The sequence below is a fragment of the Specibacter sp. AOP5-B1-6 genome, from assembly GCF_052376555.1.
In the GTDB taxonomy this organism is placed as follows: Bacteria; Actinomycetota; Actinomycetes; order Actinomycetales; family Micrococcaceae; genus Specibacter.
This window is the reverse complement of sequence record NZ_JBQSVT010000015.1, coordinates 1-57,374: the sequence shown is the minus strand read 5'-3', so window position 1 is coordinate 57,374 and position 57,374 is coordinate 1. Positions and strand designations below refer to the sequence as shown.

Genomic DNA, 57,374 nt, shown 5'->3' with positions numbered 1-57,374 from the left:
TCAGGGCCGCGCGGCGCGTGTCGCTGTCGCCGGCAAGCTGCTCGCTGTCCGCACTGGTGAGCGTGCCCATCCGGTCGACGACGGTCCGTCCCTGCAGCGCCTTGGTGCGGAACGGTTCCGGCCAGCCGCCGGGCGGGGTGCCCAGCTCGCCGCCGAGGAAGCCCACCACCGAGTCGGGGATGTCGTAGTTTTGCGGGTTTTCCTCAAAGTCAGCCGGGTCGGCCTTGATGCCCACCAGGTGCAGGGCCAGGTCGCCCACCACCTTGGACGACGGGGTGACCTTCACCAGGTGCCCGAGGATCCGGTCCGCTGCCGTGTACATGTCCTCGATTTCCTCGAAGCGCTCACCCAGGCCCAGCGCAATCGCCTGCTGGCGCAGGTTGGACAGCTGACCGCCGGGGATTTCGTGCTGGTAGACCCGGCCGGTGGGTGCTGCCAGGCCCGATTCAAACGGGGAGTACAGGCGCCGGACGGCTTCCCAGTATGGTTCCAGGGAGCTGATGGCGGCCAGGTCGATGCCGGTGTCCCGCTCAGTGTGTGCCAGTGCGGCAACCAGGGCGGAGGCTGAGGGCTGGCTGGTGGTGCCGGCCAGCGCCGCGGAGGCGACGTCGACGGCGTCGACCCCGGCATTGACGGCGGCCATCAGGGTGGCCAGCTGCCCGCCCACGGTGTCATGGGTGTGCAGATGCACCGGCAGGTCAAACCGATCGCGCAGCGCCGTGACCAGCTTGGCCGCGGCGGCCGGACGCAGCACGCCCGCCATGTCCTTGATGGCCAGGATGTGAGCGCCGGCGTCGACGATGCGCTGGGCCAGTTCGAGGTAGTAGTCGAGGGTGTAGATGGTTTCGGCCGGGTCCAGCAGATCACCCGTGTAGCACAGGGCGACCTCGGCCACGGCGGTGCCGGTGGCACGCACGGCCTTGATGGCGGGCTCCATCTGGTCCACGTCATTGAGCGCGTCAAAGATGCGGAAGATGTCGATGCCGCTGGCTGCGGCTTCCTGCACAAAGGCGTCGGTGACCTCGGCCGGGTACGGCGTGTAGCCGACCGTGTTGCGCCCGCGCAGCAGCATCTGCAGGCAGACGTTGGGCAGTGCTTCGCGCAGCTGCGCCAGGCGCTGCCACGGGTCTTCGCCGAGGAAGCGCAGCGAGACGTCGTACGTGGCGCCGCCCCAGGCCTCGACGGACAGCAGCTGCGGGGTCAGCACGGACACGGCCGGGCCCGCCGCGAGCAGGTCCCTCGTGCGCACGCGGGTGGCCAGCAACGACTGGTGGGCGTCACGGAACGTGGTGTCCGTGACGGCGACAGCTGTCTGTGCGCGCAGGGCTGCAGCAAAACCTTCCGGGCCCAGCTCGGCCAGCTGCTGGCGGGTGCCGGCAGGAGCGTCGGCAAGCTCGACGTCGGGCAGCTTGCGGGCCGGATCTTCCAGCACCGCCAATTCGCCGTGCGGCTTGTTGACGGTCGTATCGGCCAGCCAGGTCAGCAGCTTGGTGCCGCGGTCCGAGGACACGTGCGAGTTCAGCAGTTCGGGGCGCTCGTCGATGAAGGAGGTGGCGACGTCCCCGGCGTTGAACGCGGGGTCGGCAAGAACCGCCTGCAGAAACGAAATGTTGGTGGAGACGCCGCGGATGCGGAACTCGGCCAGCGCGCGGCGGGCGCGGGAAACCGCTGCCTCGTAGTTGCGTCCGCGGCAGGTGAGCTTGACCAGCATGGAGTCGAAGTGCGGGCTGATCTCGGCACCTGCGTAGATCGTGCCGCCGTCGAGCCTGACGCCTGCACCGCCGGCTGAACGGTAGGTGGTGATTTCGCCAACGTCGGGACGGAAGCCGTTGGAGGGGTCTTCGGTGGTGATGCGGCACTGCAGCGCGGCACCCTTGACGTGCACCGTTTCCTGGCTCAGGCCAAGGTCGGCCAGTGTTTCGCCGGCGGCGATGCGCAGCTGGGCCTGGACCAGGTCGACGTCGGTGATTTCTTCCGTCACGGTGTGCTCGACCTGGATGCGTGGGTTCATTTCAATGAACACGTGCTGGCCGGCACGTTCACCCACGGTGTCGACAAGGAACTCGACGGTGCCGGCGTTGACGTAGCCCATGGCCTTGGCGAACTTCACGGCGTCGGAGTGCAGCGCCTTGCGGATGTTCTCGTCCAGGTTCGGGGCCGGGGCGATTTCCACGACTTTTTGGTGGCGGCGCTGCAGGGAGCAGTCGCGTTCGAAGAGGTGGATGACGTTGCCCTCGCCGTCGGCGAGGATCTGGACCTCGATGTGGCGGGGGCGCAGCACGGCCTGCTCCAGGAACATGGTCGCGTCGCCAAAGGCGGCGTCGGCTTCACGCATGGCGGCCTTGAGCGCCTCTTCCAGGTCTTCGGCCTTTTCCACGCGGCGCATGCCACGTCCGCCGCCGCCGGCCACGGCCTTGGCAAAGATCGGGTAGCCGATCTTCGCCGCGGCACCCAGCAGGTACTCCAAGTCATCGCTGGGCTCGCTCGATTCCAGGACTGGAATCCCCGCCTTGCGGGCGGCGTCAATGGCGTGGACCTTGTTTCCCGTCAGCTCCAGCACTTCGGCGGGCGGGCCCACAAAGGTGATGCCGGCTTCCTTGGCCGCCGAGGCCAGGTCGGGGTTTTCCGAGAGGAATCCGTAGCCGGGGTAGATGGCGTCGGCGCCGGCTTCCTTGGCGACGCGAATCACCTCCGCCACGTCCAGGTAAGCTCGCACGGGGTGGCCTTCTTCGCCGATCAGGTACGCTTCATCGGCCTTTTGGCGGTGGATGGAGGTGCGGTCCTCATAGGGGTACACCGCAACTGTCTTTGCACCAAGCTCGTAGCTGGCACGGAATGCCCGGATCGCGATTTCGCCGCGGTTGGCAACCAGAATTTTCGAAAACATCCCACTCCTGTGTGAACGATGGTCTGGTGGGACATGCTTTGGCGCCTGATTCAAGGCCCCCATGCGGTGTCCCACTGTCGAAGGCGGCGGCGGACGAGGTTACGCCCGGCACCGGCCTGTTGTGTAGAAGTTGTAAAACATCTGTCGTTCAGGAAACTGCGCCGGGCCCATCCCGGCGTTGATTCCACCCCTGTGTCACGACCCTGCGTCACGACACAAAGTTGTGTCAGTTTCCCCCCGCACGGCAACACCGGGCAAATCCTGTGGCGCAGCTCACTGCTGACAGCGTAACAAACCCGCTGTTCGCCAGTGAACCAACAAACGGCCGAGCGTTGGGATCAAAAGACCTTGGCCAGCTCCTCGACGGATGGGCAGGAACACACCGGGTTCCGGTCGCCGCACGCCTGGTCGATGCGGCGGACCAAGGGCCAGTATTTGGCACGGGGGTCCACCCCTCTGCCGGGAAGGCTGCCTCATTCGCGGGTGTGCGGGTGCTCCCACGCCAAGGCGATGGACTGCGCCGCGGGCGGGGCACGCCAAACCGCTGCGAGGCGCCTACCGGGGGCGATGTCACGGATCAGTCCCGAGTCGCCCGGGTACTGCAGCAGCACACCAAAGAAGTCCACGTCGGGGAGCCCGGCGCCAAAGTCATGCGCGAGGACCGGGATGCCCGTCGCCTTGGCGCGGGTATGCACCACGGCCAGCGTTTGGGGGAAGGTGTCACCGTCAACCAGCAGGACGGCGTCGTCCGCTGCAGAACGTTTGGTGCGGCGCATCAAGGCAACCGCTTCAGCCGCGGCGATGGCCTCATCGAGCGTGGACGCGTTGGCGGTGGCCATGCCTGTCAGGCAGCCAACCACTGTCTGGAAATTCAGCAGCGCCTCGAGCCGGCCCTGGGAAATTTTGGGCTGGCAGGGCCTGTAGGCGGTGTACGAAGCCGGGCATTCCCGGCACGTTGCGTTGCATCACACCAGGGGTTTGGGTGCCGAAGCAGCCCTGGCCGACAAAGGACTTGTTGACAGTGCTTTTGCCTGCCAGCGCCTTCAACTCGGCCAACACTGCCTCCTCCGACACGGCGGCCGGCAAAGTCATCGGCGCCGTCGTGTAGACGGATTTGGGCAGCGCGGCCATGGAAAGCTCCTCCAAAGAAGCAAATCCAAGGGCACTCAACATATGATGAATGTGGGGCTGCGAAGTAACCCCAATGTGACGGTCGCGAAAAACGCCCGACACACGGTTGTTGGTGTTCTGGCGCCCGGGCAAATTTACTGGGGTGTTTGCCAATGGGTTCACCAAGTCGCGAACGTTCCACGGCTAGTGTAAGTGGCAGAGCTATTCGCAGCAGCACATGATTGGGTAAGCAACGCAAAGGGTAATGGTTCATCCGTGCAAGTAGTGAGTATCAGCAGCCTCAAGGGCGGCGTAGGCAAGACGTCAGTGACGCTCGGCCTCGCCTCGGCAGCCTTGGCCGCCGGCATCCCCACCCTGGTGATCGATCTCGATCCCCACGCCGACGCCACGACAGGCCTGGGCGTTGCAGCCCGCGGGCAGCTGGATATTGGCCAGCTCATCAAGAATGCCCGCAAGGCCGATTTGGCCGCGAACATTGTGCAAAGCGGCTGGCTTGCCGCGCACAGGAACGACGACGGGTCCACGCCGACGCTTGACGTCGCCATGGGCTCTGCGTTCAGCGGCGTCTACGACCGGCCCGACCTGGGCAAGCGCGATCTGCGGCGCCTGGCCACGATCCTGGCCAACGCCGACCGCGACGGCAACGCACCATACCAGCTGGTGTTGATCGACTGCCCGCCGTCGCTGAACGGCCTGACCCGCATGGCTTGGACCGCCAGCAGCCGCGTGCTGCTCGTGGCCGAGCCCGGCCTGTTCTCGGTGGCCGGCACGCAGCGGACCTTGCGTGCCATTGAGCTGTTCCGGACCGAATTTGCCCCGGCCCTGGTCCCTGCCGGCATCGTGGCCAACAGGGTGCGCACCGGCTCCAACGAGCACGCGTACCGCCTGTCGGAGATGAAAACCATGTTTGGCGAGCTGCTGCTCTCCCCCACCATTCCCGAGCAGGCCAACTGGCAGCAGATCCAGGGTGCGGCCCATCCTGTGCACCAGTGGCCCGGCGACTCGGCCAAGAACGCCTCCGCACTTTTTGACAGGCTGTTGGACTCGGTGCTGACCCAAGGCGCCACCCGCAGCCGCCTGTACCGCGGCTGACCTTCCCGCTTCTCAAACCCCACCCACCAACTGGCCCGCGGAAGTGGTTGCTGAAACAGCCACTTCTGGTTGATTTGGCAACCACTTCTGCGGGCTACTTTGGAAGGGGGCGCCAACCGCGCCGGTGCAGGGCGTCCCGGATCTTTCGGATGGCAGCTTTCGCGTCATCACGCATATGTTCCTTGCCAATTCGCACCTCAAGCCAGCCCACTTCCTCAAAGTCCTCTTGCCGCCGAATGTCGCTCCCGACTTGTTCAGCCTCAGAGTGCGTGGCACCGTCGTATTGCACCGCCACACAGTACTCCAGGAACTGCGCGTCGGGAGTGCGGGACTTCCCATGCATCAGCTTCACGGGTGCGCTGACGAGCGGTTCGGGCAGACCAGCCCTGTCCATGGCCAGCCGAAGCCTCGTCTCCGGGGCGGAGTCCGAGCCAACACGCGCCAACGCCAAAGCCTGCCGGGCCTTTTGAATGCCTGGCGTGCCTTTGTGCCGCTCCAGCATGGACAACAGGCCCTGGGGCGTTGTATACGGTTCTGACCGGCCCTCAAACTCCGGACGAGGAATGCGCAGGAGATGGCCGGCCACCACCACCAGCTCCTCGACGGTCATTCGTCTGGCACAGTCGAGCCACGTCCGCACGCGAGTGGTGATCCACAGCCCGTCAAGACACGTGACCTCGTCATCGCGGAATTTCGTCGTGTGGCCAACCACCCCCAACCTGCGGGGCTCGTCGTGCGGTGCCTGACGAGAAATATGGATGCGCGGCGCTTCGCCCTGCGGCAGGAATCCAGGAAACCCCCAAATACAGAAGGCTGTTGCGTGCGAGGCCGCCGAATATCCTGTGACCTGTGTGTATGGACGCGTTAGCAGCACCAACGGCACGTCCCCAGTGGCAAAGGCAAGGATGCCTCGGCTGAGTGAAATAACTTCAGCATGCCGCAATTGCCCCCTGGTCACACCCAGCTCGGCAGCCTCCTCCGATGTGAAGGGGGCCGAGGTGAGCGCAACTGGCAAATCCACTGATTCGTCCATGAATGAATCATGGCAACTGCCGCCCGAAAGCGTTTAAGTTATCCACACCCCCACCGCATTTAAACATGTGATGTCTCAAGACACCGGTGACAGTTCTGTACCAGAACATCGGTAGCACTCGGTGTCTCAAGACATCGGTAACACTTACCCCATTTCCGGCTGGTTCTGGAACTTCGCCGTGGCATGCTTCAAGCTCAGATACGTGACGCCGTCTGGGAACGGATAATCGTATTTGGTGATCAATTCACCGTCCATCGAGATCACCATCAACTCCGCCTGATCCCAGATGACCGTCACCATGGTGCTGCGTAGCAGTTTGCCTAAATAGAGCTCCACGCCAGCAACCCGCAGGCACCTGTTCTTATTGACCCGCATCAGCTGACTGCCCGTCGTCTCCATGTGCTCGGTCCGCAGCGTGGCGCTGAGCTTGGCCGGCTCCGGGATTGAACCGTCCTGCGGCGTTGGCGATTGCTCTTCACCCGGTTGTTCGGCCAGGACAGCTTCGCCGACGCTCGGAGGTGGCGTGGTACTGTGCTTCACCCATTCCCCAGGCGCGAGGGGCTCAGCGACCGGCGTGGCATCCCACGCCTCCTGCGGTGTCATCCGATCCTCCAAGGACTGATGACCGCGCTGTGTGTTGTAGGCCTGGTCAAAGACCTCAACCTGCGCCTGCAATTCGGCTAGGTCCTTGGCGAATTGTTGTTTCTTCAGCCACTTGAACAACGTCGAATGAAACCGCTCGTTCTTCCCCTGAGTCGTGGGCTTATATGGCTTGCCGGTAATCGTGGCAACGCCGAGACTGTTGGCGTACGCGACCAGTTCGCTGGTCACGCCCCGACGGATCGGGTTCAAGGCCTCACCATTGTCGCTGAGCAAGCGCTGTGGTATCCCGCGGGCGGTGACGCCCATGCGGAAGACCTTCACCGCATCCGGACCGTTCTCCGTCCTTGTAACTAAAGAGGCCACGGCCAGGCGGGAATGGTCATCGAGTAGCTGGAAGATTACGCATTTGCGGCCGCCTTCCAACACATATTCGGTAGCATCGAGCTGCCAGCAGGCGTTGGGCATCGGGTAGCGGAAGGATCGGTAGGAGGAGCGGGGGCGCTTCTGCGGGGCCGGGGTGACTAGGCCGCGTTCGCTGAAGATCCTGGCTAGGGACGCAATCGAGGGGGTTTGCATGCCAAGCTTGCGCATCTGGTCGTGCACGCTGATCGGCCCGTGGTCCCAGCCTGCGTCTTCCATGGACTTGCGCATGGCGACGGCTTGGTCTTTGAGGGTTTCGCTGGTCGCGTTGGGCGAGGTTTTCGGGCGGCGGGAACGGGGTTCGAGTGCGGCTGCTTGTCCTTCGGTGCGGGCTCGTTTGAGTATTTCGTAGAACGTTTTGCGGCTGATGTGGTGCTCGGTGCAAAACGCGGTGACAGCTCCTCTGGGTGCGTCTTCTGGCCATCGGGCGATGGCCAGGCGTATCGTCGGTTCAACTGGATCATTTTTCACACAATCCAGTTCAGCAGCCCGCCGCTGGCCCTCGTGCCAGCGGCGGGCTGCGTGCTTACCGAGGTTAAAAGATGGGGAGAAGTGTCACCACCAAGGACCACAGTTGTGTCACCGATGTCGTGAGGCAGAACTGTTACCGATGTCCTGCGAGATAACACACCGCATTTAAACAAGTGACCCGCAGTTGTGGTTGTAAAACACGGCAAATTCGCGTGTTTTACAACCACAGCTGCGGGTCACTTGGAAGAGAAGGGAGGCTAGGAGATTTTGCGGGCCTCGCGGCGCTTGCTGAGCTCGTCCCCCGGGAAAGTCTGCACGGCTGCGTGCTCGCTGGGCAGCGCGGCCAGGCTGCCTTCCACCTCACGCCAGACACGGCCCACGGCGATCCCGAACACGCCCTGCCCGCCCTGAACCAGGTCGATGACTTCATCGGCCGAGGTGCATTCGTAGACCGATGCCCCGTCGCTCATCAAGGTGATTTGTGCCAAGTCCTCCACGCCACGCTCGCGCAGGTGTTCCACGGCGGTGCGGATCTGCTGCAGCGACACACCCGTGTCCAGCAGGCGCTTCACAACCTTGAGAACCAAAATGTCGCGGAAACCATAAAGACGCTGCGAACCGGAGCCGGCCGCACCGCGGACGGCGGGTTCCACCAGGCCGGTGCGGGCCCAGTAATCCAGTTGGCGGTAGGTGATGCCGGCGGCCTTGCAGGCAGTGGGCCCGCGGTAGCCGGCGTGTTCGTCCAGGACAGGCAAATCCTCAGTGAACAGCAAGCCCTGCGACCCTGACCTCATGGCCGTGCTGGGGACAGCAGTGCTCGGGACAACGGCTGCCGTCAGCTCGCCGGCGTCACTCTTGGCACTCACGTGGATCCTCCTGTTCACAGTCCCCCTGAACGGTTGTCTTGCCTGCACACTGGTCAGGCACAGCACATCGAGGGTGAGCTGTAGGGGCTCTAACCTCCAGTGTGCCCGTGCCGGCCGAAGCTTGCAATGGGGAACTCGATACTTCGACGTTAGAGGGGTGTGGGACCAAGGTCAAAGACGTCTGCACAACTATTTAACCGTGTCGAAAGTTTCAGCCTCAGCTTTAACCTTAGACATGGACGCGAAACACTGAAAACAAGCCGATTACTTGTCAAAATCCTCGGGTTCAACGTCATTGAGGAATTCCCGAAATTGACGAACCTCACGTTCCTTGGCCTCATCGTCGTCGGCAACGGCCTGCTCGTTGCCGTCCTCGTCATGGCCGCCGATCACTACCCCGGCCTCCTCCACGAGACTTTCCGCAGCCCAGATCGGGCATTCAGCACGCTGGGCAATGGCGATGGCGTCCGAAGCCCGGGAGCCGATGGTGGTTCCGTTGTCAAAGAGCAGTTCGGCATAAAAGACGCCTTCTTCGACCTTGGTCAGGTTCACCCGCACAATCCTGTGGCCCAGGGCCAGGACGACGCCGCAGAGCAGATCGTGGGTCAGCGGACGCGGAGGCACCACGCCTTGTTCGGCCAGGGCAATGGCCGTGGCCTCGGCAGCCCCGATCCAGATGGGGATGTGGCGCTCCCCCAGCAGCTCGCGCAGCAATACGAGCGGCTGGTTGGATGGCATCTCAATGCGGACGCCAACAATCTTGACCTCGATCACGAGGTTTCCATTTCAGCGATGCGCGCCTGCACCAATGCGCTGTGCAGGCCAAGGCACAGTTCGGCGATTTCGCGTGCAGCTTCGGCGGCACGCATGGCGGACGTGCTGTCCTTGCGGGAGGATACCGGGCCGACGGCCCGTTCAACCAATCCGAATTCCCTGTCGGCGGCGGCCTGGAACGGCCGCAGGTGCCGCGGTTCCAGTCCGTGGGCGGCCAGCGCGGTGCAGGCCTGCGCAACCTTCAGGGCGTGGTCGTCAAAGGTGCCGTCGCGAAGCTCAATCAGCCCATAGCTGAGCATTGTCTCGTAGAGTTCGGAGCCCGCAGCCGATTCCGTGCGCAGCTGTTCGGGTGTCAGCCGTCGCGACCGGCTCTTGAGTTCCTTGGCGAGGTCCTCGGAGACCATCCGTGGCGCAATCGACACACCAGCGGGCAGGTTTTGCGGCGTGAGGCCCTGGTCAATGGCGTCAAGATATTCGCGGATCACCTTCAGCGGCAGGTAATGGTCCCGTTGGAGGGCCAGCACAAACCGCAGGCGTTCGACGTCGGGCTCCCGAAACTGGCGATACCCGGCAGGCGTGCGTTGCGGGGTGATCAGTCCCTTTTCTTCGTAAAAACGGATTTTCGACGCCGTCACTGACGGGAAGTCCGCACACAAAAGTGCCAGGACTTCGCCAATGTTCAGGACGGGAGTGGCGGCCGGCCGCCGGTTGGTGGTTTGAACGTCCACCAGCCGGCGCCCGGCGCCCGGGCTCACACTCACCACAGCGCCCTAGGAATCCGCAGCCGAGTCGTTACCGCTGGTTTCACTGGCATTCGTTTCATTGGCACTGAAGTAGTAGGTCAGGCGGAACTTGCCGATCTGCACCTCATTGCCTGTGCGCAGGCGCACTGCATCGACCCGGTCCCCGTTGACGTAGGTGCCGTTGAGGCTCCCTGCATCAATGACCTCAAAGCCGCCGTCGTACTTCATGAAGTTCACGTGCCTGCGCGACACTGTCACGTCATCCAGGAAGATGTCCGCGTCAGGGTGGCGTCCGGCCGTTGTGACCTCACTGTCAAGCAGGAACCTTGCACCTGCATTCGGCCCCACATGGGCGATGAGCAGCGCTGAACCCGCGGGAAGCGAGTTCACGGCGCCTTGCTCATCGCTCGCCAGAACCGGAACCGTCGAGGGTCCGGCCTGGACGGGAGGGAGCTGAATCGAGGTGGTATCTGTTGCACCGGGCTGATCCTGGGCGTTCGCCTGATCATTCACCCCGGCGTCGTTACCCCTGTCAACCATTGGTACTCCTCCTTGCTGAAAAGAATTGCGCGGAACCCTGTTGGGCCCCGGTATTAACAAAGTACGGTCATTCGCTCGAAAAAGTCTGGGTGCGGACCGGTGCTCATGATTGCACTTGCTGCTGCGCCGGTCCTGCGCCAAACGTTTCCTAGCTACTAGCCTACCTTTTCCTGGTAGTCGGCTGCGCTGAGCAACGTCCCATAGCTGGCGGCATCGGCGAGGGTGATTTCCACCAACCAGCCGGCCCCGTACGGATCCGTGTTGATGAGCGCCGGATCGGCGTCCAGTGCCTCGTTGCGGGCCGTGACAGTACCGGTCAGGGGAGCATAAATGTCGCTGACACTCTTGGTTGATTCAACTTCGCCCACCACAGTGTTTGCCGTGACTTCGGTGCCAAGTTCGGGCACCTGAACGTAGACGACGTCACCCAGGGCATCCTGAGCAAAATCGGTGATGCCAACGCGCACCACGCCATCGGCGGTGGGTGCCAGGATCCACTCGTGTTCTGCTGTGTAGGACAGGTCTGTGGGAATGTTGCTCATATTGCGCGCCTTTCGGGGTTCAATCGCTGCCGCTCGAAGAAAAAGTGAAGTCTAAAGTAAAACACAAACTCAGTCGGTGGCAGATTCATGCCATAAACCACACCCAGTCTTTAGTGTGACGGCGTTGTTTACAAGTCGAAGGTACTTTCTAGGATATTTCGCCGGAATTTCGCCCCGCCTGCCCCCGACTCTGACATGATTCAACTATGACTGATTCAGCAACGCCCGCACCCCGCGACGGCCGGCGCAGCCCCGGCGCACAGGAGCATGGGCAGGAGCATGGGACCGAAACGGCACAGGCAGGCAGCGGAGCCAAGGCAAAAATGCCGGTGTGGCTTTTCCGCACCATCCTCGGCGTGGCAGCGGCCATCGCACTAGTCGTCGCCTATCTCATCGCTTCCGTGACCGTGCCGCTGATATGGGCCGACTCCATCAGTGACCAGATCGGCGGTCAGCTGGGCAACAGCATTCCGCTGGGCATGTTCTATGGATTCGTGTTCTCGTTCGTGCCGGTCACCGTCGCGTGGCAGGCGCATCGCCGCGGCCTCAACAAGTGGGTCCGGGTTTCACTCGTGGTGTTGGGATTGCTGCTGACCATCCCCAACCTGCTCACCCTGGCTGTCCTCTTCGGCGGCACCCAAACTGCGGCCGACGCGCGGTCAAAATGGGCCAACGGAGCCAACTGGTTCGGCACCTGGAGCCAGATTTTCATGGTCGTCGGCGTGGTGTGCGCAGTCGCCCTGATCGTGCTGGGGCGCATGTGGCTGCGCCGTGGCAGGAAGATCCGGGAGATCAAGGCCGCCGAGAAGCTCGTGCGCGAGGACAAGCTGGCCCGGTCGCTCGCCAGCAAGGAAGCTGCCAAGGAGGCTGAAAAACAGGCCCGGATCGATGCCCGCGCGGCCGAGAAGGCCGCCAAGGAAACCGCGCGCACCCACCGCCGTCAGCCTGCGTCTGCCCCCGACCAGCCCGCGCCTGCCCCCGGAGGAGCGTCCCTGGACAAACCTGTCGCGGAAAAACCGGTCCCAGGCAAGCCGGTCCACAACGAACCGGCGACGGACGGCCCCGCGACGCCCGGCGACACTCCGCCGGCCTAGCCGCCAAGGATGAACCAGCACCAGCCGTGCGTGCTCGCCGGCGTCTTCCCCGGCCAGTCCCCCGCCGTCGTTGAAGAAGCCGCCCGGCTCGCAGCTGCCATGCGCCGGCCGCTCATCTGCGCCTACGCCAACCCCGCCCGCTACCCCGTCTCCGAGGCTGCGGACGGGGCCATAACCTCGGCCCCTGTCGACCCTGATTTCATGGACGACGCCGGAGCCTCCTTCCCCGCTCTGCTCGCCGACACGCTGGAACAGCAGCTGAATGCCATGGAGCTGCCTGCCGAGGATCTTCAGTGGCGCTTGTTGCTGCTGGCCGGCGAGCCAGCCCAGGCCCTGGCCCGTTGTGCCGACACCCTGGGGGCGCACATGATTGTGGTGGGCACCCACGGTGACAGCCACACATCCCTGCGCGAGCTCGTGCACCGCTCGGTGGCGGTCCAGCTTTCCCGCAAACAACACCGCCCTGTCCTGGTCGTTCCCACCCATCACTGCCAGCTGGGTCAGGTCCGCCTGTGACACGGCAGTACCTGCACGTCCAGTCACTGTCCCTGGTGGCCCTGGGCGGCGCTTTGGGTGCGGCCACCCGTGAGGCGCTGGTCCTGGCCGTGCCCGACGCCGGTCCCCTGCCTGCGGCCATCATCGTGGCCAACATTGCCGGCGCGTTCCTGCTGGGACTGCTCTACGCGACACTGAACCGCCGGGATGCGCTGGACAACAGGCCATCCGGCACGGCCCTGCCGCGCAGCCGCCGGCTGCGGTTGCTGCTGGGAACCGGCTTTTGTGGCGGCTTCACCACGTACAGCACACTTGCCGTGGGGATGCTCCTGCTGGCCGGAACGGGCACATCGGACGCGGGTTCTGCGGCCGCCGGATCTGCGGACCTGGCCTGGGCCGCGGCTTACGGACTTGGCACAGTACTGGCAGGTGCGCTTGCCACGTGGGCGGGGATAGCCCTCGGAACAGGTTCCCGGGCCGCCGTCGAACTCCGCACGGATCTTCCGGAAACCACGCAGCGGGGAGGGCAGCAGCCGTGACGCCGCTGGTCTTTGCAGCCCTCGCCGTGGCCGGCGGGCTCGGTGCCGCCGCACGGTTTGCGCTCGACGGGGTCATGGGCAGCCGCTGGCGGACAATCTTTCCGTGGGCCACCTTCACCATCAACATTTCAGGTTCACTGGCCCTCGGCCTGCTGACCGCCCTGGCAGCCGGCCACCTGCTCCCCCCGGAATGGGCGCTCATCCTGGGCACAGGGTTTTTGGGCGGTTACACCACGTTCAGCACCACCAGCTACGAAACGGTCCGGCTGATGGGCGAAAAACGCTACCTCGCATCGCTGGCCAACGCCCTGGGAACACTGGCCGCCAGCGCCTGCGCCGCAGCACTGGGCTACTGGGCGGGCACCCTCTTCTAAGGTTGGTTTGCCCCGTCAGTCCCGGCGTCCCAGCTCATCCGCAGCAAGCGGTGGGGCGAGCCGTGGGCGTCAGTCTCCGCACGTCCCGCCGGAGTGAAACCGCGCCGAATGTAAAAGATCGCGGCCCGCGGATTTTGTTCGTTGACTTCAAGGTGCAGGCGGGGAAACTGATCCTGGGCCCAGCCGAGAAGCTTGCTGCCAACGCCCGTCGACCGTACCTCGTCAGCCACAAAGAGCATGGCCACCTGGTCCTTGTCCAGGCCGATGAAGCCCAGTATGCAGCCATTGCGTTCAGCCACGTGAATCCTGAGGCGCGGCAAATGCTCATCCCTGATCAGCGGTTCGAGCCTGTCAATGGCATCGAGGGACAGGAAGTGGTGGGTGGCTTCGACGGAATCGCGCCAGACATTGGTGAGCTCCTCAATGTCCTCGGGGCAGCAACCTTCCCGCAGGATGACAGCTGCGCGCGCATTCACGATACCCCCGTTTCCACCCCGGAAAGGCTGGCTGGCAGATGCAGGCTCCTTCGGCAGCGGGCACCTCCCAGCCTACCGGTGGACTGCCGCCAGCCACAGGCAAGTAATCGAAACGTTACTGCCGGCCCCGCCCGGCTGCGCCTGCAAGACCTTGAATGCACGACGGCGGATGGCCCACTTTGGTGGGCCGTCCGGGGAATCCGGGAGCTGCGGTCCTGGAAGCGGCCAATAACTGGGTTAGCGCGCAGCGAACGGTTCCGCTTAAACTAAGACGACCCGCAGAGCATCGGCGAGATACTCGTACGGGCCTAACCGCCGCTAACTCTGAGAAGAGCGCCTTGGCTAGGAAAAACAATACCTGCCCACGGCCCCAACTGTTGCATCAAACAGCGTTGATGAGCCGCAGTTCACATTGCGGCACGCTATTCACTGTGGGGCACGATCCAGCCGGACGGCCACCGCCCGTCCAGTGACGGCGCCCGTTTGCAGCGCCCCGGGCCAGTCAGCCACCAGGACCAGCAGGGTGTTGGCGTCCTCGCCGCCCACGGCGCAGGAAAAGCAGCCTTGTTCCAGTTCGATGGTATGCAGCACTTCACCGCCGCGGGCCACCAGGACACAGCATTTTCGGGGCACGTCCGCGTACCAGATGCCACCGTCGCCGAGGCAAATTCCGTCCGGGGCGCTCCCCGGCACGGCCGCCCACGCATGCCGGTTGGCCAGTGAGCCGTCGGCCAATATATCGAAAGCCGTCAGACACCCTGCGTTTGACTCGGCAACCACCAAGGTGCCGCCGTCGTCCGTGACCACCATTCCGTTCGGGAAGGCGAGGTGCTCCGCAACCACTGTTGCGCCGCCGTCGGCCTTGACCAGGGCAATGAGCCCCGACACCTGCGCCGGGCCGGGGTACGCGTAGCCGATGCAGTTGACGTACGCCTGCTCGCCGCGGGTGGCAATCTCATTCCACGGCGTCTCGGAGAGCTCGCTCAGCGTGGCGCGGCGGGCAAAGGTGCCGGCCGGGGTGAGCGTCAGCAATTCACCGGCGGCACCGGACACAACCAGCAACTCCCCGTCGGGCAGCCAGTCAAAGGTGATCGGGAAGGACGGCACGGCAAAACTTTGATGCTCGGTCCCGTCCGGGTCGATGGCGTGAATGAGGCGGGCGTTCCAGTCCGCGAACCAAAAACGCCCCCCGTGCCACCGAGCGGACTCTCCCATGCCAATCCCTGCCGCAATGACCTGCTGGTTTTCCATGGTTCTCCTCCACCGTGCCTTTGGATGTGGAACAGTGCCAGTTTAAGCGTCACCGGGACGCCGGGGAAAGTACGATTTTCTCGCTCCCGGCAGCGGCCCCGGGCCTCTCGCGCCCACCCGGTTGGCCCGGCCTGCGGGGTCGCACCGCGCCGCCGCGGAAGTCTGCCTGCAACGGCGGCAACAGGCCACCCAGCCCCTGTGACCTGCGCGACATTACTGGTTAGTAACAAATTTCCGGCATAAACACGTTTGGTCAAGGTACGCTGGCGATTATGAGCCAATACCAGCCTCCAATTGCAGACATCGCCTTCGCACTTGAGCATGTTGTGGGATACCCGGACATCGCCAATCTGCCAGGTTTCGAACACGCAGACCTCGACACCGTCGTCGAACTCCTTGAACAGTGCGGTGAGTTCATGGCAGAGGCCGTGGCACCCCTGAACCAACAGGGTGACACCCAAGGTTCCCAGCTCCAGCTCGACGGCACAGTCAAGACACCGGACGGCTTCAAGGAGGCCTACCAACAGTACGTCGACGCCGGATGGGGCTCCGTGCCGCTGCCGGAGGAATACGGCGGCGGCGGGTTCCCCCGCACCATCGGTCTGGCCATCCAGGAAATGTTCAACAGTGCGAACCTGGCCTTCTCGCTGTGCCCGCTGCTGACCCAGGGCGCCATCGACGCGCTCCTGCACTACGGCGACGACGCCATGAAGAACCGCTACCTGCCCAAGATGGTCAGCGGCGAGTGGACGGGCACCATGAACCTGACCGAGCCGCAGGCCGGCTCCGATGTTGGCGCCCTGACCACCAAGGCCGTCAAGAACGACGACGGCAGCTACGCCATCACGGGCCAGAAGATCTTCATCACCTACGGCGACCACGACATGGCCGAGCAGATCGTCCACCTGGTTCTGGCCCGCACACCGGGCGCCCCGACGGGCACCCGCGGCATCTCCTGCTTCATCGTCCCGAAGTTCCACATCAACGACGACGAGTCGCTGGGCGAACGCAACGGGGTGCAAACCGTCTCACTGGAACACAAGATGGGCATCCACGCCTCCCCCACGTGCGTGCTGTCCTACGAGAACGCCACGGGGTACCTGATCGGCGAAGAGAACAAGGGCATGCGCATCATGTTCGTCATGATGAACGCCGCACGCCTGGGCGTCGGCGCGCAGGGCTTGGCCGTCGCAGAGCGCGCCTACCAGCAGTCGCTGGAGTACGCCCAGCAGCGTCAGCAGGGCCTGGCCATCGGTGCCACCGGCACCAGCTCGGCCATTATCGAGTTCCCTGACGTGCGCCGCATGCTCATGACCCAGCGCGCAAGTATTGCCGCCCTGCGCTACCTGATGCTGCTGGATGCAAGCTATGTGGACCACAGCACCAACGACCCGGACCCGGCCGTCCGGGCCAGGGCAGACGAGATCGTCGGCCTCCTGACACCCATATGCAAGTCATTCGGCACCGACTTGGGCAATGAGCTCACCTCGCTTGCCCTGCAGATCCAAGGCGGCATGGGCTTCATTGAGGAAACCGGTGCGGCCCAGCATGTGCGCGACGTTCGCATCGCCGCGATCTACGAAGGCACCAACGGCATCCAGGCGGCAGACCTCGTGGGGCGCAAGCTGGGCGTCCGGGGCGGCGCCTCCGTTCTGGAATTCCTGGCCACCATGCGAGAAATCGATACCGACCTGGCTGCGGCAGGTGCCGACTTCGCGGGGATCCGTGAGGAGCTGGACCGCCAGTTCGCGGCGCTGGAAACTGCCACGCACTGGATGCTCCGCACGGGCCAGGGCGACCCCAACTCTGTTCTGGCAGGTTCCACCCCGTACCTGCGCATGTGGGGGCTGTGCACGAGCGCCTGGATGCTGGCCCGGGCGGCCGTAGCCGCCGCCAAAACCGATGATGCACGGCTGGCCAACGAGCAGCTGGTGCTGGCCCGCTTCTACGCCCAGCAGCTACTGCCAGCGTGCGCCAGCCTGTTGGGCGCGGCCACGGCGGGTGCCGAAGACCTGTTTGCCCTGGACGCGAACAGCCTCGCAGGCACCGGCCACAAGGTCAGGAGCTAGGAGCGGACCCGCCAGCGGCTGCGGCACGTTCCGCACCGCCGGCGGGCGCCACGGGCTGACGCAGGATGGTTTTGAGCTTCTCCGGGGCCGATCGCCTCGGATCGCTGAGGTAGATCTCGTGGTGCCTGCCATTGAACCGAAGGTTGTGTGCGGGCATGAACTCCCGGTGCAGCCGGGCCAGGACGGGTCCTTCGTCGTCGTAGGGGCCACGGTGAAGGATTTGGACGCAGAATCCTTCCTGCAGTTCCGCGACACGCAGGCGTGCCAGCCCGGGCAGCTCCTTTTTCGCGGCGAGAAGCTCTGCTGTCTCCGCCACCTGCTCGGAGGTAATCCATTCCGGTTGGCTGATCATCATGGTCCAGTCCCAGCTGGCTTTGTCCCGAGCTGCTCCGTCCGCGGCGGTAAAGATGGCCATGTTCTCCGCCCACCACAGTCCCTCCAAGGGTGCGACAACATAGTCCCGGCCCCTTTCCTTCTTGCTGCGGAATTTCAGCGCATAGGATGTGGCGTACAACGACTCCAAGGCTTCGGTGTACTCGGTTGAAGCGTTGGGATCGCCGTGGCCGTCAATGGCAAGGTAGCGAAAAGCGGGCACCTCCACCAGGGAGAAGTCCTTGGAACCCGGTGCATAGAGCGCTTTGTGGGACTTTTTAACATCGTATTTTTCCATTGCTTCTTCCTCTTGGGCAGGCCTGTTTGGGCCGCCCAGCCGTTTCCGCCCAGCCGTTTCCGCCCAGTGTAGGTTGATGCCAGTTGCGGCGCCGCAACGGCACGCCACACCAGATCACACCAAGGAGTCCAGTGTCCCCTGAATTGAACTTGTCCGAACGGCAGGCCCGCCCGCTGTGGTGGGGATTCGTCCCGTACGTGATTGTCTCCTTGGTTCACGTTGCCGCCCGCTTCGCCAATAACGGCGCACTGGCCGACCCCACAAAGCTCCTCCTCATGCCCGCCTTGATATTGGCCGCGGTCTGGGGCCTGCGCCGGCTCGGCAGCCGATCGCTGCTGTGGCTGCTGCTGGCCGCGCTGTTCTTCTCATGGCTGGGCGACGGTGCCGGCACGTTTTTCCCGTTCGCCCCGACACTGCCCCTAATGCTGCTGTGCTTCGGCATTGCCCACCTTTGCTACATGCGCCTGTTTTGGCGCCACTTGGCCCGACGGCCACTGCCGTGGTGGGCGCTGATTTTTGCGGTTTGGTGGGTGGTGCTGCTGGCCTTCATGTGGCCCCGGGCGGGAGGGCTGGCCCCCGCCGTCGCTGTTTACGGCCTGGTGCTGGGCGGAACTGCGGCGCTGTCTGCCCGCTGCCATCCAGTCATCCTATGGGGAGGCGTTTTCTTCCTGGCCTCGGACACCATACTGGCGTTCAGGATCTTTGCCCTTGAACTGATGCCTGGCTGGACCAGCGGCATGGTCATGCTGACCTACACGGTGGGACAGGGGCTTATTGTTGCCGGCGCGCACCGCAGCGGCAAACGGGCCATGCATGAGGAGAAACTTCCCAGCTGAACAAGGCAAACCCTGCGGGGTTGTCAGTCACCGTGAGCCACTTCGCGCAACCCCCGGCGATGCCAAATACGATCTAACCCGCTGCAATTGTCAGGACCTCCCGCATTATGCCGTCCCGGTCCAGTCGCCAGCGCCAGCCCACGGCTGCCTGCGAGCGCAGCACCAAGCCCTTCAAGGAGCATCGCATGGCCGGCAGCCTCGTGATGCGCACGGGGTTGTTCGTGGTTCTGCTTCAAGCTCGCTGACAGCCGTCCAATCCGCCAGCCGCGGAGACGGCACAATTCCGGGGTTGCAGCGTCCGGTACAGGCCTGGCTTCGTGTTGCACCCGCACACTCCGCTGCCGGGCAGCAGCGGTTCTCCGAACTATAGTCACCTTCTTGCGGCTGCGTTGTCAGCGCCACTAGAAGCACGACGGCGGCGTGACCGGCCCATGGGGCGGGAGCATCCGCTCGTCCCGGCCCGGGCAACGCTCCCCCGGTTTCGGACCGGCTGTCCCCAAGGTACCGAGCAGCGACACTGCCCACTGGCCGGCGGGATAGTGAAGGGGTGACGCGCGGTCCACTGGAGCGGGATGCAGCCGTCGCATGCGCCCCGCCACAAGCCCGTGCCTCACCACAAGCATGCGCCTCACCAGCTTGCGCCCAGCCCTCTTGCGTCTAGCCACCCTGTGCACCGTCACAGCCTTGGCCTGCCCGCCAGTCCGCTCCCGGACCTGAAAGTTCCCAGCCTGCCGCCCATCCGATCCAGGCGATCCAATGGAACCAAGGGGTCCAGGCGACGGGCAAGCCGCGATGGGCCTGTCACCGCCGAAAATTCAGATTCGAACATTTGTTCGAATTTACCTGTGGGGGCATCCATGACCGCCCAGCTGAACCCCGCCAGCAGCTCCGCCAATCGCCACTCAGCAATTGGCGACCCGCGGATTTGCGGACCGCAACTGTCAGCGGCGTGCCCCTAATTGCAGGCCCCAGCTCTGGATTGCGTACCGCAGCTCTTAGCACGCCACCCTGTCCTCGTGGCCGGCTGCCGCATATGCCGGCTTGCCGCACGCACGCCGACCTCCCGCCGTCGGGCGACTTGCATCCGACAGCAGGCAGCTTTCTGGCGCGGATAGGCTGGTGCCATGACGACTCATGATGCCGCTGCCCGCGGGCCGGGACCCATCCGCCAGTTCACCGTTGATGCCCTGTTGTTCGACTTGGACGGGACACTGATTGATTCGACTCCCGCCACCGAGCGGGCCTGGCATCTCTGGGGCGAACAGATGGGCCTTGACGGGTTCAGTTATGGCAGCCACGGTGTTCCGGCGCAGGCGCTGGTCGACCAGCATGTTGCACCGTCACGGCGGGCAGAGGCCTTCGAGCTGATCAAGGCCCTGGAAATGGCCGACACCGAGGGTGTGGTGCGCAAGGACGGGGCGGTTGAGCTGCTTGGGTCATTGCCTGCCGGTGCGTGGACCATCGTAACCTCCTGCACGCAGGGTCTGGCCGAAACCCGGATGCGGGCCGCCGGCATCCCCGCGCCAGCCGAGATGGTCACGGCTGACCAGGTCAGCGATGGCAAGCCGCACCCGGAACCGTTCCTGCTCGGTGCCAGCCGGCTCGGAGCGGACATCCGGCGCTGCCTTGTTGTCGAAGACGCACCGGCAGGCTTGGCGTCGGGGCGCGCCGCCGGCGCCGTGACGCTTGCCGTGGCGGGCACAAGCGCTGCCCACGCCCTCGACGCCGACCATGTGGTCCACAGCCTGTCCCAGGTGGCTGCGAACGTGCTCCCTGACGGGCGGATCGAGATCACCCTGCACGCCTCCTGAGACCTAGGCCGCTGCCGCGACCGATTCAATCTCGTCGGCTGCTGGTGCCGGGATGCAGCACCGCGCCGACCCGCAGTATTCCGCCAACGGCCCCGACCACCCCATTGCGGGCCAGGAATCCCCTGCGCATCATCGCGAACTGCCCCATGTGCCGGGAGAACGCCACCATGCGCTGGGTCTTGGCCCGTCGGGCACGGCCATAGGCGGCCAGCCCCTCGGGCACCGTGTCGGCCGCGGCGAGACACCGGCCCAGCGTTGTGCCGTCGACCAGGGCCTCACATGCCCCGCGGCCAAGGAACGGCCCCATGGAATGGGCCGCATCGCCAATCAACACGGTGTTGCCGTTGGCATACGCCGGAAGGCGGGGTGTTTCAAAAAGTTCGTGATGCAGGATGGAATCCTCCTCAACCAGGGCCAACACCTCGGCCGGACCGGACCGCCACGAACCAAAGATGTCCCGCAGGTGCTGCAGGTGTGGAGGAGCAAACTCCCGGTCGGCACCAACACAGGCATACCAGTTGCTCCGCTCCGGGCCGGCGGGCGTAATCCCAAACATGGCCCCCGGCGCCCACGTTTCACCGTAGCGGCTGACAGCGCCGGCCACGGTCCCGCGCCAGGCAACCGCACCAAGCGGCCGAGCCCGGCTGGCCTCGCCAAAAACGGCCACACGGGTTTGACTGTGCGTCCCGTCGGCACCCACGACGACGTCGGCCGCCCCTCCCGGGTTCTGACCCTCGGCCCCAAAGGTGATGTCCACGCCGTCGGCCAAGGCGGCGAGCAGTGCCGGCCTGGGGACCATCAGCAGGCCGTCCCCGCCGGAGGTGGCCAGAAGGGAGCGTCCACCCGGGGTCCACAGTCCGGTTTCAACACCGGGCCTTTCCACTGCGGCTGTTTCCCCGCCCTTTACTTCCCTACCCGCTTCTTTGCCATCCGCTGGTTCGTCCCTCCCGGCAACCCGTGCCGCGCTTGCCAAGACAGTGCCGGCCGCGCCGATTTCCTCGAGCGCAGCCATGGCCTCGGGCCACAAGCCCAGCGCCGTGCCGGTCGTGGGCAGTGCCGGCGCCCGTTCGCGCACGGACACGCCCCACCCGTGCAGGGCCAGGGCCCGGGCCGCGGCGAGTCCGCTGATTCCGCCGCCAATGATGTCAGCTCGTGCTTTCATGCCATCGAGCCTACGCCTGGAAACCGCTCCGAGGGAGGCCCCTGCAGTCGCCGGAGACCGTGAAGGTGGGCAGTCCACGGCCGGAAGCGAATGACCGAAACCGCCACGGGCAACAAAAAACCGCTCAAACTCCGGGTATTCCCAGTGTTTGAGCGGTTTTTGTTCGGTCGGGCTGACAAGATTTGAACTTGCGACCCCTTGACCCCCAGTCAAGTGCGCTACCAAGCTGCGCTACAGCCCGAAAGTTCAGCGATTGGAAGGTATCTCCCGTGGCTGAACCACCTGAAGAAGCTTACCCCATATTTTTCCGGGGCAGGACCAAAACAAGCCGAACTGTGAGCCAAGTTACTTCTTGCGGCTCCGCTTTTCACGCACGCGCATGGCCACTTCGATGGGCGTTCCCTCGAAGCCAAATGTTTCACGCAGGCGGCGGGTGATGAAGCGCCGGTATCCCGGGTCGAGGAAGCCCGTGGTGAACAGGACAAACTTCGGCGGGCGGCTTGACGCCTGGGTGCCGAACAAGATGCGCGGCTGCTTGCCACCGCGGACGGGGTGGGGGTGTTCCGAGACCAATTCGCCCAGGAACGCGTTGAGGCGTCCCGTGGGGATGCGGCGGTCCCAGTTCTCCAGCGCCAGGTCCAGGGCGGGAACGAGCTTGTCCTTGTGCCAGCCGGTCTTGGCCGAAATGTTCACGCGGGGTGCCCATACGACGTGGGCCAGGTCCTGGTCAATTTCGCGTTCCAGGTACTTGCGGCGCTCGTCGTCCATCAAGTCCCACTTGTTGAACGCCAACACCAACGCGCGGCCGGATTCAATGGCCAGCTGCAGGATGCGCACATCCTGCTCACTCAGCACCTCATCCACGGCCATGAGCACCACGGCAACCTCGGCTTTTTCCAGGGCCGTCTGGGTGCGCAGCGACGCGTAGAAATCGGCGCCCTGGGCCATGTGAACACGGCGGCGGATGCCGGCGGTGTCAACGAAGCGCCAGGTGCGGTCGCCCAGCTCAATGAGCTCGTCAACCGGGTCGCGGGTGGTGCCTGCAACGTTGTCAACGACGACGCGATCGGAACCGGCCAGCTTGTTCAACAGCGAGGACTTGCCCACATTGGGCCGTCCCAGCAGCGCGATGCGGCGCGGTCCGCCCGTGCGTTCCAGACCATCGACGGCGGAGAACTCCGGCAGGACGTCCATGACGCGGTCCAGCATGTCGGCAACACCGCGGCCGTGCACGGCCGACACCGGCATCGGCTCCCCGAGGCCCAGGCCCCACAGCGTTGCGGCGTCGGCTTCCTGGACCAGGTCGTCAATCTTGTTGCCCACCAGGATGACAGGCTTCTTGGCCTTGCGCAGCATGCGCACAATGGCTTCGTCCGAGGCCGTGATGCCAACGATCGCGTCAACCACCAACAGCACGGCGTCAGCCATTTCAACGGCAATTTCAGCTTGTTCGGCCACGCGCAGGTCGAGACCGCGGGCGTCGCGCTCCCAGCCGCCGGTGTCGACCAGGGTGAAGTTGCGCCCGTTCCAGTCCGCCGTGTACTGGACACGGTCGCGGGTGACGCCGGGGGTGTCTTCTACAACTGCCTCGCGGCGGCCCAGGATGCGGTTCACCAGCGTTGACTTGCCCACGTTGGGCCGTCCGACGATGGCCAGCACCGGGTCCTGGCGATGCGCGTCAAACGAGGCGCCGTCGTCGAACTCCCCGGACAGCAGCGCCGCATCCTCGTCCTCGAGCTCGTAGTTGGCAAGGCCGGCCAAAAGCCCTGCCGCGCGGGCGTCGGCGTCCTCGTCGGAGATTGCCGCCAGCCTCTCAGCTATCTGGTCAGTACCCGTGGGTACGTAGTCCTGGTGACCAACCTCACCGTCGCCGGCGGGTATGGCTGACTTGGAGTCGCTCATGGTTGCTGTCCTTTATGCTTTGAAGATAGGTGATCGTCCGCAGGCAAATCCTGCCCCGTTGCGGCTTGCGCGGCGGCTATGTGTGCCGCCAGCCGCTGGCGGATTTGTTCGGTTGCTCTGTCCATTGAAACACGCCCGGAAACTCCCGGCTCACGCGTGATTGCCAATGGTTCCCCAAACACCACGTGCAGCCTGCGCCGCGGTGCCGGAATTTTGTCGCGATGTTCCCCGCTGTGCCTGGTTCCCAGGATGGCAACAGGCACGACGACGGCGGCTGAGTTCAGTGCCAGCCACGCCACCCCGCCGTTCATGTTGGCGGCGTCCCCGCTCCCCCGGGTGCCTTCCGGCAGGATCCCCACGCAGTCGCCCCGGTCGAGGACTGCCTTGGCGAACTGCAGTGCCGCCCGGTCGCCGTCGCGGTTGACGGGGATCTGCCCCGAAGCGTGCAGCACCGTGCCCAGAAAGCCCTTGAACATGTCATGGCGGACCATGACGTGCATGTACCTGCTGCTGGCGCCCACCATGGCGGGGCCGTCAAGGAAGCTCAGGTGGTTGGCCGCAAATACCACCGGCCCGTGCCGGGGAATATTGGCACGGCCCAGGATGGTGGTTTTATACACCACGTGGTCAATCACACGTCCCAGCGGACGGCTCCAGCGGGTTTTCCACCGCGGAGGGGCACCCGTGAGGGTGCGCAGCGGTTTTGCCCCAGGGCTCATGCAAGCGGGTCAGCGTTGACCGCCCGGCGCACCACGGCGATGACGGCAGCAACGGTTTCCGCAAAGTCCAGCTCCGAGGAGTCAACTGTGTACACCCCGTCGGCGGCACGCTGGAAGTCAACAACCGTCGAATCCTTCGCATCACGGGCCAGCACCTGGTCGGCCAGCTGCTCGGCGGACTGTGTGCCGCCCAGCTGCAGTCCCCGACGGCGCAGCCGTGCTTCCTCGCTGGCAGTCAGGATCAAGCGCGCCTCGGCGTCCGGTGCAACAACGGTGGTGATGTCCCTGCCTTCCACCACAATGCGGCGGCCGTGCCCGGCAATGAGCTCCTGCTGGCGGCGCACCAGTTCGGCACGTGCGCCCAGGTTGGTGGCCACGGCGCTGACGGCCGCGGAAATTTCTGGTTCCCGGATGGCGTCGGTGACATTGACGCCGTTGACCTTGACCAGCTCGGTTTCCGGAACCATGCTTTGTTCGAGCTTGATGGTGCGCGCCGCACCCTCAACCATGGCCGCGTTGTTCAGGTTAAGGCCCGCGTTCAGGCAGTGCCACGTCAATCCGCGGTACATGGCGCCGGTGTCGAGGAAGGCCAGGCCCAGGCGCCGGGCAACAGCCTTGCTGACACTTGACTTCCCCGACCCGGAGGGGCCGTCGACGGCCACGACGAGGGACTTGCCCAGGCGCAGCGGCTGGTCCCCCTGCTGGACCTGCTCCGCGGTGGGCTGTGCTGCCGCCTGGTGCTGTGCTGCCGTCTCGGAATGTGTTGCCATGGTGTCCTGCGGTGTCCTATCAGAGTTGTTCATTGCATTACCTTCCAACCACGTGCCGTCAATTCCTCCACCAACAGCACCCGCCGCGACGGCAGCACCGAAAGTTCCACCATGCCCACCTGATGCCCGGCGGAGTGGTCAAGGCGCAGGTCTTCCACGTTGACGCCGATCTCGCCGATCTCTGTCAACAACGCGGCAATCTGGCCGGGCTTGTCATCGACAAGGACCGTCAGCCACGAGTACGACAGGGCGGGGCCGCCGTGCTTGCCGGGAATCCGGCTCTGTCCGGCGTTGCCTTCAGCCATGAGCTGGGCCAGGTCCAGGCGTGCCCCGGGGGCCGTGGGCGCGCCGAGCGTGGTGATCAGGCGGTCCAGGTCCGTGCGGACACCCGCCATGATCTCCAGCAGCTTGGGCGCGTTGGCACCGAGGATCTGCACCCACAGGGTGGGGTCGCTGGCAGCAATCCGGGTCACGTCGCGCAGGCCGTTGCCGGCGAGCGAGAGGGCGTGCGCCGGTGTTTCCTGCAGCCTGCTGGCCACCAGCGACGACATGATCTGGGGCAGGTGCGACACGAGGGCCACCGCCCCGTCGTGCTCATCCGGGGTAAACCGGAACACGACGGCGTCAAGGTCGATCGCCAGCGAATGCGCCGCCTTGACGGCTTGGGCACTGCTGGCCTCCGACGGGCAGAGCACCCACGGCATCGAGTTGAACAGTTCGGCGCGCGCTGCCACCGGACCGGAAAGTTCCCGCCCGGCCATGGGGTGCGTGCCCACGTAGCGTTCCAGCGACTTCTTATCCAGGGATTCCATGCCTTGAAGTTCCGCCAGCACGGCACCCTTGACACTTGCAATGTCAACGACGACGGCGGACGGGTACCTGGTGAGGGCTTCTGCCACCACCTGTGCGGTGACATCCGGCGGCGCGGCCACAACAACCAGCTCGGGGCTCAGTTCAACGGCAGCGTCAAAGGCGCGCCCGGCGCCAATGTCCACCGCCACGGCCTGGGCCGAGGGTGACGGGTCGCTGAGGACGACGTCGATGCCGCGGGCACGCAGCCCCAAACCAATGCTGGCACCCAACAGCCCGCTGCCAAGCACCAGCACCGGGCCGGTCAAGTGCGAAGGATTCATCCGCTGCCTACATCCCCACGTCTGCGAGCAGGTAGCCGACCTCGTGGCGGCCCAGGACGCGGACACTGCCCTGGCGCTGGTCACCCAGGGCGATGGGGCCGAACTTCACGCGGACAAGGCGCTCGACCGGGTAGCCGACGGCGTCAAACATGCGGCGCACAATGCGGTTCTTGCCCGAGTGCAGGACAACCTCCGCCAGAACGTGGCCCGGGGTGGAGTCGACAAGCCGGAACGAGTCAACCCGCTGCCAGCCGTCCTCAAGCTCGACGCCGTCCTTGAGCTGGGCACCAACGCCGTGGGCCATCGGACCGCGAACCTGGACCAGGTAGGTCTTGGGGATTTCGTATTTGGGGTGGCTCAGGCGGTTGGAAAGCTCGCCGTCGTTCGTCAAGATCAACAAGCCCTCGGTGCCCGTGTCCAAACGGCCCACGTGGAAGAGCCGCTCACGGGTCTGGCGCTTCTTCAGGAAGTCGCTGATGCACGGGCGACCCTCAGGGTCGTCCATGGTGGAGACAACACCCTTGGGCTTGTTGAAGACCATGTAAACCAAGGATTCGTTGGTCTGGATGGTCATGCCATCGACCGAGATTTCAGTGGTTTCCGGATCGACGCGCAGGCCCAGCTGGGACACTGTCACGCCGTCAACCTGGACACGGCCTTCAAGGATCATGTCCTCGCACAGGCGGCGCGATGCCACGCCGGCCAGGGCCATGACCTTCTGCAGGCGCACGCCCTCGGCATTGTGCATGTCAACGTCGTCGGTGGTGCGCACCGGCCGGCGGTTCTGCTCGGTGGGGCGGTTCCTGGCCGGGCGGACGGTGTTGCCGTACTGCTCGTTCTTGAACGGACGGGCACCGGTCTGGCTGGGCTTGCGGGCGCCAGGCTTGCTGCCCGACTGCTTGGGGCCGCCCAGCTTGGGTGCACCGGACTTGTACCCGCCCTCGCCGGCCGCCTTGGCCCTGTCGGCGTTGTAACCTGCAGCGCGCAAAGCGCCTGGCTTGAGGCCGTCATCGCCCTGGTTCTTGCGTGGTCCGCCGGACTTGGATCCGCCGGATTTGAAGCCACCTGACTTGGGTGCGCCAGACTTGAACCCACCTGATTTGGGGGCGCCTGAGCGGGGATTGCCGCCGCGCGGCTGGTTCTGCCCGGAAGAGCTTCCGGAGCGGGGTGACGGTGTCATTGTGAAATCCTTAAAACGCTAAATGTTGTGGTCGTGCTAAAAGTGTGAATCATCAAAATCTTGGAGGTTTTCCAGACCGGGCAGGTGCGGTGCAATTTGCGGCAACTCGTCCACGCTGCCCATCCCCAGCCGTTCCGAAAAGTACGCTGTGGTGCGGTACAGGAATGCCCCGGACACCGGATCGGTGCCCACTTCCTCAATCAGCCCGCGCTGGGCAAGCGTCCTCACCACCGAGTCCACGTTGACACCTCGGATGGCGGAAACGCGGGCCCGTGAGACCGGTTGGCGGTAGGCAATCACCGCCAAGGTCTCCAAGGCCGCCTGCGTGAGCCGGGCCGTCTGGCCGTCCACAACAAACTGGGACACAATGTCGGCGTAAGCGGCACGTGAATAAACACGCCATCCCCCGGCCAGTTGCCGGAGTTCAAAGCCGCGGACCGGTATGGTGCCACTCTTCCTAGTATAACCGTCGTACTCCCTTGCGAGTTCGTGTAATAGCTCACGTACCGTGGCTGTGGGCAAACCCACCACAACGGCCAGCTGTTCCTCGGAGACCGGCTCGTCAACAACCATCAAGACCGCTTCGAGCGCGGCCTTGACACTGTCATGGGATTCAGGGTCGAAGGATTCAGTGCCGAGGGAATCAGTGCCGTGGGAATCAGGGGCGTGGGCGTCGGCCTCCGGAGTGTCCGATGTTCCTGCAGGCTGCACATTTTTCTCAGTCATGGCCATCGCCGCCCTCCTCGTCGAAGTCACTGTCGGTTGCCGGCAAATCCCCGGTGCCGGTCCCGGCACTCCAGCAAACCAACAGCTCGCCAAGCGGGCTGGGCTGGTCAAAGGCAACCAGTTGGTCCCGGAACAATTCCAGCAGGGCCAGGAAACGGGCAATGACAACCATGGAGGATTCCGCATCGGCGCTCAGGACCGCAAAGGACAGCGGCGTCCCGAACCAGGCTGGGGACCCGGGTTCCATTTCTTCGGGCATGCCGGCCGTGAGCATTGCCGTGATGATGGTGGCTTGTTCCCTGACGCTGACGGCCGGTGCGTGCAGGTGTGCCACACCCACTTCGGTGCTTGGAGCTTGCTTGGTTTCCATGGCCTTGGCAGCCAGTTCGGCGAACTGCTGCGGGGTGTGCCGCCACACCAATTCGGGCAGCAGGGCTGCAAAGTGCGGCTCGAGCCCGACCTGACGGGGGAACCGCTTGGCTTCCCGGTCAAGTTCAGCACCCATGAGGGTGGCAACTTCCTTGAACGCCTTGTATTGCAACAGCCGGGCGAACAAAAGGTCACGGGCCTCCAAAAGGGCCAGGTCGTCGTCGTTCTCCACCTCGCCGGCGGGCAGGAGCCGCGCCGCCTTGAGGTCCAGCAGCGTTGCGGCAAGGACCAGGAACTCGCTGGCTTCATCGAGTGCCCATTCCTGCCCGAGGTCCTGCAGGACCTTCAGGTAGCTGATGAATTCATCGGTGACAGTGGCGATGGCGACGTCGGTGATGTCCATTTCATGCTTGGAAATCAGCCCCAAGAGCAGGTCGAAGGGGCCGGTGAAATTCTCCAGCCGCACCTCGAAGCGCTGCTTGCCTGAAGGCTCGGCGCCGGTGGCCTCCGAGCCTTCAGGTGGTGTTTCTGCCGCGATCCCCGCGACTTCCGTTGTTGACGTCAACTTAGGGCGAGCCGCCTCGGGCGATCAGTTCCTTGGCCAGGCGGCGGTAGGATTCGGCGCCCTGGTGGTTGCTCGCGTACGAAGTGATGGGTTCGGCGGCCACGGAGGCGTCGGCAAACTTGATGGTGCGCTTGATCACGGTCTCAAAGACCTTGTCGCCAAAGGCTTCAACGAGGCGGGCCAGGACTTCACGGCCATGCAGGGTGCGGGCGTCGTACATGGTGGCCAGCACGCCGTCGACCTGCAGTCCGGGGTTCAGGCGGTCCTGCACCTTGTCAATGGTCTCCACCAGCAGGGCGACCGCGCGCAGGGCAAAGAATTCACAGATCAGCGGGATGATGACGCCGTGGGCGGCCGTCAGTGCGTTGACTGTGAGCAGGCCGAGGGAGGGCTGGCAGTCAATGAGGACGACGTCGTACTCGTCTTCAACCTTGCGCAGCGCACTGGCCAGAACCTGCTCGCGGGCGACCTCGTTGACCAGCTGGACTTCCGCCGCCGAAAGGTCAATGTTGGCGGGGAGAACGTCAATGTTCGCCACGTCGGTGTGGATGATGGCATCGCGGATGTCCACTTTTCGGTCCATCAACACGTTGTACACGGTGACGTCCAGCTCGTGGGGGTTGGTCCCGAATCCAGCCGACAGGGCGCCCTGCGGGTCGAAATCAACCAGCAGCACCTTGCGCCCGGCTTCCGCCAGGGCGGCACCCAGGTTGATGGTCGAGGTGGTCTTTCCCACGCCGCCCTTTTGATTCACCATGGCAATAACACGTGCCGGTCCGTGGGAGGACAACACCGGCGGTTCGGGGAATTCCGTCAGGGGGCGCCCGGTGGGGCCCATTACATCTTCGCCGGCAAGTGCCGTTGCACCCTGCTCGTTGCTCACCTGTCAGTCCACACTTTCGCCGCTAATTTTTCTCGCCACTGCCAGTGACTACGTTACCGGTTGCCGGGCGCATGTTTTGGACATTTGCGCCGAACGACTTTTGAGCCTTGACCCTCAGGCTGAAGCTGAATGTTGCTCCGGGGGCGTCCGGATGTTCGCCCATCCCCCTGACCTGGGCCTCTCGGAAACAATGGATTGCACCAATGCCAGCCTATACTTCGAAGTGATGACCAAAGCGACCAGCCCTTCCCAAAACAAACCCCCGCGGCGCAAGGATGTGGTGCGCGCAGAGAAGTTGCAGGCCGGCTACAGCGGCAAGGCCGTCTGCGGCATTGTCAGCTTCAGCGTGCATTCAGCCCAGTCGCTTGCACTGGTGGGGCCCAACGGCGCCGGCAAGTCAACGGTGGTCAAGACCGTGGTCGGCCAGCTCGAGGCGGTCTCCGGAACCACCTTGATCAACGGCGCAAAGGTTGATGACAGGACTCTGGACTTTCGACGCGAAGTGGCTGTGGTCTTTGACGATGACGCCTTCTTCCCGGCATTGACAGTTGAGGAACACCTGGCCATTGTTTCGGCCGGGCACGGCGTTGACGACGTCGAGGAAGTCATCGCCGCCGAGCTTGAGTTTTTTGGCCTCACCGCGCAGGCCAAGTCACGGCCGTACAACCTGTCTTCGGGGCAGCGGCGCCGCATGCTGCTGGCTTCAGCATTTGTGCGGCCGCGGTCCCTGCTGGTTCTCGATGAGCCTGAGCAGCGTCTCGACACGGCCATGCGGCACCGCCTGGCCACCCGGTTGCGGGCAGAGGTTGATGCCGGCCTTGCCCTGCTGGTTGTCACGCACGACCCCGGCTTCCTGTCAACGGTGGCCACCAAGGCACTGTTCATTGCGGACACGATTCACACCATGACGCCCAGCCAGGCCGCGGTGGCCATCGCCTCCGAGAACCCCCACGCGGAGTAGCGCCGTGAGCATGCAAACCAGTCAGCGCTTCAGCGCCAAGGAAATCCGCCAGTACACATTCCGCGCCGGCCTCAGCCGCACCCAGGGCGGGCTCATGGAACTCGTCTCGGAGGTGTACACCTCGATTCTTGGCGGCCTGACACTGCTGACCATGGCGGGGGCGCTCATCGTCGCCCTGCGCCACAGCCTGGGCGTCGGCGACGAGTCAGCGCTGCTGGCGTCCGCCGTCGCCCCTGGTTTTCACTCGGTCACGCTGCTGCAGGCCAGCGCCACGGTGCTGCTCACATTGGCGGCCGGGCTGTTGTCGGTTGAAATGACCATGGGCCCCATTGCCATGACGCTGCCGCAAACCGCATGGTGGCTGGGCCTGCCCGTGCAACGCCGGGGATTCATCCAGCCGGGCTTCCTGAAGTCGCTGCTCTGGCCGACCATCGCGGCCATCATCGTGGTGCTGCCTCTGTCCCTTGGCATGTCCGCGGACGCCGGACCGGGGCGTCTGGCGCTGGCGGTGCTGTGCGGCGCGGGCCTGGCCTGGCTGCTGTACGGCCTGGCCTGCTGGTGCCAGATCACCAACTCCGGCGCATGGCTGAAGAAGGCCATGGGGGCCATCACGCTCATTGCACCGCTGACACTGGTGGCCACCGCGCTGTACAACAATGTGGCCGGCGCCGGTGCCATCACCGGCGCCAATACGGCCTGGATGGCATATTTGCCCACCAGTTGGCCCTTGCTGGTGGCCGACGGCGCCAGCTGGCCGCTGCTGGCCGTGGCCCTTGCGCTGGGCCTGCTTGCCATGGTCTACCTGAACCTTGAACGCATCACCACCGCACAGCTCAAGGCCAGTGCCGCAGCCGGTGCCTACGCCGCCAGCTCGCTCTTGGCGATGGATGCCACGGAACTGTCGCGGTCGTTGAGCACCGGCCCGTCCACGGGCACCAGCAGGGTCCGGCTCAAGCTGATCTTCAAGAGCGGCACCGCGCACGCCCGAAGCATTAAGACGCTGCTCAGCACGCATGCCACGATGGCTTTGCGCTCCCCCGCCACCTTGTTGCGGGTGCTGGTGTTGGCGGCGATTCCTGCCTCGCTGGCGTCCGTGGAGTTCCTTGGCAACGCCGTGTTGATTGCGGTGGCTTTGTACCTGTGCGCCCATTTCGCGGCGACGGCGCTGGGGGCCACGGCACGTTTTTCTGCGGGCAATCCGGCCGTCGACACACTGATGCCGCTGCCTGCCAAGACCGTCCGACTGGTGCATTACGCCATCCCTGCGGCGGTCATGACGCTCTGGGCGCCGGTCTGCTTTGGGCTGTTGCTGGCACTTGGTGTGGGCTCCCCCTCGCTGCTGGTCCTGGCGATTCTCGCCGGCCCCGGGCTCGGGGCTTCCACCTTGCGTGCAGCGTTCAAGCCCGCACCCGACTGGAACATGCCGGCCGTCGCCTCCCCCACCGGCCCGATCCCCATGGGCGCCATCAAATCATTTTTGATCGGCCCCGACCTGACACTCATCGTGCTGCTGCCGGTGCTGATCTGCTTGATTTCCGGCGGCGTACCGGCCGTTGCCTTCCCCGCCCAGCTGACCCTGACCTGGCTGGCGTTCCTGTGGGGCACGCACCTGCGCAAGCCCAAGTCGGCCAAGGACGGCGGCTTGTTCGGCATGCCGGCAGCCACCGCCCCGGGCACGGCAGCAAAAAAGTAGTCCCGCCGCTTCGCGGGAATGGTGCGAACCCGCACTTTGCGCGAAGCACGATTTGACGGGCATGGGCCGAACCCGCCAAACGCCCCCCCCGCCCCAAAAAACACCGTTCTCGCGAGTTGGACCCCGTTTCGGCGGATCGCGCAGCTGGCCGCGTCTTCGTGGGCCGGGATGGTCCAGGACAGTCCGGAACAGTCCGGGTGTGGACTTGCCATTGCTTCCCGGACGCTGCGTGCACACAGCAGCCAGACGCGAAGGGCCCCGTCCGGCGCTGCCCGGACGGGGCCTTTGTCGGTGTGGCACCGACCCAAGATGGCACGCATCGCAGGCGCTTGCGGAGAGCTGCTGCGATGCGTGCCGTGAAATTTCAGCTAGGCGGAAACGGGTACCTTCTCCTCGTCCGCCCGGGGGTCCTGCACCCCTGCGCCACCCACCATCAGGCCCGCCAGGCCTGCAGAGTCTCCCCCGACCGAAGGCGGGTCGAGCTGGGAGCCGTGGTCGTCGTCGTCCATGGAGAGCTCATCAAAGGGATCGCGGCCGGAGAGGACCTCCCGGGCCTTGTCCATGTCGAGCTCATGCGTCCACTTGCCAACGAGCAGCGTGGCGACGGCGTTGCCGGTGAAGTTGGTCAGTGCGCGGCACTCGGACATGAACTTGTCGATGCCCACGATCACGCCCATGCCATCGAGCAGGACCGGCTTGTGTGCGGCCAAGCCGGCAGCCAACGTGGCCAGGCCGGCCCCGGTGACACCGGCAGCACCCTTGGAAGCGATCACCATGAAGACCAACAGGCCGATCTGCTCACCGAGGTTCATCGGCATGCCCATGGCGGTGGAGATGAACAAGGAGCTCATGGTCAGGTAGATGGCGGTGCCGTCAAGGTTGAAGGAGTAGCCCGTGGGAACGGTGATGCCCACGACGGGCTTGGACACTCCTGCGTGCTCCATCTTGGCCATCAGGCGGGGCAGTGCGGATTCGGAGGAGGACGTGGCGAAGATCAGCAGGTATTCGCGGGCCAGGTAGCGCATCAAGGTGAAGATGTTCAGTCCGGTGACCAGGCGCAGGATCGAGCCGAGGATGACCACGATGAACAGCGCACAGGTCAGGTAGAACGCGCCCATGAGGATCGCCATGGAGCCAATCGCGGCCCAACCCGTGGCACCCACGACGGCGGCAATGGCACCAAAGGCACCGACCGGGGCCAGCCACATGATCATCATCATCAGCTTGAAGACAACCTTTTGGATCTGCTTGATGCCGTTGAGCACGGGCTCGCCCGACTTGCCGAGGGACTGCAAGGCAAAACCAACCATCAACGCCAGCACCAGGGTGGGCAGCACGGGGATGTCACCGGGGATCATGTCCATCAGGAACTTCACCGTGGAGTTGTCCTCGCCGCCGCTGGAAGCCTCGTACGGCTTCAGGTGCAGGCCGGCCCCGGGATGGGTGATGTTGCCCACCAGCAGGCCGATGCCCAAGGCAACGGTTGACATCGTCATGAAGTACAGCAGGGCCAGGCCGCCAACCTTGCCCACCGTGGCCGCCTTCGCGATGGAGCCGACTCCAACCACCAGGGTGCAGAAAATGATGGGTGCAATGACCATCTTGATCAACGCAATGAACATGGTCCCCAGCGGCTTCAGTGACTTGCCAACTTCCGGGGCCATCAGGCCAATTGCTGCACCGAAAACGACCGCCGCGATCACCGCCACGTAGAGCCAGTGGGTCTTGTCCATCTTGCGACGCGCGGCCTTTGTTCCGACGGCGGTCCCTCCCCGTTGAGATCTCATTGTCACTCCTTGTGGTTTTCGGTGGTTAGCATTGGTAGGTGGGCGTGCGATCCGCCTCACACAAGAGTGCCGTCAAAAGTGATTTGGCTCACCGTTGTGTTCATATTGGTCGCACGAAAGGTGCAGCATGTTTTGGCGTGGCTGGAGCATTGCCCGCAGGTTGTTCGTTGCCAACCTGCTTGTGGCGGTCCTTTTAACGGCAGCTTTTGCCACAGCCATGGTTTCCGACGCCGGCTCCCGCACTTATGAGCAGACCCGCCAGCGCATGCTTTCGGTCGCCACGGCCATGGCCGATTCGCCCTTGGTGGTGGCGGGCACGTCGGCCGCCCACCCGCCGGCGGCGCTCCAGCCTTATGCCCAGGCCGTGATGGCCAACGCGGGCGTCGATTTTGTGACCATGATGGACCCCGACGGCCAACGCTGGACCCACCCGGACCCGGCCCAAATTGGCGGCCAATACGTCGGCTCCACCTCGGAGGCGCGGGCAGGACATCCACATACTGAAACAACCGCAGGCACGTTGGGCCCCTCCGTGCGTGCCATTGTGCCCATCGAGGACGCAGCCGGGAACGTCGTGGGCATGGTGGCCACCGGGGTGACTGTCAAAAACGTTGAGGTGCTCGTTGCTGCCAAGCTCCCCGAGGTGCTGGGTCTGGCAGCCGCGCTCATGCTGGCTGGTTCAGTGGCTTCCTGGCTGGTGGGCCGCTATCTCAAGCGCGTCACACTGGGTTGGGGTCCCGAGGAGCTGGGCCAGCTGTTTGCGTACTACGAATCCGTGCTGCATTCCGTGCGCGAAGGTCTGGTGCTTGTCGACACCCGCGGCTCCATGGTCCTGTACAACGACCACGCCGCCCTGCTGCTGGGCATGGCCTCCCGCGACACGGCATCCACTGGCACGGTATCCCTCGGCACGGCATCCACTGCCGTGCCGCCGCGTCTGGATGACCTGGGCCTGCCCGAGTCCCTGCACGAACTGCTGCAAAGCGGCCGCACCGCCACCGACGAGGTCCACCTGGCCGGCGACCGGCTGCTTGTCGTCAGCCAGCGGCCCGCACTGGCCCCGGGCAGCAACATCCCCGCAGGCACCGTTGCCACCCTCCGCGACCACACCGAATTGACGGCCCTAGCCGGCAGCCTCAGCAGCACCCAGACCTTGGTGGAGGCACTGCGGTCCCAAACTCACGAACACGCCAACCGGCTGCACGCCATCATTTCCTTGATCGAGCTGGACAGGGCACGCGAAGCCCTGGACTTTGCCACGACCGACCTGTCCGCCAATGAGCGGCTCGGCGGCGAGTTTGCCGGCACCCTGGACGAACCATTTTTGGCGGCATTGCTGCTGGGCAAGCGTGCACAGGCGGATGAACACGGAGTCGCGCTGGAACTGACCGCGTCCGGCACCCTGCCGCAGGGCATGCTGGATGCCCGCGAGCTGGTGACCCTGCTGGGCAACCTGGTGGACAACGCGATTGACGCCGTGGCGGGCCACGGTGCGGAGCCGACGGTTTGGGTGGACCTGCTCGTCGACGACGATGCCCTGACCATCACCGTGGCCGACAACGGCCCGGGCCTGCCCACCACCAACCTGGACCTGCTGGGCAGGATCGGCACGACCGACAAGGCGTCCGTGGCGCCGGGCGGGCGCGGTTACGGCATCGCCCTGATCCGCCGCGCCGCCGCCGCCCTGGGAGGCTCTGTCACCGGCGAGAACGACGGCGGCGCCGTCATGACCGCCGTCGTTCCGCTTCCCGCTTCCGGCCCGCCGCGCCCGGCCGGCCCGCTCCGCGCTGCCGGCCCCATTCCGCCTGTTGGGCGCGCACAGTGACCGGGCCCGCACCCATCGGGGTGCTCGTCGTTGACGATGAACCGATCGCGCTGGCAGCCCATGCCGACTATGTTCGCCGGCTGGGCGGCTTTGAGGTGGTGGCGGAAGCCCACGGCATGGGTGCGGCACTGGCCGTGCTCAACGATCCAGCCACCCCGCCCATCCAGCTGATCCTTCTGGACATGAACTTGACCGACGGACACGGATTGGACCTGCTGCGCCGCATCCATGGTCTGGGGCTGGTGCCCGACGTCGTGGCGATCACTGCCGTGCGGGACATTGTGGTGGTGCGCTCCGCCATTGCGCTGGGCATCACGGCTTACCTGATCAAGCCGTTCACCTTTGCCGCGTTCCGGGAGAAGCTGGAGAACTACCGCAGCTATCACGCCGTGCTGGCCGACAGGTCGCACACCTCGCAGGACGCCATTGACAGGGCATTATCGGAGCTGCGGCCCACGGGGAAGCTGACGCTGCCCAAGGGAATGCTGCCGGAGACGCTCAGCGTGGTCGCAGACTGGCTGCGTGCCCAGCCCAGTGCATCCTCCGCCACCGAGGCGGCTGCGGGATTGGCCATGTCCCGGGTCACGGCCAGACGCTACCTTGACCATCTGGTGGAAACCGGATCCGCGGCCAAGGCTCCCCGGCACGGCGCCCCCGGCCGCCCGGAACTGGAGTACAGCTGGTCCCGGACGCGCTGAGGCGAAACGCCGCAGCGGTGTGTTTGAGCGCGGTGCTTTGGAGCGCGGTGCTTTGGAGCGCGGTGCGTTGGAGCGCTGTGCGCAGCTGTGCGGACCGGTGCGGGAAACTGCGGCGGGCGCCGCCGGATTTAGCGGAAGTGCCGGCACCGCCTACTATTGCTGAGGCGTGTCATGCGCCACAACGATGTGGCGCACCGCCCGCCCATGCTGAACTTGTCACGGAGGAGCTCCATGAAACTTCTGAAATCGATCCCCCTGCTGGGCTGGATCATCGTCGCCATTGTTGTTGGCATTCTCACCGGGCCGGTGATGCCCGCCTGGCTTGGCGGGGTCTTTCTGACCTACAACTCAATTTTTTCCGGCTTCCTGAGCTTCGTGGTGCCGCTCATCATCCTGGGGCTCGTCATGCCCGCCATCGCCGAACTCGGCAAGGGCGCCGGGAAGTGGCTGGGCATCACGGCCATGATCGCCTACGGCTCGACCATCCTCGCCGGGTTGCTGGCATACTTTGTGAGCCGCTGGCTGTTCACGTCATCACTGTCGGGAGGCGGGCTCGAGGCCTTCGGGGAAGAATCCGGCTCGGGCTTCAGCCCCTTCATCTCCGTGGTCGCCAGCGCCGGCGACTCTGCGACGGAGATCGTCCTGGCCCCCGTCATTGACGTCATGAGCGCACTCGTGCTCGCCTTTATCCTCGGCATCGGGTTGACGGCCTTCCGCAGCAAGGTGCTCTTTCGGGGCGCTGTCGAGTTCCGCACCATCATTGAGTCCGTGATCCGGCGCATCATCGTGCCGGCGCTGCCGCTGTTCATCTTCGGCATCTTCATGGACCTCTCGGCCAGCGGCTCCGCCGTGACAGTCGTAACGAAATTCCTGCTCGTCGCCCTCGTGTCCTTTGCCTTGACCTTCGTCGTGCTGCTCCTGCAGTACTCGCTGGCCGGCGCCATGTCGGGCATCAACCCGTTGAAGGCCTTGTGGAATATGCGCGACGCGTACTTCACGGCCCTGGGCACGTCATCGTCGGCCGCAACCATCCCGGTGACGCTCGCGTCGACCAAGAAGAACGGCGTCGCCGACTCGGTCGCAGGCTTCGTGGTCCCCCTGTGCGCCACGATCCACCTGTCGGGCTCGATGGTCAAGATCACCTGCTTCTCCATTGCGGTACTGCTGCTCACCGGCGGTGACGTCTCGTTCGCCGCGTACCTGCCGTTCATCTTGATGCTCGGTGTCATGATGATCGCCGCCCCGGGCGTTCCCGGCGGAGCGATCGCCGCAGCCGCAGGCCTGCTCGTGCAGATGCTCGGCTTCGGCGACGTCGAGGTGGGGCTCATGTTCGCCGCATACATCGCCCTGGACAGCTTCGGCACGGCAACCAATGTGACCGGCGATGGTGCCATCGCCTTGATCATGAACAAGCTCACGCACGGCCGCCTCGGCACCCAGGCCCAGGACCCGCAGGACGAAGACGTGGAGGCGGCCGAGGGCAGCGAGACGGAAGAGCACGCGCTGGCCCATTAGCCAAGGTCACAGTAGCCAAGTTGGCGCCGGCTTGACCCCGCAGGGTCAAGCCGGCGCCAACTTGTTCCAGGCCAGCCCGGTCCTGCGCTAGCTCGGGCGCAGGACCGGGATGAGCGCGTCGATGACTGCCGGGTCCTCGACGGTGGAGGGCACCACGTACTCGTCGCCGTCGGCGATCTGGCGCATGGTCTTGCGCAGAATCTTCCCCGAACGGGTTTTGGGCAATGCCTCCACCACCACGGCGGTCTTGAAATCCGCCACCGGGCCAATTTCGCGCCGCACCAGCGCCACCAACTCTTTTTGCAGCTGCTCCGGTGTCAGGTCCACGCCCGATTTCAAGACCACATAGCCCACAGCCTTTTGTCCCTTGAGCGGGTCGACCACACCAATGACGGCGCATTCGGCCACGGCCGGATGGGTGCCGATGACCTGCTCGATGGAGCCAGTGGACAGCCGGTGGCCGGCCACGTTGATGACGTCGTCGGTGCGGCCCATGACAAACACGTAACCGTCCTCATCCTGGTAGCCGGAGTCGCCCGTGACGTAGCAGCCCGCAAAGGCGCTGAGGTAGGAATCGATGAAGCGCTGGTCGTCGTTCCACAGGGTGGTCAGCGTGCCCGGAGGCAGCGGCAGGCCGAGCACGATGTTGCCCTCCTCCCCCGTCGCGACGTCAACACCCATGCCGTCCACGATCCGCAGGTCAAAGCCGGGCATCGGCAGGGTGGGCGAACCCGCTTTCAGAGGCAGGGGCTCCAGTCCGCGCGGATTGCCCACAATGGCCCAGCCGGTCTCGGTCTGCCACCAGTGGTCAACCACCGGCACCCCCAGCACCCTGCCCGCCCAATGGTAGGTGTCGGTGTCCAGCCGCTCACCGGCGGTGAACAGCGTTTGGAGGCTGCCGACGTCGTACTTCTTCAGCAGTTCCGCCTCGGGGTCCATCTTGCGAATGGCCCGCAGCGCGGTGGGCGCCGTGAACAACGCCTTGACCTTGTGCTGCTCAATGACACGCCAAAACGCGCCGGCGTCCGGGGTGCCCACGGGCTTGCCTTCGTACATGAGCGTCGTGGCGCCGGCCAGCAGCGGCCCGTACACGATGTAGGAATGCCCCACCACCCAGCCCACGTCCGAGGCCGTCCACCAAACATCCCCCGGGCCAATGTTGTAGTGGTTAGTCATGGTCCACAGAAGTGCGACGGCGTATCCCCCGTTGTCGCGCACCACCCCCTTGGGCGTGCCGGTGGTTCCCGAGGTGTAGAGGACGTACAGCGGGTCACTTGCCTTCACAGGCACGGGCGCGGCGGGTTCGGCAGCAGCCATGGCCTCATCCCAATCCACGGCGTTCAGGCCGAGGGACGTGGCATCGGCGGCAAATCCGTCGCGGTGCTTGATGATCACGGGCAGCTCGGGAACACCGGCCTTGGCCAGCGCTTCATGGACGGTGGGCAGGTACTCGATGAGCCGGTGGGGTTCCAAGCCGCCCGAGGTGGTGACAACCACAGTTGGCTGGGCGTCCCGGATGCGCACTGCCAGCTCACTGGCGGCAAACCCGCCAAACACCACCGAGTGGATGGCACCGAGGCGGGCCGTGGCCAGCATGGCAATGGCGGCCTCGGGAATCATGGGCAGGTAGATCAGCACCCGATCCCCCTTGCCCACCCCCTGGGCGCGCAACACTCCGGCGAAGCGCGCCGTGAGCTCCGTGAGCTCGGCGTAGGAGTACACCCTCTGCGCACCCTGCATGGCGGAATCGTGAATGAGGGCGGGCTGCCCGCCGCGGCCTGCCTCGACATGCCTGTCAAGGGCGTTGTAGCAGGTGTTTAGTTCGCCATCGGCAAACCAGCGGCCGCGCGGTGACTGTTCCTTGTTGTGGGCCTGTTTCGGCGGCACCACCCAATCCACAGCCTCTGCAGCCTGCAGCCAGAACCCGTCCGGATCACTAATGCTGCGCTGGTACTCGTCGTTGTAGCTAACGGCCTTCAATGCCATGATTGTGCTCCATCCACGTCGATGTGATGTGTGCCATGCTACCGCCCGGGATTGGAGCATGACAAGCCCAATGTATACACGGAGTGGATTTTTTTACAGATTCTTTGCAGAAATTGACCCAATTCAGTAGTTTCTGTATACACTGGTCGGGTAAAGTTATCCGTACAGCACATCCGGCGAACCACTGAACTTCACCGAACGTCACCGCCAATGCAGCTGTTGGACGAGTGTTTCACCACCGCTTGAGGATCAGGCGCTTGAGGACGAGAGGAGGGACCATGAGAGCCAGCGAACGCGCTTATGCCACCTTGCACAGCGACATCATCAACTGGCGCCTCACCCCGGGGACCGTGCTGGGCGAGGTTGAACTCTCCGAGCGCCTGGGTGTCTCCCGCACCCCGATTCGCGAGGCACTGGCCAAACTCACCGGTGAGGGCCTGACCGAACCGCAAAGCGGTCGCGGCATGGTTGTCAGTGAAATCTCCCTTGACCACCTGGATGAACTGTTTGAGCTCCGGTCGGCCCTTGAATGCCGGGCCGCTGAACTGGCCGCCCAGCGCTGCGACCCCGACATTTTCAGGAAACTGCACCAGCAGCTTGCCAACGCCGGCGAGCTGATCACGGCCGAGGACCCCGCCCGCACCGACTATTACCAGCTGGCAGGCGAGCTGGACAGCGCGGTGGATGCCGCCGTCGGCAATCACTACCTAAACCAGGCCCTGAAAAACCTGCGCGTGCACCTGGTCCGCGTCCGGCGTCTCGGCAAGGACAATCCCGCCCGGCTCCGCGACGCTGCCCGGGAACATGCCGCGATCGCCCTGGCCATCGCCAACCGCAACCCGGCCGTGGCCAGCGCGGCCACCACCGTCCACCTGGACAACAGCCTGCGCCACCTGCTGAGCACCACACCATAAAACTTTCCACACACTGTTGAACCACACATTGTTGAACCACCCTGCGAAAGGAACATCATGACAATTGAGCACAACGTCCGCGTGTACAAGAGCGACGAGAACCTAGCCCGCGAGGACCAGCTGGCGCACAAGATCGCCACCGTTGCCGCCGACCCCGTGGCAGTGACCGCCGAGGTCACCGACATGATCATCAACCGCGTCATCGACAACGCCTCCGTCGCCATCGCCTCCCTGAACCGCGGCCCCATCGTTGCGGCCCGCGCCCAGGCACTGACCCATGCCCCCTCCACCGGCGGCTCCGGCGCCTCCGTATTTGGCATCACCGAGAAGGTCTCCCCCGAGTGGGCCGCCTGGGCCAACGGCGTTGCCGTGCGCGAGCTGGACTACCACGACACGTTCCTGGCGGCCGAGTACTCCCACCCGGGCGACAACATCCCGCCGATCCTGGCCGTCGCCCAACACACGGGAGCCTCGGGCGCGGACCTGGTCCGCGGCATCGCCACCGGTTACGAAATCCAGGTGGACCTGGTGAAGGCCATCTGCCTGCACAAGCACAAGATTGACCATGTTGCCCACCTCGGCCCGTCGGCCGCCGCCGGCATCGGCACCTTGTTGAACCTTGAGGTGGAAACCATCTTCCAGGCCGTGGGCCAGGGCCTGCACACCACCACGGCCACCCGCCAGTCACGCAAGGGCGAGATCTCCACCTGGAAGGCACACGCCCCCGCGTTCGCCGGCAAGATGGCCGTTGAAGCCGCGGACCGTGCCATGCGCGGCCAGACCTCACCGGTGCCGATCTACGAAGGCGAAGACGGCGTCATCGCCTGGCTGCTTGACGGCCCGGACGCCGCGTACACCGTGCCGCTGCCGGCCGCAGGCGAAGCCAAGCGCGCCATCATGGACACGTACACGAAGGAGCACTCCGCCGAGTACCAGGCGCAGGCGTGGATCGACCTTGCCCGCAAGCTCCACGGCGAACACCCCGAGGCCGCCGACCCGGCCAACGTCGCCAGCGTGCTGATCAAGACCAGCCACCACACCCACTACGTGATCGGCTCCGGCGCCAACGATCCGCAGAAGTACGATCCCACCGCCTCGCGCGAGACCCTGGACCACTCCATCCCGTACATCTTCACGGTGGCCCTCCAGGATGGCGCATGGCACCACGTTGACTCCTACTCCCCCGAGCGTGCCGGCCGCCTCGACACGGTTGAGCTGTGGCACAAGGTCACCACGGAAGAGGACGCAGAGTGGACGCGCCGCTACCATTCCCTGGACATTGCCGAGAAGGCCTTCGGCGGCTCCGTGGAGATCACGCTCAACGACGGCACCCTCATCACCGACTCCATCGCCGTCGCCGACGCCCACCCGTTGGGCGCCCGGCCGTTTGCCCGCGAGCAGTACATCAACAAGTTCCGCACCCTGGCCGCGGGCTTGGTGGAAGAAGCCGAAATCAACCGCTTCATCGCGGCAGCGGTGAACCTGCCCAACCTGGCCGCCGGCGAACTGAACCAACTCAACATCACTGCAGCTCCCGGCGTCGTGGATCTCGCAGCCGCACCCAAGGGACTCTTCTAACATGCTGTACTCCAAGAAAACCCCCGAACAAAAGCGCGGGGACCTGCGGGCCATGCTGGTTCCGGGCGCAGCCGTCCAGTACCCGGGTGCGTTCAACCCGCTCTCGGCCCGCCTCATTGAGGAAAAGAAGTTCGACGGCGTCTACATCTCCGGCGCGGTCCTCGCCAACGATTTGGGCCTGCCGGACATTGGCATGACCACGCTGACCGAGGTCGCGGCCCGCGGCGGGCAGATTGCCCGGATGACGGATCTGCCGTGCCTGATCGACGCCGACACCGGATTTGGTGAGCCGATGAACGTGGCACGCACCATCCAGGAACTCGAAAATGCCGGACTGGCCGGCTGCCACATCGAGGACCAGTTCAACCCGAAGCGCTGCGGCCACCTGGACGGCAAGAACATGGTTGACCTGGACACGGCGGTCAAGCGCATAGCCGCCGCCGCCGACGCCCGGCGCGATGAAAACTTCCTGATCATGGCCCGCACCGACATCCGCGCCGTGGAGGGACTGGATGCGGCCATCGACCGTGCCAAGGCGCTCGTGGACGCCGGAGCGGACGCGATCTTCCCCGAAGCCATGAAGAGCGTGGCCGAATTTGAGGCCGTGTGCAAGGCAGTGGACGTGCCGGTGCTGGCGAACATGACGGAATTTGGCAAGAGTGAGCTGTTCACCCGCGATGACCTGGCTGCGGCGGGCGTGGCCATGATCATCTACCCGGTGACGTTGTTACGCAGTGCCATGGGTGCGGCCGAACGGGTGCTGGACGCTATTTCTGCCGACGGCACCCAGGAAGCTGCCGTGCCGGAGATGCTGACGCGCGCGCGCCTTTATGATCTGGTTGACTATGAGGCGTACAACCAATTTGATACGGGCATTTTCAACTTTCAGGTTCCCAGCTTGGACATTGCCACCAACAGCGCCAACCTCTAGGTCAACAAATCACCGGGCCAACACCATGGTCTTGAAGAAGGTTCGAAAAAGGAGTGCACACTGTGAGTGAAGAAGAAGTACGCAAGGGTCTTGCCGGGGTGGTTGCGGACTACACCGCCGTGTCCAAGGTGAACCCCGAGTCGAATTCACTGCTGTACCGCGGTTATCCGGTGCAGGAATTGGCGGCCGGCAAGTCGTTTGAAGAAGTGGCCCTGCTGCTGTGGACCGGCGAACTGCCCACCGAGGAGGAGCTGACGCTCTTTGAGGCTTTTGAGCGGGCCAACCGCGCCATGGATGCGACGGTCAAGGCGGCCATCGACCTGCTGCCGCTTGACTGCCACCCGATGGACGTGGGCCGCACGGTGGTGTCGGTCCTGGGTGCGGGCCACCCCCTTGCCGAGGATTCCTCCCCGGAAGCGGAACTGGACAAGGCCAAGTCGCTCTTTGCGCAGTTCCCAGCCGTGGTCGCCTACGACCAGCGCCGCCGTCGCGGCCTGGGCGTCGTGGAACCACGCGCCGACCTGGACTATTCGGCCAACTTCCTGTGGATGACCTTTGGCGAGGAAGCGGCCCCGGAGGTCGTGGATGCCTTCCGCGTCTCCATGGTGCTGTACGCGGAGCACTCGTTCAACGCCTCAACGTTTACGGCGCGAGTCATCACCTCCACGCTGTCGGACCTCCACTCGGCCGTGACGGGCGCCATCGGCGCCCTGAAGGGCCCGCTCCACGGCGGCGCCAACGAAGCCGTCATGCACACCTTCACAGAGATCGGCATCCGTGCCGACGAGTCCCGCGAGGAAGCCGCCGCGCGTGCCAAGGCCTGGATGGAAGAAGCCCTGGCCGCCAAAAAGAAGGTCATGGGCTTCGGCCACCGTGTTTACAAGCACGGCGATTCGCGGGTGCCGACCATGAAGGCTGCCCTGCAGCGGATGGTCGCCCATTACGAGCGTCCGGAAATGATGGGCTTGTACGACGGCCTGGAGCAGGCCATGGATGAGGCCAAGGCGATCAAGCCCAACCTTGACTACCCGGCCGGCCCCACGTACCACCTGATGGGTTTTGACACGGACATGTTCACGCCCATCTTCATCGCTGCCCGCATCACCGGGTGGACGGCGCACATCATGGAGCAGCGTGCCGCCAACGCGTTGATCCGCCCGTTGAGTGCCTACAACGGTGTGGATGAGCGCCACGTGGGCTAGTTCCTGCAGTTGGAGAACGACGGCGGGAGGTCACCTTTGTGGGAAAGGTGGCCTCCCGCCCGTTTGGGGCTGTTTCCCTAAACACTCCCGCGTTTCCTTGACGGGGCGGTACTGTGAGGGTGACGACAGACAGACACCGCCGTTCACAAGGAGCATCGTGGAAAAATCATCCCTGACAGCGCTGGCCCGGGAGCTCATGGTTTCCGCCAAGACCAAAAACAGCGGCCGCAGTGCGAGGACCGTTTATGGCGGGCACGAACGGATCCTGCGCCAGACGGTGGTTGCGTTGACAGCCGGATCGTCCCTGGACGAACACGACAACCCGGGCGAGGCCACGGTCCAGGTGCTCAGCGGCCGCATCGTGCTCAAGACCGACGGCGTTGAGTGGGAGGGCTCCCCTGGCGACCATTTGGTGGTGCCGCTGGCGCGCCACAGTGTCGACGCCCTGGAAGATTCCGCGTTTCTGCTGACCGTGGCGAAGCCCTAGCTTCCCAAATTCTCCGCAGCCGCACTGGCGGGCTTGCGCAGATGTTCCGTGCTGGTGCTTGAAGCCACGGTCTCGTTGTCGTCATTGAGGACGACGCGCCAATGGCCGCGCCACCCCGAGAGGAACTCCGGGAGCCAGTGAATGGCGTCGGCCCACATCAGTGCGTGTGGAAGCTGCACCACAGGATGCCATTGCGGGGCAATCTCGCTGCTTTCAGTGGCGGTGCCGGTAAACCGCTCGCACAGGAACACGGTGGTGAACATGTCCCATGCGGGCTTGGCCGGGAAAACAAACTCAACGGCCCCCGCGGGAATCAGGTCCATGGCTTCAACCGTGATGCTGGTTTCCTCAGCGACTTCGCGGCAGATGGCCTGAACCACGCTTTCCCCCGGCTCCACGTGGCCGCCGATGCCAACGACCTTGCCAGTGCCCACGCCGGTCTTTTTCAAACCCAGCAGCACCTGCTCCTCGTCGTTGACGGTGCGGAGCAGGAAACACAGGGTTACGGGCGCGGCAGTCATTGATTCAGCATACGTCGCGCCCCCGGAAATCTGTGTGGCAGTCGTTGGACCAAAAACACCGAAAATCGGCTGCACCGGTCCAACAACTGGATCATGGACCCGGGTAGGCGTAACAGGGCCGGGCGGGGGCCGCCGAGCGGGCGTGGAGCGTGAGTGACTAGCCCAAGGCGCGGGGGTGGGCTGCCGCGTACACTTCACGCAGTGTTTCGGCCGTGACCAGCGTGTACACCTGCGTCGTGGTGACCGAGGCGTGGCCCAGCAGCTCCTGGACGACACGGACGTCGGCGCCGCCCTCAAGCAGGTGCGTGGCGAAGGAATGCCGCAGCGTGTGCGGGGACACCTCGGCCTCCACCTTGGCATGTCCGGCAACTGTCTTGAGGATCGTCCACACGCTTTGGCGGCTGATCCGCCCGCCCCGCGCGTTCAAGAACAAGGCAGGTGTCCCGCCGCCCTTGGCAACCAGCGCCGGCCGGCCGCGGACCAAATAAGCGTCCAGGGCGCGCAGGGCATAGGAGCCGATGGGCACGATGCGCTCCTTGGACCCCTTGCCGAAGAGCCGCACGAGCGAGGGCCCGTCCTCCAGCGCGTCGGGCAAAACCAGGTCGTCCACGTCCAGGCCAACAGCTTCGCTGATGCGTGCGCCGGTGGAATACAGGAATTCGAGCATGGCAGCATCCCTCAGCCCGGCAGGCGTGTCGGAGCCGGCCGATTCAAGAATGCGTGTCACGTCGTGGACGCTGATGGCCTTGGGCAGCCGCCGTCCGGCCTGGGGCGGGTGGATGTCGGCGGCAGGGTCGGCGTCGCTGATCCCCTCCACGGCCCAAAACTTGTGCAGGCCGCGCACCGCCACAATGGTGCGGGCAACAGACCTGAGCCCAAGGGCCGAACCGCCGTCCGCGCCGTCGGAAAGTCCCTGCGCAAATTCACTCACGTGGTGCCGGGTGATCCGGCCGGGCTCGGTGGCGCCGGCAGCCGTGAGGAACTCTTCATACCGGCGCAGGTCCCGGGTGTAGGCCTGCAGCGTGTTCGGTGCAAGGCCGCGTTCAACGCCGACGTGCAGCAGGTAGTCCTGAATCCCGCGTGCCAACCCGGTCGCCGGGGCGGCGCCAGCCGGTGCGCCCGCGGCTCCGGCAGCGCCCGAACCAGTCTTGGTCACCGCTGGCGCTGGGACGGGTGTTCGGGCCAGGGCGTGTTGCCCGGGCGCAGTGTGGTGAACCCTGTTCGGGCAGCCTGCGCCGCGGCAAGGATGCCGACGACGGCGGACGGGTTGTGTATGCGCCCGCCAAGAACCGCCGCTGCAGCCTCCTCGAGGTCGACCCACGCAAACTGGATCTCGGCTTCTTCCTCGGTCCGCACATGCCGCTGGTCCTCGGGGACCTGGGTGATCTGCCGGGCCAGGTAAATCCTGATGGCCTCGCTGGAGGACCCGGGGGAATTGAAGAAGTCTGTCAGGACATGCCACTGTGCCGCGGCAAGGTCGGCCTCTTCAGCCAGTTCCCGGGCCGCACCGACCACGAAGTCTTCGCCTTCGACGTCCAGGAGACCGGCGGGAATTTCCCACAGATTCATCTGGACGGGGTGCCTGTACTGGCGCAGCAGCAGGACCTGATTTTGTTCGTTCAGCACAACCACGGCCACTGCCCCGGGATGGTCAATGTAGTCCCGGGTCAGTGGTGCGGAGTCGGGCGTCAGTGAAAACGTGTCTGAGACGATGTCCCAGATGCGCCCCTGGTACACCGTGGACTGGGAATGCAGCGTCCGGTAGCTTTCTTCATCGGCAATTGAAGCCGAAGAGCCGACGGCGGCAGGCTGCTCCCCGGCCCCCGATGCACCAAGGTGGTTCACTTAGACCTCCAACAGCCGTGTGGCGCTCTGGCGTTCCAGGGCGGCCGCAACCAAACCGGCAAAGAGCGGGTGCGGCCGGGTGGGACGCGAGCTCAGTTCGGGGTGGGCCTGGGTGGAGACGTAGTACGGGTGGACGCTTGCGGGCAGCTCAACAAATTCCACCAGCTTGCCGTCCGGCGAGGTGCCGGAGAAGACGAGACCTGCCGCAGCAATCTGCTCGCGGTATTTGTTGTTCACCTCGTAGCGGTGGCGGTGGCGCTCGGAAACATCAGTGGCGCCGTATGTTTGCGCAACAACCGATCCTTCGGTGAGCACTGCCGGGTAGAGGCCAAGGCGCATGGTTCCGCCAAGGTCTCCCCTGCCGGCAACAATGTCCTGCTGTTCTTCCATCGTGGCAATGACAGGGTAGGTGGGGTTCTCGTCAAATTCCGACGAGGAGGCACCTTCCAGGCCAACCACGTTGCGTGCATATTCAATGACCATTGACTGCAGGCCAAGACACAGGCCCAGGGTGGGGATCTGGTTTTCGCGGGCGAACTTCAGGGCACCGAGCTTGCCTTCGAGGCCGCGGATGCCGAAGCCGCCGGGGACGCAGATGGCATCAACGTCGCCGAGCGCCTTCACGGCACCGGCCTCCGTTGCGCAGTCATCCGAGGGGACCCAGCGGATCTTGACCCGGGCGCTGTTGGCGAAGCCGCCGGCGCGCAGTGCCTCGGTGACCGAGAGGTAGGCGTCGGGCAGGTCGATGTACTTGCCGACCAGGGCAATTTCAACGTTGTGTGCGGGGTTGTGCACCACCTCGAGCAGCTCGTCCCACTTGGTCCAGTCGACGTCCTTGAAGGACAGGCCCAGGGCCCGCACGATGTAGGAGTCAAGGCCCTGGGAGTGCAGGATCTTGGGGATGTCGTAGATGCTGGACGCATCCGGGCAGCCAATGACAGCTTCCACGTCGACGTCGCAGGCACGGCCAATCTTGGCGTGCATGGCGTCGGGCAGGACACGGTCGGAGCGCAGGATGATCGCGTCGGGCTGGATGCCAAGGGACCGCAGCGCGGCAACGGAGTGCTGCGTGGGCTTGGTCTTGAGTTCTTGGGACGGGCCGATGTAGGGCACAAGGGACACATGGGCGAAGAACACGTTGTTCCGGCCCACATCCTGGCGCACCTGGCGTGCTGATTCCAGGAACGGCTGGGACTCAATGTCGCCCACTGTGCCGCCAATTTCGGTGATGATCACGTCGGGGGCGCTTTCGCCCTCGGCAGGCAGGCGCATGCGCCGCTTGATCTCATCGGTGATGTGCGGGATGACCTGGACGGTGTCGCCCAGGTATTCGCCGCGGCGTTCCTTGGCGATGACGGTTGAATACACCTGTCCTGTTGTGACGTTGGCGGAGCCTTCCAGATTTTCATCGAGGAAGCGCTCGTAATGGCCAATGTCCAGATCCGTTTCGGCGCCGTCGTCAGTGACGAAGACTTCACCGTGCTGGAAGGGATTCATTGTGCCTGGATCCACATTGAGATAGGGATCGAGCTTTTGCATTGTGACCGAGAGGCCGCGTGCACGCAGCAGGTGACCGAGGCTGGAAGCCGTCAGACCCTTACCGAGCGAGGACGCGACACCGCCGGTGACGAAGATGTGTTTGGTCGTCTTGGACTGACCACTGAACCGGGAATTTGATCGTTGCACCACGGAATTCGAGCCTATCATCTAATGAGTCAATAAAAGTTTGCAAACGGTACCCAATTTTTCCCGGGCAGCCGGAAATCTAGGGGGCGGGCCGTGCCGCGTGGGCCAACAATTCCTTGGCATGTGCCTGCGCTGTCACTGAATCCTCCTGCCCAGCCAGCATTCGGGCCAGTTCCACAACCCGCTCCTCGTGAGTCAAAAGCCGCACATTGCTGGTGGTGATTCCTGTTGAGTTCTTGCTCACAGAACTCTTGGTGACCAGGATGTGCTGGTCGGCGAAGGCGGCCACCTGGGGCAGGTGCGTCACCACAAGAACCTGCACGTGCTCGGCGAGCATGGCGAGCCTGCGGCCAATTTCGACGGCGGCCTTGCCTCCCACACCGGAGTCCACCTCATCGAAGACAAAGGTGGGGACGGGGTCGACGGCGGCCAGCACCACTTCCAGCGCCAGCATCACCCGTGAGAGTTCACCACCGGACGCCCCCTTGCCCAACGGCCGGGGCAGGGCACCGGCGTGGGGTGCCAGCAGGAACGCGATGTCGTCCTCGCCGTGAATGCTGCGTTCCGCCGCGGTGATCTCAATGACAAGCCTGGCATCGGGCATGGCCAGCGCCTTCAATTCGCCGCTGACAGCCTTGGCAAGCTTGTCGGCGGCCTTCCTGCGCAGGGTTGTGACCTCGCCTGCCAAGACGCCAAGGTCGGCCACTGCTGCGGCTTCCCCGGCCTCAAGCGTCTCGATCCGCCCCGAGTCGTCGCTGAGCTCCGTCAACCGCAGCCGCGCAGCGTCAGCCCACACGATGACCTCATCGATGCTCGGGGCGTATTTTCGCACCAGCACGGCCAGTTCCCCGCGCCTGTCTTCAACCTCGGCCAGGCGTCCGGGGCCCTCCGAATCCAGGGAGGTGGCGTAGCTGGCCAGGTCTCTGGCAATGTCGGCCATCAGATAACCAACCTCGGACAGCCGCTTGGTTGTTTGGGCCAGCTCCTCATCGGCCTCGGCGACTGTTTCCACCTGCCGCCTGGCGTTTTCCACCAGTGTCGCCGCGTCAATCCCGTCACCATAGTCGGCGGCGCTTAGTGCCTCGTGCGCCCCCAGCGCGGCCTTGCGCAGCTCTTCAACATTGCCAAGCTTCACGGCCGCGGCCTTGAGAAGTTCGTCCTCTGCGGCCAGCGGTTCGACGGCGTCGATCTCCGCCAGTGCCGTCGTCAACGACTCCGCCTCCCGCAAGCGTTCCCGGCTGGCCGAGCGCAGTTCCTGCAGCTCGGACTGGATGGCCCGCCACCGCTCAAAGACGCTCCGGTAGCTGCCCATTTTGGCGGTAAAGCCCTTGTGCGCCTCCGCGGCAAACTTGTCCAGGGCCGCCCGCTGCGCCGACGGGTTCTTCAGCCGGATCTGGTCCGACTGCCCGTGCACGGCAACGAGGGCCTCCCCCAGCTCGTTGAGCACACCGATGGGGGCGCTGCGCCCGCCCACGTGCGCCCGGCTGCGGCCGTCGGCACTGACGGTGCGGGCCAGGATGAGCTGCGCACCGCCGTCGAACTCGTCAATCTCGGCACCGGCCTCCACGGCGCGCACAAGTGCCGGGTGGCCGGCCGGCAGTGTCAGGGTTGCCTCGGCGGAGGCGGACTTGGCGCCGTTGCGCACAGCCCCGGCGTCGGCCCTGTTGCCCAGCAAAAGTCCGACGGCGGTCACCACCATGGTCTTGCCGGCACCGGTCTCGCCGCTCACGACGCTCAGGCCCGGGCCCAGCGGCAGCGTTGATTCGGAGATGACGCCGAGGTCACGGATGCGGATTTCTTCAATCATGTCCGGTCCTCCTCATAAAAATTTGTGGTACCGGAATATGAACTCTCGTGCGGCGGAATGGTCAGGTCCGGCACTTGCGGGATGGGGCCGGTGCGCGGTCCCCCAAGTGCCGACTTGGGGCGGGGCGACTTGATGATGGGCAGCTGGGTGGTTGGAGCCGGCGGCTCTTCAACCGAGGGGCCGCGCCAGCCTTGGACGGGCAGTTCAAACTTCCGCACCAGGCGTTCGGAGAATGTCGACTGCTGGGTGCGTGCCAGCTTGACGGGCTTGCTGGAACGGGTGACCTCGATGCGGGCCCCGGGCAGCAGGTCAACGGTGCGCCGACCGTCGCACCAAATCACGCCATAGGCGTCGTTGCGGCTCAGCACCTCAACCGCCAGCGTGGACGTCGGTGCCACCACGAGAGGCTTGGCAAAGAGCGCGTGGGCGCTGATGGGGACCATCAAAAGGGCCTCGACGCCGGGCCACACCACGGGGCCGCCGGCGGAAAAGGCGTAGGCCGTCGACCCTGTGGGGGTTGCCATCACAACACCGTCGCAGCCAAAGGAGGTCAGCGGGCGGCCGTCAACTTCGGTGACCACCTCGATCATGCGTTCGCGGTTGCCTTTTTCCAGGGCCACTTCATTGAGTGCCCAGGTGTGTGCCACCATCTTGCCTGCCACCCTGACAACGACGTCGAGGCACATGCGTTCCTCCACCGAGTATTTGCGCTCGACGACGGCCGACACGGTTTGGATGAGTTCTTCGCGTTCACTTTCGGCCAGGAAGCCGACGTGGCCCAGGTTCACGCCAAGCAGCGGCACGTCGTACTCGCGGACGAGCTCGGCCGCACGCAGGATCGTGCCGTCCCCGCCCAGGACCATGACAAGTTCAATGTCGGCCAGTGTGACGTCCCGGTCCAGAATCTCCATGTTGACTCCGGAGACGCCCAGATAGCCGGTCATGTCCGCGAGTTCCTCGGCATACATGACGGGAACAATGTTGCTTGCATGAAGCTCAACGCACGCCTCGAGGGCGGCAAGCATCGACTCTTCACGACCCGTATGGGCCAGAATCAAGACGCGCCGTGTCATGTGTTGTTTCCTCATCACCTTGTGCGGGACCGCCAGCTTGCGGGTCCGCTCCTGTCAGGACTGCGTTCGCGGGCCCCGGCTCCCTGGCCTTCACGACCCGGGGCCGTCAGGACCCGCGAACTGCAGGTCCGGGCCAGAGTTTCGCCAGCAGCTTTTCCACAGCCTGTTCCTGCTTTTCGATGGTGCCCTGTTCCTTGATCTTATGCGCAGGCCCCGACACAACACGCGAGGCAAGGAGAAAATACTCAACATTTCCATCCTGGCCGGGGAGGGAGCTGACACCGATGTCCTCCAGCAGCAGCCCGTTGGCAACCGCAGCCGACGCCACCAGGGCGACTGCCCGGCGTCGTTCATTTTCACTGCTGACGACGCCGGTGCGGGCGAGCCGCTCACGGCCCACCTCAAATTGTGGTTTTACCATGAGCAGCAGTTCCCCGCCCTCCTTGGTGGCCAGGGCGAGCGGGGACATGACCAGCGTCAGGGAGATGAAGGACAGGTCGCAGACCGTGAGATCGGCGGGCCCGCCGATGTCGGCCGGCTGCATGTATCGGATGTTCAGGCCTTCGTAAACTTCCACCCGGCGGTCGCGGCGCAGGGACTCCACCAGTTGGCCGTGTCCCACGTCGACGGCCGCCACCGCCGCCGCGCCTTGGCGCAACAGCACATCGGTGAAGCCGCCGGTGGATGCGCCAGCGTCAAGGCAGCGCTTGCCGGCCACGCTGACCTGCGGGAAGTGCGCGAGGGCGCCGGCAAGTTTGTGGCCGGCCCGGGACACATAGTCCTCTTCGGTGCCGGGCAGGACCTCGACGGCGGTTTCGGCGTTGACGGCGTGGGCTGACTTCACTGACGGAACCCCGCCGACGGTGACACGGCCTGCCTTGATCAGGGTTGCCGCCACGGTGCGGGACCGTGCCAGCCCGCGATTCACCAGTTCCTGGTCAAGTCTGGTCATGAGCCCGCCCCTTTTCCGGGCAGTGGCGGCGGAGAAACGGCCGCTGCGGAGAGCGCCGCGGACGGGTCAGCGTCGAGTTCACGCTCCAGCCCTTCAAGCACCCGGCTGTACAGCGCCTTGTGCCCGCCGGCTGGCAGCTGACCGGCCTGTGATGCGAGATCCACGAGCGCGTCAACGGCAGGATCCCCCGTCGGCCCGGATGTGCCGGAACTGGTGTCGGCGTTGGTGTCGGGATTCATGAGCAGCCTGCTGTCATGGCAGCTCTGTGTGCCAGGTGACGGCGGGGTGGGTTGCCTGGTCCGCGTCGGGGACGGCTGCCCACCAAGCGGCGCAGGCGGCACGCCACGCGTCGGTGTCGTCGCTGCTGCCGGCAATCTGCACAGTGAACGTTCCCGAGTCGCCTGTCACGACTGTCGCGGCAGCGCCACCGCAGCTGACTTTTGCGCCGTCGTGCTTCACTTCGGGGTAGGCCGTGTACAGCTGGGACATGGTGTCCACGATGAACCGGGGCCGTTCCGCCGTGCACGCCCGCAGTGCGGATTCACAGGAGTCAACGCCCGTGAGGACCAGCGCCGTTGCCATCCCGGCGTTGTTGCCGCCGAGAATGTCGGTGTCCAGACGGTCGCCCACCACCAGCGGGGCCTTGGCGCCGAGGCGCTTGGCCGCGGTGTGAAACAGCGGCGCCTCAGGCTTGCCGGCCACCAGCGGGTCATGTCCGACGGCGGCACGCACCGCCGCGACAAGGGTCCCGTTGCCGGGGGCGATGCCGCGGTCGCGGGGAATGGTCATGTCCGTGTTGGTGGCGATCCACAGCGCACCGGCATTGATGGCGTAGGCGGCCTCGGCCAGATCAGCCCAACCCAGTGACGGGTCGAAGCCCTGGATGACAACGTCGGGGGCGTCGGTGGCGCTTTCCACCACTTTCATGTCCAGGGCTTGGACTTCCTGGGCCAGCGCCGGGCTGCCGGTGACAAGCACCTTGCTGCCGGCAGGGAACTTTTGGGCCAGTAGGGCAGCCCCTGCCTGGGCGGAACTGACAACCTGGTCGTCGTCAGCTGGTGCGCCCAGTTCACGCAGGTGCGCCGCGACCTGCGCCGGCGTACGGGACGCATTGTTCGTCACGTACGCCAGCTTGACGTTGGCGCCGGCGAGGCCGGTCAGGGCCTCGATGGCGCCGGGTATGGCATTGGGCCCGGCATAAACCACACCGTCCAGATCAGCCAGGACCGCGTCAAAACCGCTCAGCAGCATGTCAGCTGTCATTGCGGTTGAATCCGTTGGAATCCTCGCCTTCCGGGGCGCTGAACTCCACTGAATTGTCGTGGCCGGAGCTGTCCTGGTCTGACGTGTCCTTGTCCGCGAATTCGTCTGCGTCACCGGCGTCAACGCTGTCGGCATCCGATTCTGAGTCATTCGACTCAAAGTAGGAAGACTCGGCATCATCCACGTTTGTCTCGTCCGCCTGCGCCGCGTCACCATTGGTGAGTTCGGCAGCTGCCTGGGTGTCGACGTCGTTCATCACGGGTGCAACGGGTGCGGCCATGACATCTGAAACACGTACACGCGGGGATTCCAGTGGGATGTCCTCGTCGTCGCCGAGGTCGATGATGATCTGGTCGGTGCCTTCGTCGATGCCCAAGGCCTCTTCGGCAACCAGGGCCTGACGTTCCCAGGTCTTCGCTTCGTCCTTGCGGCCGGCGGCGCGCAGGATCATGCCGTACGCCCGGAACAAGCGCGGGCTGAAGGAGAAGGCGCGGTTCATGTCCAGCTGCGGGATCTCCAGGGCGGACAGTGCTGCATCCAGCTCGCCGAGGTCGCCGCGGGCACCGGATTCAACAATGGCCAGCTCGACTTTGCCGGCGGTATCCAAAGTTTCGGCGTCTTCGGACTTGATCAGGTCAAGCGCGCGGTCCGGGCGGCCCAGTCCGCGTTCGCAGTCGGCCATGAGGGGCAGGTGGGCGTTGGAGCCGCTGATCCGTCGGAAGGTCCGCAGTTCACGCAGCGCCTCGCCATACTTGCCGGCGGCGTAGGCCGTCATGGCCACGGCTTCGCGGACACAGGCCAGGCGGCCGCCGCGACGGCTGGCTGCCAGTGCGTGCTCGAAAGCAACCTCAGGCACGAAGTCGATCAAACGCCCGGCCATGACCAGGTGCTTGGAGACCCACTCGTTGTTCTTGGCATCCAAAATGCGCAGCTGGGCGCGGGTGACCTTGTCCAGCTCCTCGCCCGTTACGTCGGGGTCGATTTCAGGTGAACGCTCCCTGTCGGGGCGGTTGGAGCTGCGCAGGTCGCCCGCGTTGCGCTCCGGTGGTGTGCGCGGGCCCGTGGTGCGCGGGGCGCGGTCGTCACGGTTGCCGTGGCTGGGGCGGTCGTTGCTGCGTGCGGGACGGTCGTCACGGTTGCCAAAGGACGGTCGTGAATCGCGGTCGCCGGCGGGGCGACCACCCTGGCCGCCGCGGTTGTCGCGGTCACCATAGGGACGGTCGTTGTTGCGTGCGGGACGGTCGTCACGGTTGCCGTAGGACGGGCGTGAATCGCGGTCGCCGGTCGGACGTCCGCCCTGGCCGCCGTGGCTGGGGCGGTCGTTGCTGCGGGCCGGACGGTCTCCGTAGGACCGGTCGCCGGTCGGACGTCCGCCCTGGCCGCCGCGGTTGTCGCGGTCACCATAGGGGCGGTCGTTGTTGCGTGCGGGACGGTCGTCACGGTTGCCGTAGGACGGGCGTGAATCGCGGTCGCCGGTCGGACGTCCACCCTGGCCGCCGCGATTGTCGCGGTCACCATAGGGCCGGTCGTTGTTGCGTGCGGGACGGTCGTCGCGGTTGCCATAGCTGGGACGGTCGTTGCCGCGAGCCGGGCGATCTCCGTAGGACCGGTCACCGGTCGGACGTCCACCCTGGCCGCCGCGGTTGTCGCGGTCACCATAAGGGCGGTCATTGCTGCGCGCGGGACGGTCGTCGCGGTTGCCATAGGACGGGCGTGAATCGCGGTCGCCGGTGGGGCGGCCACCCTGGCCGCCGCGATTGTCGCGGTCACCAAACGGCTTGCGGTCTTCGCGGCGTCCATTGACCATGGGGCGGTCAGCGCTGCGGTTGTCACGGTCGCCGTAGGACGGACGATCGTTGTTGCGTGCCGGACGGTCGCCGTAGGAGCGATCTCCCGTCGGGCGTCCACCTTGGCCACCGCGGTTGTCGCGGTCACCGTAGGAGCGTTCTCCACCTGAGCGTGCGGGACGGTCTTCACGGTTGCCATAGCTGGGGCGTGAGTCGCGGTCACCAAATGAGGGACGGCCGCTGTTACCTGCCGTACGGCCGCCCGAGGGGCGCCCGCCTTGGCCACTGCGTTCGCTGTAAGGACGCGCCGGCTGACGGTCGTTTGTAGCGGGACGCTCGGCGTAGGGCCTGCCGTTGCCACCCTTGTTGTCTTGACCGCGAGAATTGTCGTCGCGCTTTCCTTCGTACTGCTCAGCCATGCCGACTCCTAAAACTATGAGCGCACTAACTGGCACAGTAACAGCCGCTCTTCACTTTTGATCTTCTACTGCAAAAACCTTGGACCAATCGTCCAGACTACAGTCTAGTCGAGCTTCAGCGCACCACCCATGAATCTGGCGTATCTGGACAAGATGAGTGGCCAATCACAGTACTTTTCGTATTGCTCGTGGCCAACCTCACCCGGTGTCCAGCCGTCGTGCTTCAGCGTCACGGCCGTGGAAGATTCGCCGACGGCAGTGAAGTCAATGCCAACGATCGTGGGGGTCAGTGGATTGTCTCCCAACTGCCACTTAAGA

The 57,374-nt window shown here is 64.9% G+C and carries 50 protein-coding genes, 1 tRNA gene and 3 pseudogenes (1 of these 54 running past the window's edge); 18 read left to right on the top strand and 36 right to left on the bottom strand.

Features of this window, described 5'->3' with window-relative positions; all coding sequences use genetic code 11:
• The 3 genes and pseudogenes from ACT3TS_RS09820 to ACT3TS_RS09810 all read right to left on the bottom strand — a co-directional run.
• A protein-coding gene (locus ACT3TS_RS09820; protein ID WP_444531324.1) for a pyruvate carboxylase crosses the window boundary here: on the bottom strand, positions 1–2,887 show its 5' portion. Its footprint begins 509 nt before the window's first position; only the first 2,887 of its 3,396 coding nucleotides appear in the window; it begins with the start codon at positions 2,885–2,887; the stop codon falls past the left edge of the window.
• 473 nt (positions 2,888–3,360) lie between these two features.
• Positions 3,361–3,819, bottom strand: a pseudogene (locus tag ACT3TS_RS09815) (glycine dehydrogenase (aminomethyl-transferring)); the annotation flags it as partial.
• Between the two features lie 73 nt (positions 3,820–3,892).
• Positions 3,893–4,060, bottom strand: a pseudogene (locus tag ACT3TS_RS09810) (hypothetical protein); the annotation flags it as partial.
• 213 nt (positions 4,061–4,273) lie between these two features.
• On the opposite strand from ACT3TS_RS09810, the gene ACT3TS_RS09805 reads away from it, so the two are divergent.
• Complete coding sequence (locus ACT3TS_RS09805; protein ID WP_444531323.1) at positions 4,274–5,110, top strand: ParA family protein; 837 nt, start codon at positions 4,274–4,276, stop codon at positions 5,108–5,110.
• 94 nt (positions 5,111–5,204) lie between these two features.
• Here the strand turns inward: ACT3TS_RS09805 and ACT3TS_RS09800 are convergent, their stop codons facing one another.
• From ACT3TS_RS09800 to gcvH, 7 genes are all read right to left on the bottom strand, one after another.
• Positions 5,205–6,143: a hypothetical protein gene (locus ACT3TS_RS09800; RefSeq protein ID WP_444531322.1), complete on the bottom strand. Its 939-nt coding sequence runs from the start codon at positions 6,141–6,143 to the stop codon at positions 5,205–5,207.
• A gap of 144 nt (positions 6,144–6,287) precedes the next feature.
• The gene (locus tag ACT3TS_RS09795; RefSeq protein ID WP_444531321.1) at positions 6,288–7,637 is read right to left on the bottom strand and encodes a DDE-type integrase/transposase/recombinase; all 1,350 of its coding nucleotides are present in this window, start codon (positions 7,635–7,637) and stop codon (positions 6,288–6,290) included.
• A gap of 257 nt (positions 7,638–7,894) precedes the next feature.
• Entirely contained in the window at positions 7,895–8,503 is a 609-nt protein-coding gene (locus tag ACT3TS_RS09790; protein ID WP_444531320.1) for a MerR family transcriptional regulator, read from the bottom strand.
• Positions 8,504–8,767: 264 nt separating this feature from the next.
• Positions 8,768–9,277, bottom strand: coding sequence for a bifunctional nuclease family protein (locus ACT3TS_RS09785; RefSeq protein ID WP_444531319.1), 510 nt, complete (start codon positions 9,275–9,277; stop codon positions 8,768–8,770).
• On the bottom strand, positions 9,274–10,005 hold the full coding sequence (gene ftsR, locus ACT3TS_RS09780) for a transcriptional regulator FtsR (RefSeq protein WP_444531361.1): 732 nt from the start codon (positions 10,003–10,005) through the stop codon (positions 9,274–9,276). Before ftsR ends, ACT3TS_RS09785 begins: the two co-directional genes overlap by 4 nt.
• Positions 10,006–10,047: 42 nt before the next feature.
• Entirely contained in the window at positions 10,048–10,560 is a 513-nt protein-coding gene (locus ACT3TS_RS09775) for an FHA domain-containing protein (RefSeq protein ID WP_444531318.1), read from the bottom strand.
• Between the two features lie 155 nt (positions 10,561–10,715).
• The gene (gcvH, locus tag ACT3TS_RS09770) at positions 10,716–11,102 is read right to left on the bottom strand and encodes a glycine cleavage system protein GcvH (RefSeq protein ID WP_444531317.1); all 387 of its coding nucleotides are present in this window, start codon (positions 11,100–11,102) and stop codon (positions 10,716–10,718) included.
• A 206-nt stretch (positions 11,103–11,308) separates the two neighbouring features.
• Between gcvH and ACT3TS_RS09765 the strand changes: the two genes are divergently transcribed.
• The 4 genes from ACT3TS_RS09765 to crcB are packed head-to-tail and all read left to right on the top strand — an operon-like array spanning position 11,309 to position 13,604.
• Positions 11,309–12,196: a hypothetical protein gene (locus ACT3TS_RS09765; RefSeq protein WP_444531316.1), complete on the top strand. Its 888-nt coding sequence runs from the start codon at positions 11,309–11,311 to the stop codon at positions 12,194–12,196.
• 9 nt (positions 12,197–12,205) lie between these two features.
• Positions 12,206–12,712, top strand: a complete 507-nt coding sequence (locus ACT3TS_RS09760; protein ID WP_444531315.1) for a universal stress protein — start codon at positions 12,206–12,208, stop codon at positions 12,710–12,712.
• A complete protein-coding gene (locus tag ACT3TS_RS09755; protein WP_444531314.1) occupies positions 12,709–13,230 on the top strand; it encodes a fluoride efflux transporter FluC in 522 nt (173 codons plus the stop codon). Before ACT3TS_RS09760 ends, ACT3TS_RS09755 begins: the two co-directional genes overlap by 4 nt.
• On the top strand, positions 13,227–13,604 hold the full coding sequence (crcB, locus tag ACT3TS_RS09750) for a fluoride efflux transporter CrcB (protein ID WP_444531313.1): 378 nt from the start codon (positions 13,227–13,229) through the stop codon (positions 13,602–13,604). The genes ACT3TS_RS09755 and crcB overlap by 4 nt, the downstream gene beginning before the upstream one ends.
• Here crcB and ACT3TS_RS09745 read toward each other — a convergent pair.
• Positions 13,601–14,080 (bottom strand): GNAT family N-acetyltransferase, encoded by a 480-nt coding sequence (locus tag ACT3TS_RS09745; RefSeq protein ID WP_444531312.1) that lies wholly within the window; start codon positions 14,078–14,080, stop codon positions 13,601–13,603. The genes crcB and ACT3TS_RS09745 overlap by 4 nt on opposite strands.
• Before the next feature lie 426 nt (positions 14,081–14,506).
• Complete coding sequence (locus ACT3TS_RS09740) at positions 14,507–15,331, bottom strand: SMP-30/gluconolactonase/LRE family protein (RefSeq protein ID WP_444531311.1); 825 nt, start codon at positions 15,329–15,331, stop codon at positions 14,507–14,509.
• A gap of 272 nt (positions 15,332–15,603) precedes the next feature.
• Between ACT3TS_RS09740 and ACT3TS_RS09735 the strand changes: the two genes are divergently transcribed.
• Positions 15,604–17,400: an acyl-CoA dehydrogenase gene (locus ACT3TS_RS09735; RefSeq protein ID WP_444531310.1), complete on the top strand. Its 1,797-nt coding sequence runs from the start codon at positions 15,604–15,606 to the stop codon at positions 17,398–17,400.
• Here the strand turns inward: ACT3TS_RS09735 and ACT3TS_RS09730 are convergent.
• Entirely contained in the window at positions 17,390–18,070 is a 681-nt protein-coding gene (locus tag ACT3TS_RS09730; RefSeq protein WP_444531309.1) for a GyrI-like domain-containing protein, read from the bottom strand. The genes ACT3TS_RS09735 and ACT3TS_RS09730 overlap by 11 nt on opposite strands.
• A 131-nt stretch (positions 18,071–18,201) precedes the next feature.
• On the opposite strand from ACT3TS_RS09730, the gene ACT3TS_RS09725 reads away from it, so the two are divergent.
• Both ACT3TS_RS09725 and ACT3TS_RS09720 read left to right on the top strand, forming a co-directional pair.
• Positions 18,202–18,906 (top strand): lysoplasmalogenase family protein, encoded by a 705-nt coding sequence (locus tag ACT3TS_RS09725; RefSeq protein ID WP_444531308.1) that lies wholly within the window; start codon positions 18,202–18,204, stop codon positions 18,904–18,906.
• A 1,124-nt stretch (positions 18,907–20,030) separates the two neighbouring features.
• Complete coding sequence (locus ACT3TS_RS09720; protein ID WP_444531307.1) at positions 20,031–20,717, top strand: HAD-IA family hydrolase; 687 nt, start codon at positions 20,031–20,033, stop codon at positions 20,715–20,717.
• 25 nt (positions 20,718–20,742) lie between these two features.
• Here the strand turns inward: ACT3TS_RS09720 and ACT3TS_RS09715 are convergent, their stop codons facing one another.
• The 10 genes from ACT3TS_RS09715 to ACT3TS_RS09670 all read right to left on the bottom strand — a co-directional run bounded on the left by ACT3TS_RS09715 (position 20,743) and on the right by ACT3TS_RS09670 (position 30,126).
• Positions 20,743–21,879, bottom strand: coding sequence for an FAD-dependent monooxygenase (locus tag ACT3TS_RS09715; protein WP_444531306.1), 1,137 nt, complete (start codon positions 21,877–21,879; stop codon positions 20,743–20,745).
• Between the two features lie 167 nt (positions 21,880–22,046).
• A tRNA-Pro gene (locus ACT3TS_RS09710) sits at positions 22,047–22,120 on the bottom strand.
• Positions 22,121–22,224: 104 nt separating this feature from the next.
• On the bottom strand, positions 22,225–23,781 hold the full coding sequence (gene der / locus ACT3TS_RS09705) for a ribosome biogenesis GTPase Der (protein ID WP_444531305.1): 1,557 nt from the start codon (positions 23,779–23,781) through the stop codon (positions 22,225–22,227).
• Positions 23,778–24,500, bottom strand: coding sequence for a lysophospholipid acyltransferase family protein (locus tag ACT3TS_RS09700; protein ID WP_444531304.1), 723 nt, complete (start codon positions 24,498–24,500; stop codon positions 23,778–23,780). Before ACT3TS_RS09700 ends, der begins: the two co-directional genes overlap by 4 nt.
• On the bottom strand, positions 24,497–25,303 hold the full coding sequence (gene cmk, locus ACT3TS_RS09695) for a (d)CMP kinase (protein ID WP_444531303.1): 807 nt from the start codon (positions 25,301–25,303) through the stop codon (positions 24,497–24,499). The genes ACT3TS_RS09700 and cmk overlap by 4 nt, the downstream gene beginning before the upstream one ends.
• The gene (locus tag ACT3TS_RS09690; protein WP_444531302.1) at positions 25,300–26,403 is read right to left on the bottom strand and encodes a prephenate dehydrogenase; all 1,104 of its coding nucleotides are present in this window, start codon (positions 26,401–26,403) and stop codon (positions 25,300–25,302) included. Before ACT3TS_RS09690 ends, cmk begins: the two co-directional genes overlap by 4 nt.
• Before the next feature lie 7 nt (positions 26,404–26,410).
• Complete coding sequence (locus ACT3TS_RS09685) at positions 26,411–27,583, bottom strand: pseudouridine synthase (RefSeq protein WP_444531301.1); 1,173 nt, start codon at positions 27,581–27,583, stop codon at positions 26,411–26,413.
• Positions 27,584–27,619: 36 nt separating this feature from the next.
• Entirely contained in the window at positions 27,620–28,309 is a 690-nt protein-coding gene (gene scpB / locus ACT3TS_RS09680) for an SMC-Scp complex subunit ScpB (RefSeq protein ID WP_444531300.1), read from the bottom strand.
• Complete coding sequence (locus ACT3TS_RS09675) at positions 28,302–29,243, bottom strand: segregation and condensation protein A (protein WP_444531299.1); 942 nt, start codon at positions 29,241–29,243, stop codon at positions 28,302–28,304. Before ACT3TS_RS09675 ends, scpB begins: the two co-directional genes overlap by 8 nt.
• Position 29,244: 1 nt before the next feature.
• Complete coding sequence (locus tag ACT3TS_RS09670; RefSeq protein ID WP_444531298.1) at positions 29,245–30,126, bottom strand: ParA family protein; 882 nt, start codon at positions 30,124–30,126, stop codon at positions 29,245–29,247.
• Positions 30,127–30,352: 226 nt separating this feature from the next.
• Here ACT3TS_RS09670 and ACT3TS_RS09665 point away from each other — a divergent pair, with 226 nt between their 5' ends.
• Both ACT3TS_RS09665 and ACT3TS_RS09660 read left to right on the top strand, forming a co-directional pair.
• Positions 30,353–31,087 carry an ABC transporter ATP-binding protein gene (locus ACT3TS_RS09665; RefSeq protein ID WP_444531297.1) on the top strand — a complete coding sequence of 245 codons (735 nt, stop codon included), beginning with the start codon at positions 30,353–30,355 and terminating at the stop codon, positions 31,085–31,087.
• 10 nt (positions 31,088–31,097) lie between these two features.
• Entirely contained in the window at positions 31,098–32,780 is a 1,683-nt protein-coding gene (locus tag ACT3TS_RS09660; protein ID WP_444531360.1) for a DUF6297 family protein, read from the top strand.
• Positions 32,781–33,148: 368 nt separating this feature from the next.
• On the opposite strand, the gene ACT3TS_RS09655 is transcribed toward ACT3TS_RS09660, so the two are convergent.
• A complete protein-coding gene (locus tag ACT3TS_RS09655) occupies positions 33,149–34,567 on the bottom strand; it encodes a cation:dicarboxylate symporter family transporter (protein ID WP_444531296.1) in 1,419 nt (472 codons plus the stop codon).
• A 127-nt stretch (positions 34,568–34,694) separates the two neighbouring features.
• On the opposite strand from ACT3TS_RS09655, the gene ACT3TS_RS09650 reads away from it, so the two are divergent.
• The 3 genes from ACT3TS_RS09650 (at position 34,695) to ACT3TS_RS09640 (ending at position 38,605) form a co-directional block, all read left to right on the top strand.
• Positions 34,695–36,392 (top strand): sensor histidine kinase, encoded by a 1,698-nt coding sequence (locus tag ACT3TS_RS09650; protein WP_444531295.1) that lies wholly within the window; start codon positions 34,695–34,697, stop codon positions 36,390–36,392.
• Positions 36,389–37,090: a response regulator gene (locus ACT3TS_RS09645; RefSeq protein ID WP_444531294.1), complete on the top strand. Its 702-nt coding sequence runs from the start codon at positions 36,389–36,391 to the stop codon at positions 37,088–37,090. The genes ACT3TS_RS09650 and ACT3TS_RS09645 overlap by 4 nt, the downstream gene beginning before the upstream one ends.
• A 231-nt stretch (positions 37,091–37,321) precedes the next feature.
• The gene (locus tag ACT3TS_RS09640) at positions 37,322–38,605 is read left to right on the top strand and encodes a dicarboxylate/amino acid:cation symporter (RefSeq protein ID WP_444531293.1); all 1,284 of its coding nucleotides are present in this window, start codon (positions 37,322–37,324) and stop codon (positions 38,603–38,605) included.
• Between the two features lie 87 nt (positions 38,606–38,692).
• Here ACT3TS_RS09640 and ACT3TS_RS09635 read toward each other — a convergent pair whose 3' ends face one another.
• Positions 38,693–40,591: an AMP-binding protein gene (locus ACT3TS_RS09635; protein ID WP_444531292.1), complete on the bottom strand. Its 1,899-nt coding sequence runs from the start codon at positions 40,589–40,591 to the stop codon at positions 38,693–38,695.
• 278 nt (positions 40,592–40,869) lie between these two features.
• Between ACT3TS_RS09635 and ACT3TS_RS09630 the strand changes: the two genes are divergently transcribed.
• The 5 genes from ACT3TS_RS09630 to ACT3TS_RS09610 all read left to right on the top strand — a co-directional run bounded on the left by ACT3TS_RS09630 (position 40,870) and on the right by ACT3TS_RS09610 (position 45,703).
• Positions 40,870–41,505, top strand: coding sequence for a GntR family transcriptional regulator (locus ACT3TS_RS09630; RefSeq protein WP_444531291.1), 636 nt, complete (start codon positions 40,870–40,872; stop codon positions 41,503–41,505).
• A gap of 57 nt (positions 41,506–41,562) precedes the next feature.
• On the top strand, positions 41,563–43,083 hold the full coding sequence (locus ACT3TS_RS09625; protein WP_444531290.1) for an MmgE/PrpD family protein: 1,521 nt from the start codon (positions 41,563–41,565) through the stop codon (positions 43,081–43,083).
• A 1-nt stretch (position 43,084) separates the two neighbouring features.
• Positions 43,085–44,014, top strand: coding sequence for a methylisocitrate lyase (gene prpB, locus ACT3TS_RS09620; RefSeq protein WP_444531289.1), 930 nt, complete (start codon positions 43,085–43,087; stop codon positions 44,012–44,014).
• Positions 44,015–44,076: 62 nt separating this feature from the next.
• Positions 44,077–45,216 carry a bifunctional 2-methylcitrate synthase/citrate synthase gene (locus ACT3TS_RS09615; RefSeq protein ID WP_444531288.1) on the top strand — a complete coding sequence of 380 codons (1,140 nt, stop codon included), beginning with the start codon at positions 44,077–44,079 and terminating at the stop codon, positions 45,214–45,216.
• Positions 45,217–45,373: 157 nt separating this feature from the next.
• Positions 45,374–45,703: a cupin domain-containing protein gene (locus ACT3TS_RS09610; RefSeq protein ID WP_444531287.1), complete on the top strand. Its 330-nt coding sequence runs from the start codon at positions 45,374–45,376 to the stop codon at positions 45,701–45,703.
• Here ACT3TS_RS09610 and ACT3TS_RS09605 read toward each other — a convergent pair.
• The 11 genes and pseudogenes from ACT3TS_RS09605 to ACT3TS_RS09555 form a co-directional block, all read right to left on the bottom strand.
• The gene (locus ACT3TS_RS09605) at positions 45,700–46,224 is read right to left on the bottom strand and encodes an 8-oxo-dGTP diphosphatase (RefSeq protein WP_444531286.1); all 525 of its coding nucleotides are present in this window, start codon (positions 46,222–46,224) and stop codon (positions 45,700–45,702) included. The genes ACT3TS_RS09610 and ACT3TS_RS09605 overlap by 4 nt on opposite strands.
• A gap of 157 nt (positions 46,225–46,381) precedes the next feature.
• The gene (xerD, locus tag ACT3TS_RS09600) at positions 46,382–47,410 is read right to left on the bottom strand and encodes a site-specific tyrosine recombinase XerD (RefSeq protein WP_444531359.1); all 1,029 of its coding nucleotides are present in this window, start codon (positions 47,408–47,410) and stop codon (positions 46,382–46,384) included.
• Complete coding sequence (locus ACT3TS_RS09595; RefSeq protein ID WP_444531358.1) at positions 47,377–48,006, bottom strand: NUDIX domain-containing protein; 630 nt, start codon at positions 48,004–48,006, stop codon at positions 47,377–47,379. The genes xerD and ACT3TS_RS09595 overlap by 34 nt, the downstream gene beginning before the upstream one ends.
• A gap of 63 nt (positions 48,007–48,069) precedes the next feature.
• Positions 48,070–49,776: a CTP synthase gene (locus ACT3TS_RS09590; RefSeq protein ID WP_444531285.1), complete on the bottom strand. Its 1,707-nt coding sequence runs from the start codon at positions 49,774–49,776 to the stop codon at positions 48,070–48,072.
• A gap of 58 nt (positions 49,777–49,834) precedes the next feature.
• Positions 49,835–51,562: a DNA repair protein RecN gene (recN, locus tag ACT3TS_RS09585; protein WP_444531284.1), complete on the bottom strand. Its 1,728-nt coding sequence runs from the start codon at positions 51,560–51,562 to the stop codon at positions 49,835–49,837.
• Positions 51,559–52,635: an NAD kinase gene (locus ACT3TS_RS09580; protein ID WP_444531283.1), complete on the bottom strand. Its 1,077-nt coding sequence runs from the start codon at positions 52,633–52,635 to the stop codon at positions 51,559–51,561. Before ACT3TS_RS09580 ends, recN begins: the two co-directional genes overlap by 4 nt.
• A gap of 106 nt (positions 52,636–52,741) precedes the next feature.
• Positions 52,742–53,587, bottom strand: coding sequence for a TlyA family RNA methyltransferase (locus ACT3TS_RS09575; protein WP_444531282.1), 846 nt, complete (start codon positions 53,585–53,587; stop codon positions 52,742–52,744).
• Positions 53,584–53,826, bottom strand: a complete 243-nt coding sequence (locus ACT3TS_RS09570; protein ID WP_444531281.1) for a hypothetical protein — start codon at positions 53,824–53,826, stop codon at positions 53,584–53,586. Before ACT3TS_RS09570 ends, ACT3TS_RS09575 begins: the two co-directional genes overlap by 4 nt.
• A gap of 13 nt (positions 53,827–53,839) precedes the next feature.
• On the bottom strand, positions 53,840–54,850 hold the full coding sequence (locus ACT3TS_RS09565) for an HAD-IIA family hydrolase (protein WP_444531280.1): 1,011 nt from the start codon (positions 54,848–54,850) through the stop codon (positions 53,840–53,842).
• Entirely contained in the window at positions 54,840–57,056 is a 2,217-nt protein-coding gene (locus ACT3TS_RS09560; protein WP_444531279.1) for a hypothetical protein, read from the bottom strand. Before ACT3TS_RS09560 ends, ACT3TS_RS09565 begins: the two co-directional genes overlap by 11 nt.
• 104 nt (positions 57,057–57,160) lie before the next feature.
• A pseudogene (locus ACT3TS_RS09555) lies at positions 57,161–57,374 on the bottom strand (hypothetical protein); the annotation flags it as partial.

What these genes read in the sequence shown, in the direction of transcription:
- ACT3TS_RS09650 (WP_444531295.1), top strand. Translation starts at nt 34,695, where the DNA reads ATGTTTTGGCGTGGCTGGAGCATTGCCCGCAGGTTGTTCGTTGCCAAC.
- gcvH (WP_444531317.1), bottom strand. Translation starts at nt 11,102, where the DNA reads ATGAGCAACATTCCCACAGACCTGTCCTACACAGCAGAACACGAGTGG.
- ACT3TS_RS09760 (WP_444531315.1), top strand. Translation starts at nt 12,206, where the DNA reads ATGAACCAGCACCAGCCGTGCGTGCTCGCCGGCGTCTTCCCCGGCCAG.
- ACT3TS_RS09590 (WP_444531285.1), bottom strand. Translation starts at nt 49,776, where the DNA reads ATGATAGGCTCGAATTCCGTGGTGCAACGATCAAATTCCCGGTTCAGT.
- ACT3TS_RS09765 (WP_444531316.1), top strand. Translation starts at nt 11,309, where the DNA reads ATGACTGATTCAGCAACGCCCGCACCCCGCGACGGCCGGCGCAGCCCC.
- ACT3TS_RS09720 (WP_444531307.1), top strand. Translation starts at nt 20,031, where the DNA reads ATGACGACTCATGATGCCGCTGCCCGCGGGCCGGGACCCATCCGCCAG.
- ACT3TS_RS09605 (WP_444531286.1), bottom strand. Translation starts at nt 46,224, where the DNA reads ATGACTGCCGCGCCCGTAACCCTGTGTTTCCTGCTCCGCACCGTCAAC.
- ACT3TS_RS09775 (WP_444531318.1), bottom strand. Translation starts at nt 10,560, where the DNA reads ATGGTTGACAGGGGTAACGACGCCGGGGTGAATGATCAGGCGAACGCC.
- ACT3TS_RS09730 (WP_444531309.1), bottom strand. Translation starts at nt 18,070, where the DNA reads ATGGAAAAATACGATGTTAAAAAGTCCCACAAAGCGCTCTATGCACCG.
- ACT3TS_RS09625 (WP_444531290.1), top strand. Translation starts at nt 41,563, where the DNA reads ATGACAATTGAGCACAACGTCCGCGTGTACAAGAGCGACGAGAACCTA.
- cmk (WP_444531303.1), bottom strand. Translation starts at nt 25,303, where the DNA reads ATGAACAACTCTGATAGGACACCGCAGGACACCATGGCAACACATTCC.
- ACT3TS_RS09560 (WP_444531279.1), bottom strand. Translation starts at nt 57,056, where the DNA reads ATGGCTGAGCAGTACGAAGGAAAGCGCGACGACAATTCTCGCGGTCAA.
- ACT3TS_RS09565 (WP_444531280.1), bottom strand. Translation starts at nt 54,850, where the DNA reads ATGACAGCTGACATGCTGCTGAGCGGTTTTGACGCGGTCCTGGCTGAT.
- ACT3TS_RS09700 (WP_444531304.1), bottom strand. Translation starts at nt 24,500, where the DNA reads ATGAGCCCTGGGGCAAAACCGCTGCGCACCCTCACGGGTGCCCCTCCG.
- ACT3TS_RS09580 (WP_444531283.1), bottom strand. Translation starts at nt 52,635, where the DNA reads ATGACACGGCGCGTCTTGATTCTGGCCCATACGGGTCGTGAAGAGTCG.
- ACT3TS_RS09735 (WP_444531310.1), top strand. Translation starts at nt 15,604, where the DNA reads ATGAGCCAATACCAGCCTCCAATTGCAGACATCGCCTTCGCACTTGAG.
- der (WP_444531305.1), bottom strand. Translation starts at nt 23,781, where the DNA reads ATGAGCGACTCCAAGTCAGCCATACCCGCCGGCGACGGTGAGGTTGGT.
- ACT3TS_RS09640 (WP_444531293.1), top strand. Translation starts at nt 37,322, where the DNA reads ATGAAACTTCTGAAATCGATCCCCCTGCTGGGCTGGATCATCGTCGCC.
- ACT3TS_RS09665 (WP_444531297.1), top strand. Translation starts at nt 30,353, where the DNA reads ATGACCAAAGCGACCAGCCCTTCCCAAAACAAACCCCCGCGGCGCAAG.
- prpB (WP_444531289.1), top strand. Translation starts at nt 43,085, where the DNA reads ATGCTGTACTCCAAGAAAACCCCCGAACAAAAGCGCGGGGACCTGCGG.
- scpB (WP_444531300.1), bottom strand. Translation starts at nt 28,309, where the DNA reads ATGACTGAGAAAAATGTGCAGCCTGCAGGAACATCGGACACTCCGGAG.
- ACT3TS_RS09660 (WP_444531360.1), top strand. Translation starts at nt 31,098, where the DNA reads ATGCAAACCAGTCAGCGCTTCAGCGCCAAGGAAATCCGCCAGTACACA.
- ACT3TS_RS09630 (WP_444531291.1), top strand. Translation starts at nt 40,870, where the DNA reads ATGAGAGCCAGCGAACGCGCTTATGCCACCTTGCACAGCGACATCATC.
- ACT3TS_RS09570 (WP_444531281.1), bottom strand. Translation starts at nt 53,826, where the DNA reads ATGAATCCCGACACCAACGCCGACACCAGTTCCGGCACATCCGGGCCG.
- ACT3TS_RS09655 (WP_444531296.1), bottom strand. Translation starts at nt 34,567, where the DNA reads ATGAGATCTCAACGGGGAGGGACCGCCGTCGGAACAAAGGCCGCGCGT.
- ACT3TS_RS09800 (WP_444531322.1), bottom strand. Translation starts at nt 6,143, where the DNA reads ATGGACGAATCAGTGGATTTGCCAGTTGCGCTCACCTCGGCCCCCTTC.
- ACT3TS_RS09575 (WP_444531282.1), bottom strand. Translation starts at nt 53,587, where the DNA reads ATGACCAGACTTGACCAGGAACTGGTGAATCGCGGGCTGGCACGGTCC.
- ACT3TS_RS09635 (WP_444531292.1), bottom strand. Translation starts at nt 40,591, where the DNA reads ATGGCATTGAAGGCCGTTAGCTACAACGACGAGTACCAGCGCAGCATT.
- ACT3TS_RS09690 (WP_444531302.1), bottom strand. Translation starts at nt 26,403, where the DNA reads ATGAATCCTTCGCACTTGACCGGCCCGGTGCTGGTGCTTGGCAGCGGG.
- recN (WP_444531284.1), bottom strand. Translation starts at nt 51,562, where the DNA reads ATGATTGAAGAAATCCGCATCCGTGACCTCGGCGTCATCTCCGAATCA.
- ACT3TS_RS09685 (WP_444531301.1), bottom strand. Translation starts at nt 27,583, where the DNA reads ATGACACCGTCACCCCGCTCCGGAAGCTCTTCCGGGCAGAACCAGCCG.
- ACT3TS_RS09740 (WP_444531311.1), bottom strand. Translation starts at nt 15,331, where the DNA reads ATGGAAAACCAGCAGGTCATTGCGGCAGGGATTGGCATGGGAGAGTCC.
- ACT3TS_RS09715 (WP_444531306.1), bottom strand. Translation starts at nt 21,879, where the DNA reads ATGAAAGCACGAGCTGACATCATTGGCGGCGGAATCAGCGGACTCGCC.